The 55,371-nt window shown below is 67.3% G+C and carries 53 protein-coding genes and 1 pseudogene (1 of these 54 only partly in view); 20 read left to right on the top strand and 34 right to left on the bottom strand.

Annotated features, from left to right (window positions below):
* Both deoA and J0J10_RS18350 read left to right on the top strand, forming a co-directional pair.
* Window positions 1–472, top strand: the 3' end of a protein-coding gene (gene deoA / locus J0J10_RS18355) for a thymidine phosphorylase (protein WP_291648044.1). It extends 854 nt beyond the left edge of the window; the window shows 472 of its 1,326 coding nt (coding positions 855–1,326); its start codon lies beyond the left edge, outside the window; the stop codon is at window positions 470–472.
* Window positions 469–1,413 carry a 2-hydroxyacid dehydrogenase gene (locus J0J10_RS18350; RefSeq protein WP_291648042.1) on the top strand — a complete coding sequence of 315 codons (945 nt, stop codon included), beginning with the start codon at window positions 469–471 and terminating at the stop codon, window positions 1,411–1,413. Before deoA ends, J0J10_RS18350 begins: the two co-directional genes overlap by 4 nt.
* Window positions 1,414–1,571: 158 nt before the next feature.
* Here J0J10_RS18350 and J0J10_RS18345 read toward each other — a convergent pair whose 3' ends face one another.
* The 3 genes from J0J10_RS18345 to J0J10_RS18335 all read right to left on the bottom strand — a co-directional run bounded on the left by J0J10_RS18345 (window position 1,572) and on the right by J0J10_RS18335 (window position 4,293).
* Window positions 1,572–2,429: a C40 family peptidase gene (locus tag J0J10_RS18345; RefSeq protein WP_291648039.1), complete on the bottom strand. Its 858-nt coding sequence runs from the start codon at window positions 2,427–2,429 to the stop codon at window positions 1,572–1,574.
* Between the two features lie 43 nt (window positions 2,430–2,472).
* Window positions 2,473–2,826, bottom strand: coding sequence for a MarR family transcriptional regulator (locus J0J10_RS18340; RefSeq protein ID WP_291640285.1), 354 nt, complete (start codon window positions 2,824–2,826; stop codon window positions 2,473–2,475).
* Between the two features lie 81 nt (window positions 2,827–2,907).
* Window positions 2,908–4,293: a leucyl aminopeptidase family protein gene (locus tag J0J10_RS18335; RefSeq protein ID WP_465247221.1), complete on the bottom strand. Its 1,386-nt coding sequence runs from the start codon at window positions 4,291–4,293 to the stop codon at window positions 2,908–2,910.
* 135 nt (window positions 4,294–4,428) lie between these two features.
* On the opposite strand from J0J10_RS18335, the gene J0J10_RS18330 reads away from it, so the two are divergent.
* The 12 genes from J0J10_RS18330 (at window position 4,429) to J0J10_RS18275 (ending at window position 18,590) form a co-directional block, all read left to right on the top strand.
* Window positions 4,429–5,238, top strand: coding sequence for a tetratricopeptide repeat protein (locus tag J0J10_RS18330; protein ID WP_291648036.1), 810 nt, complete (start codon window positions 4,429–4,431; stop codon window positions 5,236–5,238).
* A gap of 210 nt (window positions 5,239–5,448) precedes the next feature.
* Window positions 5,449–7,749 (top strand): hydrogen gas-evolving membrane-bound hydrogenase subunit E, encoded by a 2,301-nt coding sequence (gene mbhE, locus J0J10_RS18325; protein ID WP_291648034.1) that lies wholly within the window; start codon window positions 5,449–5,451, stop codon window positions 7,747–7,749.
* On the top strand, window positions 7,746–8,144 hold the full coding sequence (locus J0J10_RS18320; RefSeq protein WP_291648032.1) for an MnhB domain-containing protein: 399 nt from the start codon (window positions 7,746–7,748) through the stop codon (window positions 8,142–8,144). Before mbhE ends, J0J10_RS18320 begins: the two co-directional genes overlap by 4 nt.
* Window positions 8,145–8,146: 2 nt before the next feature.
* Window positions 8,147–8,569: an NADH-quinone oxidoreductase subunit K gene (locus J0J10_RS18315; protein WP_291648030.1), complete on the top strand. Its 423-nt coding sequence runs from the start codon at window positions 8,147–8,149 to the stop codon at window positions 8,567–8,569.
* A complete protein-coding gene (locus tag J0J10_RS18310) occupies window positions 8,566–10,104 on the top strand; it encodes a Na+/H+ antiporter subunit D (protein WP_291648028.1) in 1,539 nt (512 codons plus the stop codon). The genes J0J10_RS18315 and J0J10_RS18310 overlap by 4 nt, the downstream gene beginning before the upstream one ends.
* A complete protein-coding gene (locus J0J10_RS18305; RefSeq protein WP_291648026.1) occupies window positions 10,101–10,433 on the top strand; it encodes a Na+/H+ antiporter subunit E in 333 nt (110 codons plus the stop codon). The genes J0J10_RS18310 and J0J10_RS18305 overlap by 4 nt, the downstream gene beginning before the upstream one ends.
* Window positions 10,430–10,723, top strand: coding sequence for an MrpF/PhaF family protein (locus J0J10_RS18300; RefSeq protein ID WP_291648024.1), 294 nt, complete (start codon window positions 10,430–10,432; stop codon window positions 10,721–10,723). The genes J0J10_RS18305 and J0J10_RS18300 overlap by 4 nt, the downstream gene beginning before the upstream one ends.
* Before the next feature lie 2 nt (window positions 10,724–10,725).
* Window positions 10,726–11,892 carry a monovalent cation/H(+) antiporter subunit G gene (gene mnhG / locus J0J10_RS18295; RefSeq protein ID WP_291648022.1) on the top strand — a complete coding sequence of 389 codons (1,167 nt, stop codon included), beginning with the start codon at window positions 10,726–10,728 and terminating at the stop codon, window positions 11,890–11,892.
* Window positions 11,893–11,957: 65 nt separating this feature from the next.
* A complete protein-coding gene (locus J0J10_RS18290) occupies window positions 11,958–13,349 on the top strand; it encodes a sensor histidine kinase (protein ID WP_291648020.1) in 1,392 nt (463 codons plus the stop codon).
* A complete protein-coding gene (locus tag J0J10_RS18285) occupies window positions 13,346–14,632 on the top strand; it encodes a sigma-54-dependent transcriptional regulator (RefSeq protein ID WP_291648018.1) in 1,287 nt (428 codons plus the stop codon). The genes J0J10_RS18290 and J0J10_RS18285 overlap by 4 nt, the downstream gene beginning before the upstream one ends.
* A 74-nt stretch (window positions 14,633–14,706) precedes the next feature.
* Window positions 14,707–15,990 carry a D-alanyl-D-alanine carboxypeptidase family protein gene (locus J0J10_RS18280; RefSeq protein WP_291648017.1) on the top strand — a complete coding sequence of 428 codons (1,284 nt, stop codon included), beginning with the start codon at window positions 14,707–14,709 and terminating at the stop codon, window positions 15,988–15,990.
* A gap of 167 nt (window positions 15,991–16,157) precedes the next feature.
* Complete coding sequence (locus J0J10_RS18275; RefSeq protein ID WP_291648015.1) at window positions 16,158–18,590, top strand: penicillin-binding protein 1A; 2,433 nt, start codon at window positions 16,158–16,160, stop codon at window positions 18,588–18,590.
* Between the two features lie 48 nt (window positions 18,591–18,638).
* Here the strand turns inward: J0J10_RS18275 and J0J10_RS18270 are convergent, their stop codons facing one another.
* The 5 genes from J0J10_RS18270 to J0J10_RS18250 all read right to left on the bottom strand — a co-directional run bounded on the left by J0J10_RS18270 (window position 18,639) and on the right by J0J10_RS18250 (window position 23,984).
* A complete protein-coding gene (locus tag J0J10_RS18270; RefSeq protein WP_291648013.1) occupies window positions 18,639–19,820 on the bottom strand; it encodes an amidohydrolase in 1,182 nt (393 codons plus the stop codon).
* On the bottom strand, window positions 19,820–21,391 hold the full coding sequence (locus J0J10_RS18265; RefSeq protein ID WP_291648011.1) for an amidohydrolase family protein: 1,572 nt from the start codon (window positions 21,389–21,391) through the stop codon (window positions 19,820–19,822). The genes J0J10_RS18270 and J0J10_RS18265 overlap by 1 nt, the downstream gene beginning before the upstream one ends.
* Before the next feature lie 5 nt (window positions 21,392–21,396).
* Window positions 21,397–21,906 (bottom strand): TOBE domain-containing protein, encoded by a 510-nt coding sequence (locus J0J10_RS18260; protein ID WP_291648009.1) that lies wholly within the window; start codon window positions 21,904–21,906, stop codon window positions 21,397–21,399.
* 82 nt (window positions 21,907–21,988) lie between these two features.
* Window positions 21,989–22,825 (bottom strand): ABC transporter permease, encoded by an 837-nt coding sequence (locus tag J0J10_RS18255; RefSeq protein ID WP_291648007.1) that lies wholly within the window; start codon window positions 22,823–22,825, stop codon window positions 21,989–21,991.
* Window position 22,826: 1 nt separating this feature from the next.
* Window positions 22,827–23,984: an ABC transporter permease gene (locus tag J0J10_RS18250; RefSeq protein ID WP_291648005.1), complete on the bottom strand. Its 1,158-nt coding sequence runs from the start codon at window positions 23,982–23,984 to the stop codon at window positions 22,827–22,829.
* A 164-nt stretch (window positions 23,985–24,148) separates the two neighbouring features.
* Here J0J10_RS18250 and J0J10_RS18245 point away from each other — a divergent pair, with 164 nt between their 5' ends.
* Window positions 24,149–24,631 (top strand): MFS transporter, encoded by a 483-nt coding sequence (locus J0J10_RS18245; protein ID WP_366825753.1) that lies wholly within the window; start codon window positions 24,149–24,151, stop codon window positions 24,629–24,631.
* A gap of 198 nt (window positions 24,632–24,829) precedes the next feature.
* On the opposite strand, the gene J0J10_RS18240 is transcribed toward J0J10_RS18245, so the two are convergent.
* The 9 genes from J0J10_RS18240 to J0J10_RS18200 all read right to left on the bottom strand — a co-directional run bounded on the left by J0J10_RS18240 (window position 24,830) and on the right by J0J10_RS18200 (window position 33,518).
* On the bottom strand, window positions 24,830–25,807 hold the full coding sequence (locus J0J10_RS18240) for a type II secretion system F family protein (RefSeq protein ID WP_291648003.1): 978 nt from the start codon (window positions 25,805–25,807) through the stop codon (window positions 24,830–24,832).
* Between the two features lie 11 nt (window positions 25,808–25,818).
* On the bottom strand, window positions 25,819–26,799 hold the full coding sequence (locus J0J10_RS18235) for a type II secretion system F family protein (protein ID WP_291637580.1): 981 nt from the start codon (window positions 26,797–26,799) through the stop codon (window positions 25,819–25,821).
* A gap of 21 nt (window positions 26,800–26,820) precedes the next feature.
* Window positions 26,821–28,260, bottom strand: a complete 1,440-nt coding sequence (locus tag J0J10_RS18230; protein WP_291648002.1) for a CpaF family protein — start codon at window positions 28,258–28,260, stop codon at window positions 26,821–26,823.
* A 1-nt stretch (window position 28,261) separates the two neighbouring features.
* Entirely contained in the window at window positions 28,262–29,518 is a 1,257-nt protein-coding gene (locus J0J10_RS18225) for an AAA family ATPase (RefSeq protein WP_291648000.1), read from the bottom strand.
* A complete protein-coding gene (locus J0J10_RS18220) occupies window positions 29,518–30,234 on the bottom strand; it encodes a CpaD family pilus assembly protein (protein ID WP_291647999.1) in 717 nt (238 codons plus the stop codon). Before J0J10_RS18220 ends, J0J10_RS18225 begins: the two co-directional genes overlap by 1 nt.
* Before the next feature lie 59 nt (window positions 30,235–30,293).
* Window positions 30,294–31,778 (bottom strand): type II and III secretion system protein family protein, encoded by a 1,485-nt coding sequence (locus tag J0J10_RS18215; RefSeq protein ID WP_291647996.1) that lies wholly within the window; start codon window positions 31,776–31,778, stop codon window positions 30,294–30,296.
* Window positions 31,775–32,554 carry a Flp pilus assembly protein CpaB gene (gene cpaB, locus J0J10_RS18210; RefSeq protein ID WP_291647994.1) on the bottom strand — a complete coding sequence of 260 codons (780 nt, stop codon included), beginning with the start codon at window positions 32,552–32,554 and terminating at the stop codon, window positions 31,775–31,777. Before cpaB ends, J0J10_RS18215 begins: the two co-directional genes overlap by 4 nt.
* 125 nt (window positions 32,555–32,679) lie before the next feature.
* Window positions 32,680–33,192: an A24 family peptidase gene (locus J0J10_RS18205; RefSeq protein WP_291647992.1), complete on the bottom strand. Its 513-nt coding sequence runs from the start codon at window positions 33,190–33,192 to the stop codon at window positions 32,680–32,682.
* 161 nt (window positions 33,193–33,353) lie between these two features.
* Complete coding sequence (locus J0J10_RS18200) at window positions 33,354–33,518, bottom strand: Flp family type IVb pilin (RefSeq protein ID WP_291647990.1); 165 nt, start codon at window positions 33,516–33,518, stop codon at window positions 33,354–33,356.
* A 413-nt stretch (window positions 33,519–33,931) separates the two neighbouring features.
* Here J0J10_RS18200 and J0J10_RS18195 point away from each other — a divergent pair, with 413 nt between their 5' ends.
* The gene (locus tag J0J10_RS18195; RefSeq protein ID WP_291637563.1) at window positions 33,932–34,447 is read left to right on the top strand and encodes a pilus assembly protein N-terminal domain-containing protein; all 516 of its coding nucleotides are present in this window, start codon (window positions 33,932–33,934) and stop codon (window positions 34,445–34,447) included.
* Between the two features lie 311 nt (window positions 34,448–34,758).
* Here the strand turns inward: J0J10_RS18195 and J0J10_RS18190 are convergent, their stop codons facing one another.
* From J0J10_RS18190 to J0J10_RS18155, 8 genes are all read right to left on the bottom strand, one after another.
* Window positions 34,759–36,258 carry a phosphomannomutase/phosphoglucomutase gene (locus tag J0J10_RS18190; protein ID WP_291647989.1) on the bottom strand — a complete coding sequence of 500 codons (1,500 nt, stop codon included), beginning with the start codon at window positions 36,256–36,258 and terminating at the stop codon, window positions 34,759–34,761.
* A 156-nt stretch (window positions 36,259–36,414) separates the two neighbouring features.
* Window positions 36,415–36,942, bottom strand: a complete 528-nt coding sequence (locus J0J10_RS18185; RefSeq protein WP_291647988.1) for a retropepsin-like aspartic protease family protein — start codon at window positions 36,940–36,942, stop codon at window positions 36,415–36,417.
* A gap of 140 nt (window positions 36,943–37,082) precedes the next feature.
* Window positions 37,083–37,991, bottom strand: coding sequence for a ribokinase (locus J0J10_RS18180; RefSeq protein ID WP_291647987.1), 909 nt, complete (start codon window positions 37,989–37,991; stop codon window positions 37,083–37,085).
* A complete protein-coding gene (locus J0J10_RS18175; protein WP_291647986.1) occupies window positions 37,988–38,884 on the bottom strand; it encodes a 2-dehydro-3-deoxygalactonokinase in 897 nt (298 codons plus the stop codon). The genes J0J10_RS18180 and J0J10_RS18175 overlap by 4 nt, the downstream gene beginning before the upstream one ends.
* A gap of 171 nt (window positions 38,885–39,055) precedes the next feature.
* Window positions 39,056–39,637, bottom strand: coding sequence for a protocatechuate 3,4-dioxygenase subunit alpha (pcaG, locus tag J0J10_RS18170; RefSeq protein ID WP_291647984.1), 582 nt, complete (start codon window positions 39,635–39,637; stop codon window positions 39,056–39,058).
* Complete coding sequence (gene pcaH, locus J0J10_RS18165; RefSeq protein WP_291637551.1) at window positions 39,627–40,337, bottom strand: protocatechuate 3,4-dioxygenase subunit beta; 711 nt, start codon at window positions 40,335–40,337, stop codon at window positions 39,627–39,629. Before pcaH ends, pcaG begins: the two co-directional genes overlap by 11 nt.
* Window positions 40,334–41,104 (bottom strand): CoA-transferase subunit beta, encoded by a 771-nt coding sequence (locus J0J10_RS18160; RefSeq protein WP_291647983.1) that lies wholly within the window; start codon window positions 41,102–41,104, stop codon window positions 40,334–40,336. The genes pcaH and J0J10_RS18160 overlap by 4 nt, the downstream gene beginning before the upstream one ends.
* A 5-nt stretch (window positions 41,105–41,109) precedes the next feature.
* Window positions 41,110–41,970 (bottom strand): CoA transferase subunit A, encoded by an 861-nt coding sequence (locus J0J10_RS18155; RefSeq protein WP_291647982.1) that lies wholly within the window; start codon window positions 41,968–41,970, stop codon window positions 41,110–41,112.
* Window positions 41,971–42,090: 120 nt separating this feature from the next.
* Between J0J10_RS18155 and J0J10_RS18150 the strand changes: the two genes are divergently transcribed.
* Window positions 42,091–42,828 carry an IclR family transcriptional regulator domain-containing protein gene (locus tag J0J10_RS18150; RefSeq protein ID WP_291647981.1) on the top strand — a complete coding sequence of 246 codons (738 nt, stop codon included), beginning with the start codon at window positions 42,091–42,093 and terminating at the stop codon, window positions 42,826–42,828.
* Between the two features lie 14 nt (window positions 42,829–42,842).
* Window positions 42,843–43,727 carry an aldose epimerase family protein gene (locus J0J10_RS18145; RefSeq protein ID WP_291647979.1) on the top strand — a complete coding sequence of 295 codons (885 nt, stop codon included), beginning with the start codon at window positions 42,843–42,845 and terminating at the stop codon, window positions 43,725–43,727.
* Window positions 43,728–43,735: 8 nt separating this feature from the next.
* On the opposite strand, the gene J0J10_RS18140 is transcribed toward J0J10_RS18145, so the two are convergent.
* The 6 genes from J0J10_RS18140 to ugpB all read right to left on the bottom strand — a co-directional run bounded on the left by J0J10_RS18140 (window position 43,736) and on the right by ugpB (window position 49,788).
* A complete protein-coding gene (locus tag J0J10_RS18140; protein ID WP_291647978.1) occupies window positions 43,736–44,416 on the bottom strand; it encodes a L,D-transpeptidase in 681 nt (226 codons plus the stop codon).
* Between the two features lie 280 nt (window positions 44,417–44,696).
* A complete protein-coding gene (locus J0J10_RS18135) occupies window positions 44,697–45,776 on the bottom strand; it encodes a sn-glycerol-3-phosphate import ATP-binding protein UgpC (protein ID WP_291647977.1) in 1,080 nt (359 codons plus the stop codon).
* 7 nt (window positions 45,777–45,783) lie between these two features.
* Entirely contained in the window at window positions 45,784–46,632 is an 849-nt protein-coding gene (gene ugpE, locus J0J10_RS18130; RefSeq protein WP_291647976.1) for a sn-glycerol-3-phosphate ABC transporter permease UgpE, read from the bottom strand.
* Window positions 46,632–47,390: a creatininase family protein gene (locus J0J10_RS18125; protein ID WP_291647974.1), complete on the bottom strand. Its 759-nt coding sequence runs from the start codon at window positions 47,388–47,390 to the stop codon at window positions 46,632–46,634. The genes ugpE and J0J10_RS18125 overlap by 1 nt, the downstream gene beginning before the upstream one ends.
* 139 nt (window positions 47,391–47,529) lie before the next feature.
* Window positions 47,530–48,411, bottom strand: a complete 882-nt coding sequence (ugpA, locus tag J0J10_RS18120; RefSeq protein ID WP_291647973.1) for a sn-glycerol-3-phosphate ABC transporter permease UgpA — start codon at window positions 48,409–48,411, stop codon at window positions 47,530–47,532.
* Between the two features lie 60 nt (window positions 48,412–48,471).
* Entirely contained in the window at window positions 48,472–49,788 is a 1,317-nt protein-coding gene (ugpB, locus tag J0J10_RS18115; protein ID WP_465247223.1) for a sn-glycerol-3-phosphate ABC transporter substrate-binding protein UgpB, read from the bottom strand.
* Window positions 49,789–49,998: 210 nt separating this feature from the next.
* Here ugpB and J0J10_RS18110 point away from each other — a divergent pair, with 210 nt between their 5' ends.
* Complete coding sequence (locus tag J0J10_RS18110) at window positions 49,999–51,177, top strand: fumarylacetoacetate hydrolase family protein (RefSeq protein WP_291647971.1); 1,179 nt, start codon at window positions 49,999–50,001, stop codon at window positions 51,175–51,177.
* Window positions 51,178–51,334: 157 nt separating this feature from the next.
* On the opposite strand, the gene J0J10_RS18105 is transcribed toward J0J10_RS18110, so the two are convergent.
* A complete protein-coding gene (locus J0J10_RS18105) occupies window positions 51,335–51,946 on the bottom strand; it encodes an NAD(P)-dependent oxidoreductase (RefSeq protein WP_291647969.1) in 612 nt (203 codons plus the stop codon).
* Between the two features lie 116 nt (window positions 51,947–52,062).
* Between J0J10_RS18105 and J0J10_RS18100 the strand changes: the two genes are divergently transcribed.
* Complete coding sequence (locus tag J0J10_RS18100; RefSeq protein ID WP_291647967.1) at window positions 52,063–52,434, top strand: winged helix-turn-helix transcriptional regulator; 372 nt, start codon at window positions 52,063–52,065, stop codon at window positions 52,432–52,434.
* Here the strand turns inward: J0J10_RS18100 and ligD are convergent, their stop codons facing one another.
* A complete protein-coding gene (ligD, locus tag J0J10_RS18095) occupies window positions 52,435–55,023 on the bottom strand; it encodes a DNA ligase D (RefSeq protein WP_291647965.1) in 2,589 nt (862 codons plus the stop codon).
* An 18-nt stretch (window positions 55,024–55,041) separates the two neighbouring features.
* Window positions 55,042–55,371, bottom strand: a pseudogene (locus J0J10_RS18090) (non-homologous end joining protein Ku); the annotation flags it as partial.

Genomic DNA, 55,371 nt, shown 5'->3' with positions numbered 1-55,371 from the left:
CAAGCTCGCAAGCTCGCTCGATGACGCGACGGCGAAGATCGAGGCCGCCTTCGCCAGCGGCGCGGCGGCCGAGCGCTTCGCGCGCATGGTCGTGGCGCTGGGCGGCCCGGCCGATCTTCTGGAGCGGCCACAGGCGCGTCTCGCCGCGGCGCCGCTGGTCCGGCCGGTGCTGCCGGAACGTGCCGGCATCGTCACGAAGATCGACACGCGCGCCGTCGGGCTCGCGGTGGTCGCGCTCGGCGGCGGCCGGACTCGGCCGCAGGATGCGATCGACCATGCCGTCGGCATCGTCGAACTCGCCGGCATCGGCGATACGGTCGGCCCAGACCATCCGCTCGGCATCGTCCATGCGCGCGACGAGGCCGGTTTCTCGGCGGCGCAGTCGCGCCTGCGCGCCGCCTACCGGCTCGGCGACGGCCCGGTCGCGCGCGGCCCCTTGATCATTCCCGTTACGGAGGCATCCCAGCCATGAGCCTGTTGGTGGCAATGACCGTCTGGCATGTCGAGGATTGGCGCGCGCGTTTCGCGGCCCTGCTGCCGGAGCTGCCGGTGGTGACGCTCGGCGAGCCGTTCGACCGGCGCGCCGTGCACTATGTCGCGAGCTGGAAGCACCCGGAGGGCAGCCTCGCCGGCCTGCCAAATCTCGCGGCGATCTTCTCGCTCGGCGCCGGCGTCGACCATCTCTTCGCCGATTCCCGGCTGCCGCAGGTGCCGATCGCACGGGTCGTCGACCCCGATCTGACGACGCGGATGAGCGAATATGTCGTGCTGCACTGCCTGTCGCAATTGCGCCAGCTGCCGCGCTACATGGCCCAGCAGCGCGCGGGCATCTGGGAGGATGACCGCAACCAGCCGGCGGCGCGCGACGTCCGCGTCGGCGTGATGGGGCTGGGCGAGCTCGGGCTCGATGCGGTCGCCAAGCTGCGCCTCATCGGCTTCGACGTCGCCGGCTGGAGCCGCTCGCCCAAGGCGATCGAGGGCGTGCCGACCTATTCCGGCGAAGCCGGCATGGCCGAATTCCTGGCGCGCACCGACATCCTGGTCTGCCTCGTGCCGCTGACGCCCGACACGCGCGGCATGCTGAACCGCGCTCTGTTCGCCGGACTGGCGCGCAATGGGCGCCTCGGCGGACCGGTGCTGATCAATGCCGGGCGCGGCGGACTCCAGGTCGAGGCCGACATTCTCGCCGCGCTCGCCGCCGGCGAGCTCAAGGCGGCGGTGCTCGACGTGTTCGAGACCGAGCCGCTGCCGCAGGATTCGCCGCTCTGGACCCATCCTGCGGTGACGGTGACCCCGCATAATGCGGCGATGTCGGCGCCGGAGACGGTCGCGGCCCAGATCGCGGCACAGATCAGGCGGCTCGAGGCGGGCGAAGCGCTCGAGCACATCGTCGACCCCGCGCGGGGGTACTGAAGGGTCGTCTTCCGGGGGTTCGCAAAGCGAAGCGCCCGGAACCCATGGCCACGCCCCAGCCAGGGACGGGCTGTCTCGGCGCCGATCGGGGATAGCTCGTGTTCATGGGTTCCGGGCTCAGGTCTTCGGCCTGCCCCGGAATGACAAACGGATTAGCCTCAGCCCAGCCGCTTGATCGCGGTGATCGGTCCGCCATTGCGAGCGAGGATGCGATCGCGCGCCGGACGCAGCGGCTCGCGGATCACATTCATCGAAAAGGCGGTGGCGTGCAGCAGGGTCTCGGGGTCGGTCATGATCCCGACATGGCCCTTCCAGAAGACGAGATCACCGCGCTGCAGATCGGCGAGGCCCTCGTCGAAGGCGACGGGCTCACCGAGCCCCTTCTCCTGCATGTCGGAATCGCGCGGCACGGCGCGGCCGGCGGCCGCCAGCGCGAGCTGGACCAGCGCCGAGCAATCGAGGCCGAGGCTGGTCTTGCCGCCCCAGAGATAGGGCACTTCGAGGAAGCGTTCGGCGACGCCGACGAAATCCGGCTCGTGCAGGTCGCGGGTGCAGAGATGCGGCTTGAAGACATGGCCGCCGCGTTCAGTGACGAAGAAGTCGCCGCTTTCGCCGGTGACGGCGAGCATGGCGCCGAGCGAGAGATCCGCCAGAGGCGGCATTTTGATCGACGGGCCGGGATAGACGAAGGTCCGCAGTGCCCGGACGCGATGCGTCGGCACCGCCGCATCGCCGGCGAGCGCCTCGTCCGGGAGGTAGCCGACATAGGAATCGCCGGCGAGCTGGACCCAGGCCCAGCCCTCATGGCTCTCATAGACCCGCACCGCCTCGCCCGCCAGGGCCTCGGTATCGAGCGCGGCATCCGGGCGCGGCTCACGCCGCAGCGGCGCGGAAGGCGCCACCACGCGCATCGGCACGGGATCGGCAAAGGCCAGCGCCTCGACCCGGCCATCGAGATGGCGAGCGGCGAGATCGGGCCTTGCAGGGGTGAGACGGCGGTCGAGAATCTCTGTCATGGCACCAGTCTAGCGCCGAGCGGTCGATGCGCGAAGATGCCTCTTACGCCGGGCCGAGCTCGCGCGCCCGCGCCGTCACCAGATCGGCGAGATGCTCGACGGCGAGCGCACCGGCGACCGTCCGCTGGATCACGACATTGCGCTTGTCCGTCTCGTCGCGGCGGCGCGACACCAGGCCGAGCTTGCCCATCGAATCGAGCGCACGGGTGATCACCGGCTTGGTGACGCCGAGCCGGCTGGCGAGGCCACGTACCGTATGCGGCGGCAGTTCCAGATAGATCGTCAAAAGGATCGCGGTCTGGCGCACCGACAGATCGGAATGCGCGTCCTGGACCAGGTCGAGATGGACCTGGCGCCAGAGCTTGAGCGCCTGAGACGGTTTGATCTCCAGCGCCATGAGCGCCCGTTCCCCCGATCGTTACGGGGCCGTATCATTATCGCAGCGCCAGGGCCGCGCAACAGCTGACGCGAGACAGGCTTAACGCGCCGGGTAGAGCTGCCGAGCGAGCGCATAGGTCAGCCGGGCGCCCTGGCATTCGCCGCCCTCAGGCCGGCCGGGCTTGGCCGAGGGATTCCAGCCATAGATGTCGAAATGGGCGTAGGAGGTCGCCTTCTCGACGAAGCGGTTGAGGAAGAGCGCCGCGGTGACCGAGCCGGCGAAGGGGCCGCCGGAGATATGGTTGAGCTCGGCCACCTTGGAATCCAGCAGGGCGTCATAGGCCGGCCAGAGCGGCAAGCGCCAGACCGGGTCGTTCATCGCCATTCCGAGGCGGGCGATCTCGGCCGCGAGACCCTCGTCATGGGTGTAGAAGGGTGGCAGGTCCGGACCGAGCGCGACACGGGCGGCGCCGGTCAGCGTGGCGTAGTCGATCAGCAGCTCGGGCGCCTCCTCATCGGCCAGCGCCAGCGCGTCAGCGAGGATCAGGCGTCCCTCGGCATCGGTGTTGCCGATCTCGATCCTCAGCCCCTTGCGGCTCGCCAGCACGTCGCCGGGCCGGAAGGCCGAGCCGGAGACCGCATTCTCGACCGCCGGGACGAGCAGGCGCAGCCTGACCCGCAGCTTCGCCTGCATGATCATCCGCGCCGCGGCGATCGCGGCGGCGGCGCCCCCCATGTCCTTCTTCATCAGGAGCATGCTGGCGTCGGGCTTGAGATTGAGCCCGCCCGTGTCGAAGGCGACACCCTTGCCGACCAGGGTCAGAAGGGGATCGCCTTCCTGCCCCCAGCGCAGATCGATCAGGCGCGGCGCCCGCGGCGAAGCGCGCCCGACCGCATGGATCATCGGGAAATTACCGGCGAGCAGATCGTCGCCGACGATGCTGGTCACCTCGGCACCGAAGGCCTCGCCGAGCGCCCGCACCGCCGCTTCGATCTCGGCCGGACCGAGATCGTTCGCCGGCGTGTTGACGAGGTCGCGGGCGAGCGCGGTCGACTCCGCCAGATTGGTCAATTCCTCGCCATCGACGCCGACCGGCAGAACGAGGCGGCCCGGCACGGGCTTCGGCTTGCGATAGCGCTCGAAACGGTAGGCCGAGAGCAGCCAGCCGAGCGCAGCGAGACCGGGCTCGCCGACATCCCCGGTGAGCGCATAGTCGCCGGCCGGCAGGCTGGCGGCGAGGCGTCCGGGCGCGAAGGGATCGCGCCGGCGCATCGTTGCCGGCTCGACGCCGAGCAGGACCGCGGCGAGCGAACCATCGGCCGCCGGCAGGAGCACATGCTGGCCGGGGCGTGCCTCGAAACCCTGCGCCCGGGCGAAAGCACGCGCCAGCGGCGCCAAGGCTTGCCCGAGCTCCGGCCAGTCGCCGGCGGCGACGCAATGGACGGGAATGGCCGGTGAGCCGGCGGGCAGGAGCAGAGCGTGCACGGGCGCAGAACCTCTTGCTAGGGACCCGGGCCGCCCTTGCAGGCGGCGCGAATCCAGCGGGTTAACAGTCCGTTAGGGTTAACGTTTTATCACCGCTGGCAACAGCTTTCCGTAACCGGCGAGGCGATCCGGCCGATGTCCAAGCCCATGTTCCGTCCCCGTCTTCGCCGTTTCGCCGCGGTTTACCTGGCCTGCCTCGCCCTCTCCGCCTGCCAGATGCGCGGCGGACCGGGCGACGTCACCGGCTCGATCGGCAGCGCCGCCAGCCAGCCGCGCGGGCCGGAGCAGTGGCGCGCCGAGGAGGCGCAATGGGCCGCGCGTTACGAGGCCAATGCCAAGGACCGCAACGCCGCCTTCTATTACGCCAGGGCGCTGCGCGCGCTCGACAAGAACGCCCAGGCGCTCGCCATCCTGCAGGGTGCGGTGCTGGTCCACACCAAGGATCTCGAGCTGCTCGGCGCCTATGGCCGCTCGCTCGCCGATAATGGCCGGCTGAAGGAGGCTGACGACGTGCTCAGCCGCGCCCACACGCCGGAGAAGCCGGATTGGCGCGTGCTCTCGGCCCAGGGCACGGTCGCCGACCAGCTCGGCGAGCACGAGCGCGCCCAGCAGATCTACCAGACCGCGCTCAGGCTGGCGCCGAACGAGCCGACGATCATGTCCAATCTCGGCCTGTCGCTCGCCCTCACGAAGCGCCTGCCGGAGGCCGAGCGCGTGCTGCGCGAGGCCGTAGCCGCGCCCGGCAGCGACGCCCGCGTGCGCCAGAACCTCGTCCTGGTGCTGGGCCTGCAGGGGCGCTTTGCCGAGGCCGAACAGCTCGCCCGCCAGGATATGAGCCCGGCCGAAGCGACGGCGACCGTCGCCTATCTGCGTCGCTCGGTCAGCCAGCCCAATAGCTGGGAGATGCTGCGCGGCGGCAAGGCGAAGCCCCAGCGCGCGGGCTAGCCGACGAGGCGCCACCGGGGCCCAGCCGGGCCGGGCTGGATGTCGCATGATCGGAACATTCCGGCCGCCAATGTTCAGGAAACTGAACGCGCAGGCGCTTCGCATTCCCATGTCTGAGACGCCAACCCGCTGTTGTGGTTGACTTTTCTTCCCGGCGCGGACCTTGGCACGGTTCTTTCTATTCCCCGGCCCGAACTGGACCGGGTCGCAATGGATCTCGCATTTCTCATCGTCATCGCCTTTGGGCTGGCCCCGCTCGCCGCCTGGCTCGGCGGCCGCTCATCGGCCCTGGTCGCGCTCGTGCCCCTGGCGCTGGCGCTATGCTTCCTCGCAATCGTACCGCCGGTGGCGTCCGGCGCCGCGGTCAGCACGGCCTATAGCTGGATTCCGTCGCTGGGCGTCGCCGCGGCGTTCCGGGCGGACGGGCTCTCGCTCCTCTTCGCGCTGTTGATCACCGGCATCGGTACGGCGGTGTTTCTGTACGCCTCGCTCTATCTGAAGAAATATCCGCGCCTGCCGCGCTTCTATGCCGTGCTGACGCTGTTCATGGCGGCGATGCTCGGCGCCGTGCTCGCCGATGACCTGTTGCTGCTCGTCGTCTTCTGGGAGCTGACCAGCCTGACCTCCTTCCTGCTGATCGGCTTCTCGCCGGAGCAGGCGATGTCGCGCCGCGCCGCCCAGCAGGGCCTGCTGGTCACGGTCGGCGGCGGCCTCGCCATGCTGGCGGGCGTGATCCTGCTCGGCCAGATCACCGGCAGCTATTCGCTCTCGGGACTGATCGCCCGCAAGGACGAGGTCGCGGCCCACGCCCTGGCGCCGACGATCATCTGCCTGCTCGCGGCCGGGGCCTTCGCGAAATCCGCCCAGTCCCCGCTGCATCCCTGGCTCGCCAATGCCATGGTCGCGCCGACGCCGGTCTCGGCCTTTCTGCATTCCGCCACCATGGTGAAGCTCGGCGTGTACCTGCTGGCACGGTTGAGCCCGGTCTTCGAAGGGCACGCCACCTGGGTGCTGCTGCTGACCGGCTTCGGCGGCCTGACCATGCTGGTCGGTGCCGTGCTCGCCTTGCGCGAAAGCGACCTCAAGCGCGTCCTGGCCTATTCGACGATCATCTCGCTCGGCACGCTCGTGCTGATGATCGGCATTCCGGGCGAGCTCTCGGCCATGGCGATCGTGACCTTCCTCGTGGTCCATGCGCTCTACAAGGCCTGCCTCTTCCTCGTCGCCGGCATCATCGATCAGCAGACCGGCACGCGCGATTCCTCGGCGCTGGGCGGCTTGCGCCAGGCGATGCCGCTGACGGCGCTCGCTGCGCTCGCGGGCAGCCTGTCCATGGCCGGATTGCCGCCCTTCATCGGCTTCGCCGCGAAGGAGCTGGTCTATGAGACCGGCCTGGCGGCGTCGGCGTCCGGGCTGGTCGTCGGCATCGCGCTCCTCGCCAATATCGCCATGGTCGTGGTCGCCTGCATCCTATCGCTGCGCTGCTTCGCGGGTCCGCGCGTCGAGACCCCCAAGACGCCGCACGACCCCGGCCTCGCCATGCTCGCCGGGCCTCTCGTTCTCGCCGCACTCGGCCTCGTCTTCGGGCTGGCGCCGTGGCTGGTCAGCGACGCGCTGATCCTGCCGGCCGCCGCAGCCATCGCCGGGCGCCCGATCGACTACACCCTGTCGCTCTGGCACGGCTTCACGCCGATGCTGCTGCTCAGCGTCGTCACCCTGGCACTCGGGATCGCCGTCTTCCGGAACGGGACCGGGATCCGGCTCAGGCTCGCCATGGTCGAGGCGATCCCCCGCTGGGGACCCGATCGCGCCTATGACCGCCTGATACAGGGCCTGCAGCAGCTGGCCGCGTGGCAGACGCGCATGATCCAATCCGGCAGCCTGCGGACCTATACCGGCTACACCGTCGCCGTCGCAGCGCTGGCCGGACTTTCGGCGCTGATCTCGCAGGGCGGCATGGCATGGCCGGACTTCGCGGCGAGCCGGCAGCCGGAGCTCGTCATCGCCGCCCTGCTCGCAGCCTCCACCTTTGCCGTGCTGCGCGCCCGCAATTTCGTCGCCGGCATCGCGGCGGCCGGTCTGGTCGGCTTTGCGGTCGCGCTGCTGTTCCTGTTCCAGGGCGCACCCGACCTCGCCTTCACGCAATTCTCGGTCGAGGCGCTCTCGATCGTGATCCTGCTCGCCATCATCGGACGGCTGCCGTTCCGCGACAGCGATTACCGCCGGCGCGGCGAGCGGCTGCGCGACGGGGCGATCGCGCTCGCGGCCGGCATCATGGCGACCCTGGTGATGCTCAGCGTGCTGGCCCAGCCCTTCGACGCCCGCATTTCGGATTTCTTCCGCGCCGAGAGCCTGCCGCAGGCCCATGGGCGCAATCTCGTCAATGTCATCATCGTCGACTTCCGCGCGCTCGACACGCTCGGCGAGATCACCGTGCTCGGCCTGGCCGCGATCGCCGCGGCCGCGGTGATCGCCGGCCTCAGGCGCGCGACCGCTGGAGATGCCCGATGAACTCCCTCATCCTGTTGACCAGCAGCCGGATCGTCCTGCCGGTTGCGATGCTGTTCTCGGTCTATGTCCTGCTGCGCGGGCACAACGAGCCGGGCGGAGGCTTCGTCGGCGGGCTGATCGCCGCGGCCGGCATCGCGGTGCACAGCCTGCCGCGGGGGCGCAGCGCGCTGCTGCGCCTGCTCAAGGTCTCGCCCAAGACGTTGATCGGCGCCGGGCTGGCGCTGGCCTTGCTGTCGGGCCTGCCGGGACTGCTGCTGGCCGAGCCCTATCTGAAGCACCAATGGGCCTTTCCGGGCGGCCTGCCGCTGAGCACCACTCTGATCTTCGACATCGGCGTCTATCTGTCCGTCGTCGGCGCGGTGCTGACCTTCCTCGCCTATTATCTGGAGGAGTGACGATGGAACCCGTCTTCGCTCTGGCGTTCGGCGTCCTCGTCGCGGCGTCGACCTATCTGATCATGTCGCGCAATGTCCTGCGGATCGTGCTCGGGCTGCTGGTGCTCGGCAACGCGGCCAATCTTTCGATCTTCCTGGCGGGGCGGATGGGAACGCGAACGCCGCCGCTGGTTCCCGAAGGGGCCACGACGCTCGTCGGGGGCGCCAATCCCTTGCCCCAGGCGCTGATCCTGACCGCGATCGTGATCTCCTTCGCCCTGATCGCCTTCACCGTGATCCTGTTCGAGAGCGCGCATCGCCGCTTTGGCACCCTCGACACCGAGGCGCTGCGGGACGCGGAGCCGAAGCCTGGCCCCAAGCCGGCCCCGGCTGCCGCCGCCGCGCCGGTCGCCGGCGACGTTCCTGCCGCGGAGACGGTTCGATGAACGCCCATCTGCTTTTGTCGCTGCCGATCATCTGGCCGCTGCTGGGCGTCGCGCTCTGCTGCATGCTGTGGAGCAGGCCACGCGCCCAGAGGATCACGAGCCTCGTCGTCAGCGCCGGCCTCCTGCTTTCATCCCTCGCACTCCTCGCCGCGACCTGGGACGGCACCGTGCTCGCTACGCAGTTCGGCGGCTGGGCTGCGCCCTTCGGCATCAGCTTCGTCGGCGACATGCTCTCGGCGGCGATGGTGGTCATCACCGGGCTGATGGCGGTCGCCGTCGGAATCTACGGGCTCGCGGGCGATGCCGAAGCGCGCGAAGCGGCCTTCTACCATCCGCTCTATCAGGGCCTGCTGCTCGGCGTGACCGGCGCCTTCCTGACCGGCGACATCTTCAACCTCTATGTCTGGTTCGAGGTCATGCTGATCTCGTCCTTCGGCCTGCTGGCCCTCGGCGGCACCCGCGAGCAGCTCGACGCCGGCGTGAAATATGTGACGCTGAACCTCGTCGCGACGACGCTCTTCCTGATCTGCGTGGCCTTCCTCTACGGGCTGACCGGCAGCCTCAACATGGCCGATCTCGCGCGGATCCTGCCGACGATCGACAATCAGGGGCTGGTGACGACGATCGCCGTGCTCTTCCTGGTCGCCTTCGGCTCGAAGGCCGCGGTGTTCCCGCTCTTCTTCTGGCTGCCGGCCTCCTACCACACCGCCTCGGCACCGATCGTCGCCATCTTTGCCGCGCTGCTGACCAAGGTCGGGGTCTACGCGATCCTGCGCAGCTTCACCCTGATCTTCGATCTCTCGCTCGGCTTCACCGCACCGGTCATCGGCATCGTCGCGGCGCTGACCATGGTCACCGGCGTGCTCGGCGCCGCCGCGCATTTCGACGTCCGCAAGATCCTGTCGTTCCACATCATCAGCCAGATCGGCTACATGCTGCTCGGGATCGCCGTCGCGACACCGCTCGCGATCGGCGGGGCGATCCTCTATGTGATCCACCACATCATCGTGAAGGCGAACCTGTTCCTGCTGGCCGGCGTGATCAACAGGGCCGGCGGCTCGTTCGAGCTCAAGGAGGTCGGCGGCCTCTACAAGACGCTGCCCTGGCTCGGAGTGCTCTTTCTGGTGCCGGCACTGTCGCTTGCCGGCCTGCCGCCGCTCTCGGGCTTCTGGTCGAAATTCGTCGTCGTGAAGGCGAGCCTCGACGCCGGCCATGCCCTGCTCGCGGCAACCGCGCTCGCCGTCGGCGTGCTGACGCTCTACTCGATGCTGAAGATCTGGAACGAGGCGTTCTGGAAGGCGGCCCCCGCCGCCAGCACGGCCGCGACCGAGCGCTGGCTTGCCGACACCGGCACGCGGCGCGCCATGCTCACCCCGATCATCATCCTGGCGGCGATCACGATGACGATCGGCGTGGTGGCGGAGCCGTTCATCGCGTTCTCGTTGCGCGCCGGCGAGCAGCTGCTCGACAAGAGCGCCTATGTCGAGGCCGTGCTCGGCCCCGGCCCGCAGCGCAGCGCGGAGTGGCAGCCATGAAGCTTCTCGTGAACGCACCTCTCGCCTGGAGCCGGCTCGGCGGCCTGTTCCTCAAGGAGCTCGCCTTGTCGGTGAGAGAGGTGACGCTGACCGTGCTCGACCCGAAGCGCGCGAACCGCTCGGCCATCGTCGCCGTTCCGCTCGGCCTGAAGGGCGATGCCGGCATCACCCTGCTCGCCAACATGATCACGCTGACCCCGGGAACCACCAGCCTGCATGTCAGCCAGGATCGCTCGACCCTCTATGTCCACGTCATGAACGTCTCCGACGACAGCGTCCGCCAGATCAAGGACGGCTTCGAGCGGAGCGTGAAGGAGGTGCTGCCATGACTGCCGAAACCGTCCACCAGGCCTCCGTCGTCCTCGCGGCGGCGCTGGTGCTGGCCGCGCTGATCTGCGCCGGCATGCGCATCGTGCGCGGCCCGGGCGGGCCCGATCGTGTGGTGGCGCTCGACATGTTGAGCCTGCTCGGCGTCTCCGCCACAGGGATCGCCGTCGTGGCGGCCGGATCGACGGCGTTCATCGACATCGCGCTCGGCGTTGCGCTGGTCGGCTTCCTGACCACCGTCGCCTTTGCGAGCTTCATCGAGCGCGGCTCGATCAACGAGGAGGAGCGCTGACCATGCTCTGGCTGTCCTCGCTCTTCCTCGTCGCCGGCGCCGCGATCTGCCTGATCGCCGCGGCCGGCGTGCTGCGCCTGCCGGATTTCTTCATGCGTATGCATGCGGCGACCGAAGCCGGCGTTGCCGGCTGCGGTCTCGTCCTGATCGGCGTCGGCTTCGCCTACCCCTCGCCCGACGTCTGGGTAAAGGTCGCGATCGGGGTCGGCTTCCTGCTCGTGACGACGCCGATCGCCGGCCATCTGCTGGCGCGCGCCGGCTATGTCGCGGGGGTGCCGCTATGGAGCGGCACGAGCAGCGACGAGCTGGCGGGAACCCTGAAGCGCGGCTCCTTCGATGGTCCCTTCGCGCAGCGCATGCCGCGCCCGGCCGGTGCTGATGCCGCCTCGGTGCGTTTTCGCGTGGTCGTCGCGCTGTCCGCCGGTCCGGGCGGCGAGGCTGTCGCGGCCCAGGCGATCGCACTGGCGAAAGCGAGCGACGCGGAACTTCTGGCGCTCGCCATCATCGACGCCAAGCAGATCGCCAAGATCGGCCCGGTGCCCAATGGCGGCAACCATTATGCCGCGCGTATGCGCGCATCACGCCTCGAGGAGGCGAGGCGCCAGCTTGCGGCGAGCGTCGAGCGCTTCGAGGCGGCGGCCAGCCATGCCGGTCTCTCTTATGCATTGCAGCTCGAAGAAGGCGATCCAGCAGCGCTGCTCGGAGCGCATCTGCCGCAACGAGGGCTCCTGCTGATCGACGGCCAGGGCTGGTTCGATCACGGCACCGGCGACGGTGTCGGGGACCCGCTCGGCCATCTGGTCGCGCGGGGCGTCTTTCCGCTTGCGGCCGTCGCATCCTCGCCGGAGGCGATCGAACGGATCGTGTTCCTGCATGACGGCTCGCCGCATAGCGAGCGCAGGCTCACCTGGTTCCTGGCCAATGATCCGTGGCCGGAGGCGGAACTCGTCCTGCACTGCGAGGAGGGCGCCCATGAGGCGGAGATCGCGCGCGCATCGGCCTTGACCGCGCGACGCGGCCGGGGCTCGGTGCCGGCGGCCGACAAGACGCAGGAACTTCTGGCTGCGCATGTCATCGTGCACGGCAACCAGGGCCATCCGGGCTGGATCAATCAGGCACGGCGCGCCGGCGGCATCGCGCGCTCCGCGCCGATTGTCATCTTCGGCTGAGACGACCAGATTTCCACTCTCTGACAATGGTTCGGGAGCTGGCCCTGAGATTCTCCATCGCCGCGTTGCCGGTCGCGATCCGGCTGCCGCTCGCCGCCGCCGGCATGATCTTCTTTGCGGCCGTGGCCTCGACCCAGGTCGCGCTCTCGGTCATGGCGCGGCAAACCGCGCAGCAGACCGAACTGCTTGGGCAGATCTATCTCGACGGTCTGTCGGCCGTGCTGCTGCCACATGTCCGGGCGGGCGATTCGGAAGCCGCCCGCGCGGCGCTGCATAACGCGCTCTCGTTCCATGAGGGCATCGTCGAGCGTCAGGTCGCCTTCGTCGATGCCCGGTCGGCCATGGTCGTGGCCGCGCGCGGTGAGAAAGTCGCATCCCAGGCCATTCCGAGCGAGGTCGCAACCCGTGCCGCAGGCACGATCAGCGGGCGCGACGGAAGTGCCTGGTTCTGGCGGCCATTGCAGACGGGCAGCGAAGCCTATGGCACGGTGGTGGCGCGGCTCGACGTATCCGGTTTCCAGCGCGACCGGGAGCGATTGCGCTGGCTGCTGCTGGCGGCCGATCTCGCCTTTTCCGGTCTCTGCGCGGTAGCGGGCTTCTTCATGGTGCGCCGCATCCAGCAGCCGATTGCCCTGATCGCGCAACGACTATACGAGGCGGCTCTCGGGCTCCCGAAGCCGATCGAGGCCGCGGCCATGCCGGTCGACAAGCCCTCCAGGCTGATGTTCCACGCCTTCAACGCCATGGTCCATGCCAGTCGGGAGCGCGAGGATATGCTCGCGCATATGGCCGAGCAGCAGCGCAAGGCCGATCTCGGCCAGCTTGCCGCGGTGATCGCGCATGAGGTCCGCAATCCGCTCGGCGGCATGCGGACGGCGGTATCGACGCTGCGGCATTTCGGCGATCAGGCCTCGGTGCGCGAGGAGACCCTCGGCTTTCTGGCGCGCGGCGTCGATGCGCTCGGGCAGGTCGTTGACGCGACCCTGGCGAGCTATCGCCCGCAGGCCGACTGGCGCCAGCTCACGCGGCAGGATCTCGACGATCTGCGCCTGCTCGTGGAAGCCGACAGCCGAGCGCGGGGCGTCAGGCTGATGGTCGAGATCGACCTGCCGGAGAATGTGCCGGTGCCGGCCCTCGAGGTCCGACAGGTGCTGTTGAATCTTCTGCTGAACGCCATTCGTGCGACGCCGCGGGATGGACAAGTCGGGCTTTCGGCACGATTGGAGCAGGCCTCTCTGGTGCTCAAGGTCTCGGATACCGGCGAGGGCATGACGCGCTCCGTGATACGCGCCTACGAGGCCGGATTGGACGAGCCCGGGGGGCCCGGCCTTGGAATCGGCATCGTGATCCGGCTCGTCGAGCGCCTGAACGGCCGCATCGGCATCGAGGCATCGCCGCGCGCCGGGACGACCGTCACGCTGACCCTTCCGCTTCAACCCGAGGAGCAGAAGCCATGACGGAACGCCCCGTCATCCTCGTCGTCGAGGACGATCAGGTCCTGGGTGGCGCCATCGAGCAGCGCCTGAAGCTGGAAGGCTTCGAGCCGGTCTGGGCCCGGGACGTGCGCTCGGCGCTGGTGGCGATGCGGCGTCGCAGCCCGGCCTTCATACTCTGCGATATTCGCCTGCCGGACGGCTCCGGCGAGGACTGCTATCGGCAGGCCCAGAGCTTCCTCGGGACGACGCCGATCATGTTCGTCACCGCCTTCGGCGAGGTCGAACAGGCCGTCCGCCTCGTGAAGGCCGGAGCCGACGACTATCTGACGAAGCCCTACGATGTCGACGAGCTGGTCGTACGCATCCGGGACAGGCTGCGGGGGCGCGGCGCAGTGGCCGGGCCCGTCGAGGTCGAGCCGCCCTCGGACGCAATGGCCGTGCTCGCGCGGCAATTGCAGCGTGCCGCCGGATCGCGCCTTCCCGTGCTGATCGTCGGTGAGACCGGCGTCGGCAAGGAGGTCGCCGCCCGGCGCCTGCATGAGGAATCGCCCTGGTCCGAGGAGCCGTTCGTCGCCGTCAACTGCGGGGCAATCCCGAAGGAGCTGCTCGAAAGCCAGTTCTTCGGCCATCAGCGCGGCGCCTTCACCGGCGCGGCGCAGACCCATATCGGGCATTTCGAGGAGGCGCGTGGCGGCACGCTCTTCCTCGACGAGATCGGCGAGCTGGATGCCCGCCTGCAGACTGCACTGCTGCGCGTGCTCCAGGATGGGCGTTTCCGAGCGGTCGGGGCCGCACAGGACAGCGCGTTCCGGGGGCGCATCGTCGCAGCCACCAATGCCGATCTCGACGCGATGCGCCGCGACGGGCGTTTCCGTGACGATCTGTACTTTCGCCTCTCCGTCTTGAGTTTCGCCATCCCGCCGCTGCGCGAGCGGGTCGACGAGATCCTGCCGCTCGCCTTGCGCCTTCTGGAACAGGCCGGCGGAAGCACGCCGGGAGGGTTCACCGACGAGGCACGTCTGGCGATGCTGGGCCATGACTGGCCTGGCAATATCCGCGAGCTGCGCAATCGCATCGAGCGAGCCCGGCTGATGGCCGAGCAGGATCTGCTGGGGCCCGCCGATCTGTTTCCGGAAATGCGCCTGTCCGAGCTGCCGAGGCCCAACCTCACCCGCGCCCGGCTCGATGCCGACGCCGATCAGATCGCGAAGGCATTGGTGCAGACGAACGGCAATCTCGGCGAGGCCGCGAAGCTGCTCGGCATCTCCCGCACGACGCTGTGGAAGCGCCGCTCGGCGAGCTGAGCGGCGGATCGGAAGCCCCTGCGAAGCGTCGTTGAAGACGGCGCTCCTCCTCGAACAGCGCGCGAGATCCGCTGTTGCTCGAAAGTAACAGCCCAGCACCGTTCGCGATCAGGCATGGGCTGTTTCATCAAGCGGCCGCATTTCGCAAGCCAATGTCGGAACCGAACAAGCACTTCGCGGTCCTGCTTGCCGCTCTCGCCAGACGAGACGGCAAGGCTGCTTCGCCATGCGGATCTGATCTGCGCGAAGCTGACCTCGAAGCCAGTCGACAACACTATCGTCCAAGCCTCGGTATAGAATTGCCCTGTCCCTCGATCTTTGCCCGCAGTGCCGTCATCGGCCTTCTGATTGCGCTCGCCTCTTCCGCCCAAGCGACACCGTCCCTCCTCGTCGATGCCGACAGTCTCCAGGTCCTCCGGTCCGAGGAGGCCGGCCGCGCCTGGTATCCAGCCTCGACGACCAAGCTGATGACGGCCTTCGTCACATTCGAGCACTTGCGCGCGGGGCGCGTCGCGCTCGGCCAGGACGTGGTCTTTTCACACAAGGCCCTCGCCCGGGAATCCGTGCAGTCAGGCCTGGCGCCGGGCAGCACGATGTCGCTCGAGGACGCGCTCTACGCGATGCTGGCGGTGTCGGCCAACGAGGCTGCGGCTGCCATCGCCGAAACCATCGCGGGCAGCGAGGCCGAGTTCGTTACGATGATGAACGATGCCGCCCGGCGCCTGGGAATGACGGGCACGCGCTTCGTCAATCCGGACGGCCTCTTCGACCGCAGGCAGGTCACCACCGCCAGGGACCTGGCCCTGCTCGGGGTCGCCATCGATCGCAATTTCCCGGACTATCTGCGCTTCTTCGATCGTTCCGAAGTCAGCATCGACGGCCGCGTCCTGAAGTCGAGCGACGAGGTCCTTACCCGCTTTCCGGGCGCGATCGGGCTCAAGACCGGCTTCGTCTGCGCATCGGGGCGAAATCTCGTCTCGCTCGCCGTCCGCGGCGAAAAGCGTCTGGTCGCGGTCGTGCTCGGCGCGACGACCGAGAGGGAACGCAGCGAGCGTATCGCCCAGCTCCTGCAACACGGCTTCACGAAAACGGAGGGCGGCAGGCGGACCGCGCTGCGGGCGCTGCCGAACCAGACAGCCTCCAGGCCCGAAGATCTGCGCGCCAGGCTCTGCGGCCCGCAGGCCGCGGCCTATGAACGGCGGCAAAGAAAGCTCTATCCGATGGGACAGCGCGGACACGCCAGCCTCCTGGGCGCGCCGATCGCGCCCAGAACCTGGACGATCCGCACGCGGCGCTCAGCCTTGGCGACCTCTTCGCCCTCCCCTGCGCCGCGCCCCTCCGGCCTGGGCCAGCAATGAGAAGGCCGGGCCGCAGATGGCCGGCTTCGACGGCATTGCGAGCGTAAACCGGTTCGAGCCCAGCCGCCCACGAAGGCTTCGTCATCCAATCGACACATAATATAAGATAGCAATTTTTTTCTTTTCTTCAAATTTATGCCGCATTTTATTTACATCAACCCCGCATCATGCGTATTATTCTTCGATTCATCGCCGGTATAGCATCTTCTATATCAATTATAGCAGTCTCATGCTTTGCGTCGACCGGGCTTATAATCTGGCATTACTCTAGAGATTTACCCGGCTTCGAAAAACTGCAGGATTACGAGCCTCCGGTTACCTCGCGGGTTCACGCCGCCGACGGACGTCTCATCGGTGAGTTCGCCCGTGAATGGCGGCTCTATCTGCCGATCTCCGCTGTCCCCCGAAGCGTGATCGAGGCCTATATCTCGGCCGAGGACAAGAATTTCTACCGGCATTCCGGCATCGACTTCACCGGTCTCGCCCGGGCCGCGCTCTCGAATCTGCGCAATTTCGGCTCCGGGCGAAGGCCGCAGGGCGCCTCGACGATCACGCAGCAGGTCGCGAAGAACTTTCTCGTCGGAACGCAGGCCAGCCTGGAGCGCAAGATCCGCGAGGCGCTCGTCGCCCAGCGGATCGAAGGCGCCTACTCGAAGGAGAAGATCCTCGAGCTCTATCTGAACTCGATCTATCTCGGCGCGCCGACCCCGGGCCGCGGCAGCTATGGCATCGCGGCTGCGGCATTGAACTACTTCAACAAGTCCGTGCACGAGCTCGAGCTTCGCGAGGCCGCCTATCTCGCCGCCCTGCCGAAGGCGCCGACGGACCTGCACCCTTTCCGCAATCCCGAGCGCGCGATCGAGCGGCGCAACTACGTCATCGATCGGATGGTGGAGAACGGATACGTCCAGCATGCGGCTGGCGAGGAGGCCAAACGGCAGCCCCTGGGCGTCACCCCCTATACGGTTTCGCCGAACAACATCGCCGCCGGTTACTTCGTCGAGGAAATCCGGCGCGAGGTGCAGGATCGCTATGGCGAGAAGAAGCTCATCGAAGGCGGCCTGTCGATCCGGGCCACCGTCGACCCCGAGCTGCAGCTGATGGCGCGAAAGGCGCTGGTCGACGGGCTGGTGCGCTATGACGAGACGAAGGGCTGGCGTGGGCCGGTTCAGAAGCTCGATCTCGGCGATGGCGATTGGGGGCAGGCGTTGGGCGCGCTCAAGGTCCTGGGCGACGTGGCGCCCTGGCGGCTGGGTGTGGTGTTGAAGGTCGCCGGCGATGCGGCCCGCATCGGACTTCATCCCCTGCTCGACGCCGCCGGAAACCTGCGCGCCGAGCGCCGTATCGTCACCCTCGCAAGGGATGGGATCCGCTGGACCAGGCGCGCGCGCGTCTCGCAGCTCCTGTCGGTGGGTGATGTCGTCTATGTCGAGCCCGGTGCGAAAGATCCGGCCCGCGTCCGGCTACGGCAAATTCCGCAGATCAATGGTGCAATCGTGGCGATGGAGCCCTTCTCCGGCCGGGTTCTCGCAATGGTCGGCGGGTTCTCTCACGACCAGTCCGAGTTCAACCGGGCGACCCAGGCGCTTCGTCAGCCGGGATCGGTGTTCAAGCCCTTCGTCTACGCGGCAGCGCTCGACAATGGCTACACGCCCACGAGCCTGATCCCGGACGAGCCCGTCGCAATCGAACAGGGCGCTGGTCTCGGCACCTGGCGGCCGAGAAATGCCGGACGGGCCGGCGGCACCGGTCCGCAGACCCTGCGAAACGGAATCCAGCGTTCCAAGAATTTCATGACGGTGCGGCTCGCCAGGGATATCGGCATGCCGCTAGTCGGCGAATATGCCCGGCGCTTCGGCGTCTATGACGACATGCCTTTCGTGCTTTCGGGCGCCCTGGGCGCGGTCGAGACGACGGTGATGCGCATGACCGCCGCCTACGCCATGCTGGTGAACGGCGGCAAGCGTATTCGCCCGACACTGGTCGACCGGATCCAGGACAGGCACGGCAGGACGATTTTCCGGCATGATCGCCGGAGCTGCCCGGGCTGCGCGGCGACGCGCTGGGCAGGCCAGGCCGAGCCGAAGCTGACGGACCGCTCCGACCGGGTCATCGATCCCCTGACGGCCTATCAGATGGTCTCGATCCTCGAAGGCACGGTGCGGGCCGGTACGGCAAGGGTCGTGCAATCGGTCGGCAAGCCGCTGGGCGGCAAGACCGGCACGACGAACGGCGCCAAGGATCTCTGGTTCATCGGCTTCTCGCCGGACCTGGCCGTCGGGGTCTATATCGGCCATGACAACCCGACCCCGCTCGGCGCCTCCGCCTGGGGCAGCCGGTATGCCGCGCCGATCTTCCGCGATTTCATGAGCGCTGCCCTGCACGGCAAGCCCGGCGTCCCGTTCCGGGTCCCGACCGGGATCAAGTTGATCCGCGTCGATCCGGGCTCCGGCCTGCGCACCAGCGATGGCGGCATTCTCGAAGCCTTCAAGCCGGGCACAGCGCCTGCCGAAACCGCCCTTCCGCGCTTCTCGGACAGCCTGCCGGCCGGGCAGCAGGACCGCGCGGCGCTGACCTCCGGCTCCGGGGGGCTCTATTGAAGCCGCGGGCGGACCGGGGCAAGCCGCGCGCTGCTGCGGTTGCCGGCCTCAGGAATGCATGATCGCTCCCTTTGCGATCACGATGTTCGGTAGCTGGCGCTCGACGATGATCTGCGGCGGATGCGCCGCGTCGAAGGCGATCAGGTCGGCGCGTGCGCCAACCTCGACCCCGCCCTCTCCCAGCCCGGCGACCTGCGCCGGGATCGTCGTGACATGGTCGAGCAGCGCGGCGATGTCCTCGTCGCGCCGCAGCCCGAAGCGGTAGCTCGCGAGCATGGCCCGATCGACCATGCCGATGACGGAGGAGGGGTTCCAGCAGTCGCGGATATTGTCGGAGCCGAAGAAGACGTCGACGCCCAGTTCGCGCAGCTTCGGGATCGGCGGGCAGCGATCCCCACCCGGAACGCTGGACAGGATCGAGACCTTTGCCTCGCGCAGGCCCTTCGCGGTCGCGTCCAGCCGGGCGGGGTCGGCATCGGCGAGGGCAAAGGCGTGGCTGATCGTCGTGCGCCCCTCCAGGCCGGCGGCGCGCGTGCGGGCCACGATATCGTCGATCTCGGCAAGGCCGATCTCGCCACCATCGTGCATATGGATGTCGAGCCCGCGCCCATAGCGTTCCGCCAGGCCGAAGATGACGTCCAGCTGACCCTTCTGGTCGCCATCGATGCCGACGGGATCGAGCCCGCCGATGAAATCGGCGCCCATGCGCAGGGCTTCCTCCAGGTATCCGGCGGCGACCGGGCAGGTCACGACACCGCTCTGGGGAAAGGCGACGATCTGGATCTGAACCCGATCCGCCCAGCGCTCGCGCAGCTCAAGCACCTCCTTCAGCGTATCGAGCTTTGAGACCTCGTCGATGTCGACATGGGTCCGAAGGCTGGTCGTGCCGAGGCGCAGCGCGGTCTCGAGCAGCTTCTCGGCGCCACGCTCCACAAGCGAGGCCGGATTGGCGCGGCGATGCGCCTTCTCGTCTTCGATACGCGCTCGGATCGAAGGGGCGGAGCAATGCGGTCGCCAGGGCATGGCCAGCAGGGTCTTGTCGAGATGGACATGGCCGTCGGTCAGGCCCGGCAGCACCAACTGGCCACCGAGGTCCAACTCCCGGCCACGCCGCACGGGATCGCCGGCGGGACGCAGGGCAGCGATCCTGCCGCCGGAGATATCGATGGAAACCAGACGGCCGTCTGCAAGCCGGGCTCGATTGAGGGTCAGGTCGGAGGTCGCGCTCATCAATATCTCGCATTGAAGCTGCGGAAGCCCGTTTCGGGCGCGGGCATCGGCCAGTCCCGATAGAAGGCCTGCAGATAAGGGTGCAGAGCAGTCGCCAGAGCGCGGCGAGCCTGTTCCGCTTCGGTCGGCGGGCGCTGCAGCGCGGTCTCGAGTTCGGCGAGCACCGCCTCCTTGTCGATCGCGGCGAGCTTGCCGTCGCGCAGCACCGCCCTTCCATCGATCAGGACATCGCGGATCATGCCGCATTTGGCTCTCTGGACCAGAGCCGAGACGATGTCGGTATCGCCATCGAGATAGGGTCGCGACAGCAAGGCGCCATCGACGATGACGATGTCAGCGGCCCGGCCGACTTCCAGCCGGCCGATCAACGCGCCGAACCCGGTGGTCGCGGCGCCGTTCTCGGTCGCCATCCGGAAGATCTGGCGCTCCGACAGCGGCTCGAAATCATGGCCCGGCGAACGCTGGAGATTCCAGGCGACGCGCATCTCCTGCACCATGTCGCGGTCATCGTTGATGCCGGCCTGGTCGATGCCCAGCGCCACCGTGATGCCGGCCTGCTGGAACTCCTTCACCGGCGCGACACCGCTGCGCAGGCGCAGGCCCGAGCTGGCATTATGGCAGACGCAGGTTCCGGTGCTCGCCAGCAGATCGATATCGGCTTCGGTGCACCAGATGCCGTGGCCGATCGTCATCTTCGGGCCGAGCAGGCCGAGATCGGACAGGTGCCGGACCGCGCTGCCGCCGGTGTCCATCGCCGCGAAATGCCGCTGATAGGGTGTCTCCAGCAGATGCATGCGCAGGCCGACATCATAGTGCTCCGCCAGCTTGCGCTGGGCGACGAGGCTTTCGAGCGTGCACCATTGCAGGTTCGCCGGCGCGAGCTGCACGCAACTCAGCCCGTCCTCGGCCATGCCGAAGCGGTCATGCAGGGCCTCGAAATGCGCCGCGAGCTCCCCGACCGCGCTTGGCGTCGTGGAGATCATGCCCTCGAGAGGTGCGCGAAGCTCGGGAGGCAACGACCCGAGAAAGGCCTCCTGCGCGCCGTAGACGAACCTGTTCCGGTCGCGCCACATGAAGGAGTAGGAGGCGCGCATGCCGATGTCGCGATAGGCGCGCATGATGGCGTCGGGCGCAGCAAGCCAGCCCTCGCGCGGCCCCGTCGGCCCGCCATGGATGTGCTGGACGGCGGTGACGCCGGACTCGACCATCTCGATGGCCGAGTAGAGCGTATCGAGATACGGGTCGACCGTTCGCCAGCCGATGAAGCGCGGCAGCCAGAGCTCGAGCGGCAGGAAGGGCGTGCCATGCTGGAGCGGGGTGAGCCCGGTATGGTGGTGGGCGTTCACCAGCCCCGGCATCACGATGTCGCCGGCCGATCCGAAGACCTGCGCCGCGGGATGGGCGGTCGACAGCTGCTCGAAGGAGCCGAACCCGGCAATGTGGCCGCCTGTGACCAGCAGCGCGCCGCCCGCATGCAGTTCCGCCCGGTCGTCGCCGTCGATACCGCACAGGATATGCCGCCCGCGCACGATCACCGGGCCGGCGTGGTCCGCCCGTTCCTGCGACGACATGCCCGTCATTCCCTACGAAAGGCCCGGCAATCGGCGGTTCGCCATCCGACCTGCACCAAAGCGTCGCGGGCGAGGCTGACCGGCACCTTCATCGGGTCGCCCTTCGCGATCAGCTCCTGGCCGCCGAGGCTGAAGACGACGCGCGTGGCTTCGCCGAGATAGACCAGCCGTTCGACCTTGAGCGTGAAGGCATTGTCTGCCGCCTCGGGAGCCAGGCTGATCCGCTCCGGACGCAGGCAGAGCACCGCGCGATCGCCGACCGCGAGCGGATCGATCGCGGTCGCCGTCACGAGGACGTCCGGGGCCAGGCGAACCGTGACGATGCGCTGCGCGCTCCCGACGATTTCCCCTTCCAGCGTGTTGTTCTCGCCGATGAAGCCGGCGACGAAGGCGTTTGCGGAGCTTTCGTAGAGCTCTTCGGGGGGCGCGAGCTGCTGGATCCGGCCCTGGTCGAAAACGGCGATCCGGTCGGACATGGTCAGGGCCTCTTCCTGATCATGCGTGACATAGACCATGGTGACGCCGAGGCGCTCGTGGATCTGCTTGAGCTCGCGACGACCAGGCCTCCGGAGATGACGAGGTCTGCGATCTCTACGGTCATTGCTCTGCTCCTGCCGGACGCCGCATCCGCTCCGAGCGGGCCCGGAGCCATTCCATCACCAGCATCAGGACGACCGAGACCAGCAGCAGCACGACGGCCGCAGCGGTGATCGTGGGGGAGATGTTCTCGCTGACGCCGCTGAAGATCTGCCGCGGCAGCGTGCGCTGTTGCGGGCTGGTGATGAACAGGGCGATGACGAGCTCGTCGAACGATGTGACGAAGGCGAAGACGCTGCCCGAGGCCACGCCGGGCGCGATGATCGGCAAGGTCACCGTCCGGAACGTGCGCAGAGGCGAGGCCCCCAGGCTCGCGGCGGCCCGCGGCAGATTGGGGTCGAAGCTCTGCAGCGTCGCCGAGACGGTGATCACCACGAAGGGCAGCGCCAGCGCGACATGGGCCAGGATCAGGCCGATATAGGTGCCGACGAGGTTGACCGCCGCGAAGAAATAGAAGGCCGAGACCGCAATGATGACGACCGGCACGGCGATCGGCGTGACCAGCAGCGCCATGACGAGGGGCTTGAGCCGGAACCGCGCGCCATGAAGCCCGAGCGCTGCCATCGTGCCGAGCAAGGTCGCGACGATCGTCGTCACGATACCGACGAACAGGCTGTTGAGCAGCGCACCGGTCCAGAGCGGGCTGGTGAAGAACTCGCGGTACCATTGCAGGGACCAGCCCGGGAGCGGAAAGACCAGGAGCTGGCCCGCCGTGAAGGACAGCGGGAACACGACGAAGATCGGCGCGACCAGGAAGACCAGGACCGCGACGGCGAAGGCGCGAATCCCGCCGAGAGCCAGCCGCTCGATGAAGGGGGTGGAAGAACCGGATCTCATCTCAGCGCACCCGCAGACGGTTGAAGCCGACGAGCTTGCCCAGGGCCAGGTAGATCGCTGCGACCACGATCAGCAGGAAGGCGCCGAGCGCCGAGGCGAGGCCCCAGTTCACCGCCGAATTGGTGAAGTAGGCGATGAAATAGCCGATCATCTGGTCGCCCGGGCCGCCGACGAGCGCCGGCGTGACGTAGAAGCCGACGGACAGGACGAAGACCAGCGTCCCGCCGGCCGCCACGCCGGGCAGCGTCAAGGGCAGGTAGACCGTCCGGAAGACGCGCAGCGGCGAGGCGCCGAGCGAGGCGGCCGCGCGCAGATGGTTGCCGGAGATCCCCTTCATCACGCTGTAGATCGGCAGGATCGCATAGGGGAGCAGGACGTGGACCATGGCGATGATCACGCCCGCCCGGTTGAACACCAGCGGCAAAGGCGAGCTGATGATGCCGAGCGCCATCAGCGTCTTGTTCACCAGCCCCTCGTTCTGGAGGAGGATGACCCAGGCGGTGCTGCGCACCAGCAGCGAGGTCCAGAACGGCACCAGGACGAGCATCAGCATCCAGCTGGCGGCCCGCTTTCCGGCCCTCGCCATCACCGCCGCGACCGGAAAGCCGATGAGCAGGCACAGGGCGGTGACGGTCAGGCTGACCGACAAGGTCCGGCCGTAGAGGTCGATGAAGATGCGCTGGTCCGGGGCGACGCGCTGCAGCTCGCCCTCGGGTGATTTTCGCAGGTCGAGCGCCGTGAGGAGATAGAAGTCGGTCAGGCGCCCGGATTGCTGATGCAGCACGCCCCAGAGGGCCGGGTCGCCCCATTGCTTGTCGATCGCGATCAGCGCTTCCTTCGCGGACGCTCCTTCCGCGATCGGCAGACGCCGGGCCGTCTTGGTGAGAAGGCCGCGCGCACCGGGCAGGGCATAGTTGAGCCGCCGCCCGATCAGTCCGAGCGAAGGTTGGCCGCGGAGCGCGCCGAGATCCGCGGCGATGGCGGCGAAGGCCGCCTCGTCGGGCTCGCCTTTCCCCGACCAACCCTGCATGACCTGCGCCGTACGCGGCAAATGGGTCTGGATCTCGGGATTGTCGACGCTCCTGAACATGAAGAGCGCGAGGGGCAGCACGAAGAACAGCGCGGTGAACATCACGCTCGGAGCGAGCAGCGCCAGCATCTTGAGCCGATGCTTTCGCTCCGACGCGCTCACCTGGGCCGCGAGGCGCGCGGGGCGGGCAGCGTGGCGCGTTCGGCTTCGGTCAGGAAGGCGTAGGCGGATTCGGCATCGTCAATGGCAGCTATGCCTCGATCGTCGCCTGGCTCGCGCCCTATTATCAGCGGATGGGCTGGAGCAGCACCGACAGCGGCAGCCTTCTCGCTGCGCTGGCGACCAGCCAGGCGATCGCCGCGCTCGCGATCCCCGTCCTGGCCTCCAGCAGATTGGATCGGCGCCCCTCGATCGGCCTGTCGCTCGGACTGCAGCTGCTGGGTTTCTGCGGGCTCGCATTCCGCCCCGAGCTCAACCCGGCCTTCTGGGCGATCGTGCTCGGCATCGGCATGGGCGGCGCGTTCTCGCTGTTCATGGTCGTGGCGCTGGACCATCTGGAGAACCCGGTCGACGCAGGCGCCCTTTCGGCCTTCATGCAGGGCGGTGGTTTCCTGATCGCCGGCAGCTTTCCGTGGATCATCGCCGTCCTGGGCGAACGAGCCGGCGGTCTCTCGTTCGGCTGGCTCGTTCACGCCGGGGCCATCGGCCTGGTCGCCATCCTCGCCTGCCGCTTCAGGCCGGCGGGCTATGCGCGTGCGCTGCGGCGGTCACCATAGCCGATCGCGATCCGGGCCTGCGGCGCCATTGCCGATGGCCATCCGATCATTGCGGGGAGCGGCTGGGTTTCATGGTCCGCGCCCTCGCGAAGAGCCGGGCCGAAAGCCAGGGCGGCTCAAAACATCCGCGCGTCCCGGCTCGGCGCCAGCCTCACCTTGAACGGGGTCGACGTGAAACGGCGTCGACCACCGCCCGGCTCACATCATGGTGACCAGCTTGATGAAGGCCGGGGTCATGATCACGATGAACAGCACCGGCAAGAAGAACAGGATCATCGGCACGGTCAGCTTCGGCGGCAGCGCCGCAGCCTTCTTCTCGGCCTCGTTCATGCGCTGGTCGCGGCCCTCCTGGGCCAGCGTCCGCAGGGCCGTACCGAGCGGCGTGCCGTAGCGCTCGGCCTGGATCAGGGCCGTGCAGACCGATTTCACCGTTTCGAGCCCGGTGCGCGCCGCCAGATTCTCATAGGCCTGGCGACGTTCGGCGAGATAGGAGAGCTCCGCCGTGCACAGCGCGAACTCCTCGGCCAGCGGCACCGACTGGCCTCCGATCTCGGTCGAGACCTTGCGAAAGGCGAGCTCGATCGACATGCCGGATTCGACGCAGATCAGCAGCAGGTCGAGCGCGTCCGGAAAGGCCCGCCGCATCGAGAACTGACGCTTGCTGGTCGCATTGGAGAGATAGATCTCCGGGGCCTTGATGCCGAGATAGGCCGCACCGATCGCAACCGCGATCCGGTTGACCTGCGACAGCCCGAAATCATTGACGAAGGAGATATAGAAGAGTGCGAACAGGAAGAGCCCTACCGGCGTGACCGCCCGGAAGAACAGGAAGCCGATCTCCGCCTGCTGGCCGCGAAAGCCGGCCATGGCGAGCTGCCTCTTGGCATGCTCCGTGCCGAGCCAATCGCCGAGCTTGAACTGCTCCACCGTGCGGCGCATGAACTCCTTCGGCTCCTGCCGCAGCGAGACCTTGTCGCCTTGGCGCGCCAGTCGATCGCGTTCGCGGGCCCGGATCTTGTCACGCTCGGTCGCGACACTCTTCATCCGCTTGCCCAGAGCATTGCCCTCGACCAGGGGGGTGCCGACCATGACGACCGTCGCGGCCACGGCGAGCCCGCCCAGCAGGGCCAGCATGAAGTTGAGGTCGGTGACCTTTTCGATGAGGAGCGCAAGCATGTTCTGTCGCCTCAGATGTCGAAATTGATCATTTTCTTCATCACCAGGATCCCGATCGTCATCCAGACCGCCGCACCGAGCAGCGCAACCTGGCCGGTCGAGGTCAGCCAGAGCTGCTCGATGTAACGGGGGCTCGTCACATAGACGAGCAGCGCGACGACGACCGGCAGGCTGCCGATGATCGCCGCCGAAGCCTTGGCCTCCATCGAGACCGCCGCGATCTTGTCGCGCATCTTGCGGCGCTCGCGAATGACGCGGGAGAGATTGGCCAGGGTCTCGGCAAGGTTGCCACCGGTCTTCTGCTGGATCGCCAGCACGATGCCGAAGAAATTGGCCTCGGGGCAGGGCATGCGCTCGAACAGCTTGGCGGCGGCATCGCTCAGGGCGAGGCCCAGCGCCTGCGCCTCGACGATCAGGCGAAACTCGGTCTTGACCGGCTCCTGCGCTTCATTGGCGATGATGCGCAGGCAGTCGTTCAGAGGCAGGCCCGATTTGATGCCGCGCACGATGACGTCGATCGCATTGGGAAACTCGTTCGAGAAGCGTTTCAGGCGCTTCTTGCGACGCTGGCTCAGGAAGAAGGAAGGCACGCCGAAAAGGCCGACGAACAGGCCGACGACACCGAGCACCCCCTTGCCGGACGCGACCAGCGCGAGCAGGCCGCAGACAAGGCCCGTCACGGCGGCGAAGATGAAGTATTGCCGGCGCGACCAGCTCAGCCCTGCCTGCTGAATTCTGACTTCGAGCGTCGCCTTGTTGCGGGCTTTCTCGCGGTTTTCGATATCCTTCAGGCTCTGCGCCACCTGGCCGCGTTTGGCGCGATTCTGCGCTTCGCGCTCTGCTGCGCTGCGCGTGATCACCGGAGTCGCAAACTCCTTGAGCCGCCGCTCGACCCGGGCCTGGCCGCTGAGCGAGGGGTAGAACAACGCATAGGCAACGCCGCCCGCCGAGATGGCGGCGAGGATGACGGCAGCGATCAGCCCAAGATCCATGGCGTTGCCCCGCTCCCCCGGTTACGCCATGCCGGCGTCGTTCTGGCCCTCGAGTTCATCGAGGGCCGCGGCCAGGCGTTGCTCCTCGCCGAAATAGCGTGCCCTCTCCCAGAAGCGCGGCCGGCCGATCCCGGTCGAGCGGTGGCGGCCGATCAGCTTGCCGTTCGGGTCCTCGCCCAGCACGTCGAAGACCATGAGGTCCTGGGTGATGATGACGTCGCCCTCCATGCCCATCACCTCGGTGATATGGGTGATCCGGCGTGAACCGTCGCGCATGCGCTGCGCCTGGATGATCACGTCGATCGAGGAGCAGATCATCTCGCGCAGGGTCTTCGAGGGCAGGCTGAAGCCGCCCATGGTGATCATCGATTCGATACGGCTCAGGCATTCGCGCGGCGTGTTGGCGTGCAGCGTGCCCATCGAGCCGTCATGACCAGTGTTCATCGCCTGCAACAGGTCGAAGGCCTCGGGCCCGCGCACCTCGCCGACGATGATGCGCTCGGGCCGCATGCGCAGGCAGTTCTTGACGAGATCGCGCATGGTGACCGCACCGGTGCCCTCGAGATTGGGCGGGCGGGTCTCGAGACGCACGACATGCGGCTGCTGGAGCTGGAGCTCGGCCGCGTCCTCGCAGGTGATCACGCGCTCGTCATGTTCGATATAGTTGGTCAGGCAGTTCAGCAGCGTCGTCTTGCCCGAGCCGGTGCCGCCCGAGATCACCAGATTGCAACGGACCCTGCCGATGATCTTGAGAATCTCGGCGCCGGGCGGCGCGATCGCGCCGAAGCGGACCAGCTGGTCCAGGGTCAGCTTGTCCTTCTTGAACTTGCGGATGGTCAGCGCCGGCCCGTCAATGGCGAGCGGCGGCGCGATGACATTGACGCGCGAGCCATCGGCGAGACGGGCATCGCAGATCGGCGAGCTCTCGTCGACGCGCCGGCCGACCTGGCTGACGATGCGCTGGCAGATGTTCATCAACTGCGCATTGTCGCGAAAGCGGATATTGGTGAGCTGGATCTTGCCTTCGGTCTCGATGAAGGTCCGGCTCGCGCCATTGACCATGATGTCGGCGATGTCGTCGCGTGCCAGCAGCGGCTCCAGCGGCCCATAGCCGAGGACGTCGTTGCAGATGTCGTCGAGCAACTCCTCCTGCTCGGCGATCGAAAGCACGACGTTCTTCAGCGAGATGATCTCGTTGATGATGTCGCGGATTTCCTCGCGCGCCGATTCGCCGTCGAGCTTGGCAAGCTGGGAGAGATCGATCGCCTCGATGAGAGCACCGAAGATCATGCTCTTCATCTGGTAGTATTCGTCGGACTTGACCGACTCGACCGGGGCCGGCGGCGGCGGCCGGCGGGCCTCGACCGTCCCAGGCCGAGCCTCGGCCATCCGGACAGCCGTCGCGGTGGGAGCCGCCTTGGCCGAGGTAACCGGCTGGATCGCGGTTCTCTTGCCGAACATCTCAGGCCTTCCGGCGCATCAGCTTGGCAACCAGCGGCTCGAGCAGGCTGCGCTTGCTGCGTTTGGCCTCGCCGCGCCCGGTCAGCGCCATCGCGATCTGGATGAAGGCCTCGGCGGCCTTGCCGCCGGACTGGACCTCCGCGACCATCTGGCCGTTATTGGCGGCGGTGCCGAAGAGCTGCGCGTCGAAGGGAATCGCGCTCAGCACCTCGACGCCGAGCGCCTTGGCGAATTCGGCGGCATCGATCTCCGGCCGCTTGGCGATACCGACCTGGTTGAGGATCAGCCGCGGCACGGAATCGTTCGGCCGTGCGGCGCGCAGCAGATCCATCATGTTCTTGGCGTTGCGCAGCGAAGCCAGCTCCGGAGCCGCGACGATCACGACCTCATCGGCCCCGATCAGGGTGCGTTTTGCCCAACCCGTCCAGAGATGCGGCACGTCGAGCACGATGCAGGGAACGCTGGCGCGCAGCAGGTCGAGCAACAGGTCGAGCGCATCCTCGCCGAGATCGACGGTACGATCGAGCACGGCGGGCGCGGCGAGCAGAGCGAGATTCTCGCTGCAGCGCGAGAGCAACCGGTCGAGCATGTTCGCGTCGAGGCGCTCGGGCGCGAAGACCGCCTCGGCAACCCCCTGCGGCGGATCCTGATTGAAATCGAGCCCGGCCGTACCGAAGGCGATGTCGAGGTCGGCGATCACGGTCGAGGCGCTGAGATTGCGGCCGATCGCCCAGGCGAGGTTATGCGCCACGGTCGACGAGCCGACGCCGCCCTTGGCCCCGACCACGGCGATGGTGCGCCCGAGCGTCTGGGCGCCGGGCGTGGCGTAGAGCTCGGACAAGGTCCGCAGCACGTCGAGCACGCCGAGCGGGGCGATCAGATAGTCGCTGACGCCACGGCGGATCAGGTCGCGATAGAGCTGGACATCGTTGACATGGCCGATGACGACGACCTTGGTGCCCGGATCGCAGCTTTCGGCAAGCGCATCGAGGCTGGCGATCAGCCGCCCCGGCTCGGTGACCGTCTCCAGGACGATGACGTTCGGCGTAGGCGCGGCGCGGAACGCTTCCACGGCCGCAGCCGGCCCGCCCATCTGAATGCGGGTCTGCGCCTTGTCCATACGCCGGTCGGCCGTCACCGCCTGCATCGCGGCAGCGACTTCCTGCGTCTCGCAGAAGGCCTGCAAGGTGATGCGCGGCAGCGGTGCGATGATCTCCTCGCCGGGCATTTCCGTCTCATGAAGCGGTCCAGCTGCCATCACTTGCCTCCGACGGCTGTGCTGATCGCAGTCTGCTCCTGGCGATAAAGGGTCGAGGGATCCTTGCCTTCGCGCAGCTTCTTGATCGCTTCCATGCGCTTCTGGGTGTCGAGCCGACCTTCGCCGCGGGCGCGGACGAGGTCGAGCGGGTCGGCGACCTGCGCGGCGAGATTGGCCTGCGTCGAGCAGCCGAAATTCCACAGCGGCTCGTTCGAGGCGTCGGTCTTGTAGCTCGAGACGCCGGCATCCTCCGGCCATTGCCCACAGGCATGCGGCAGCCCGGCCTGCAGCGAGGCATAGGTCAGGCGGATCGGCGAGGCGAGGCCGGGATCGACAACCGGATAAGTCCTGACCTGGAGCGCCCCCTGGGACACGCCAGCCTGCGCCAGCGAGCGGCGAATGCCGTCGAGCGTGTCACGCGCGGCGAGCTCGCGCCCGGAGCCGGTCGGCACTTCGGCGACTAGGCCGCCGCGGCCACTGCGACGATAGTCCTGGCCGAAGCGGGTAACATCATCGGCCTGACGCGGATCGAGCCCGCCGCCGGCGCGGCCGACGAAGACATCGAGCGAGCGCGGAGCGTCGCGCAGCACGATCGGATGGCGCTCGCGCGTATCGAAAGGAGCGCCGCCCGCCGTCAGGTCGCCCTTGGCGCAGGCCCCGAGGGCGAGCACGGTCGCGAGCACGGAAAGCAGACCTGCCGGGCTGCGGCGGCACATCCTGGTTCTGTCCTCTGTCGTCACGCTCACCATCCCTTGCAGATGCATGGCCGCCGCCCTCAGTCGGCGATGAAGCCGACACGGCCGCGATAGGCCTGAGGCACAGGTCCGCCACTGGTCGTTCCGTAGATCTTGTTGAGCCGTCCCATCAGCACGGTCTGGGCATCGTGCGCCTCGACGAAGCCGTCATCCGGCCGGTTGAGCTGTCCGGGGTCGACCGGCTTCACGATGTAGGGCGTCACCGCGATCATCAGCTCGGTCTCCTCGCGCTGATAGTCGCGCGAACGGAACAGCGTGCCGATGATCGGAATGTTCATCAGGCCGGGCAGGCCGTTGATCGCCTGGCGTGAAACCCGCTGAATCAGGCCCGCCGTCGCCAACGTGCCGCCGGAAGGCAGCTCGACCGTGGTGTCGGATTTGCGGACCCGGAAGCCCGGGGCGTTGACCGCGGTGGTCTCGGTCGGGTTGAGGCGAAGCTGGTTCTCGAAGTCGAGCTCGGTGACCTCGGTGGCGATCCGCATCGAGATCTTGCCTTCCGACATCACGATCGGGGTGAAGTTCAGGGAGACCCCGACCGGCTTGTAGGTGATGTTCAGAACGCAGCGATTGGTCGTGTCGCAGGAATAGCCGTTCGGGATCGGCACCTCGCCGCCCGCGGTGAACTTGGCACTCTCGCCCGAGATCGCCGTGACGGTCGGCTCGGCGAGCACGCGCGACAATCCGGCGCGCTCCAGCGCCCGCAGCGTGAAATTGGTGGAGTTGCCGACGCCGGCTCCGATCGCGGTCGCCGCGAGTTGCTGCGGCTGCAAGGAGAAAGGCGTGTCGATCGACGGCGTGATGCTGAACTTGCCGAGCTTCCATTCACCCGTCGAGTTGATGCCGAGCTGCTTGATCGCCTTGCGCGACACCTCGGAAACGACGACCTTGACCATGACCTGGTCGCGGCCGCGAATGGTCAGCGAATTGATGACCGCGCCCCTGGTGGCATTGGTGCCCTCGCCGGAGATACCGACGAAGGCGTTGGCGATGTCCATGGCCTGCGTCGCTTCGGAGGCGCTGGCGACATTGCCGACCAGGAGGATCGAGTTGCCGGCCGGCTTCACCTGGATCTGCGCCTGCGGCATCGCCGAGCGCAGGGTCTGCCGCAGCACGTTGAGATCGCGCCCCACCTCGATCTCGAGCGCCGTGATCTGCCTGCCCTCGGCATCCATGACGAACATCGAGGTCGAGCCATCGGCCATCCCGATCACGAAGAGCTTGCGGGCCGAACGCACGACGGCGTTGGCGACCTTGGGATTGGCGACGAAGACTTCCTTGGCGTCGCGCGGCAGCTCCACGATCAACGAGCGTCCGATCGAAAGGTCGAGCCGGCGCGAGATCGCATGCTCGCTGGCCCCGACATTGAGCACCGGGGCGGCGCCCTTGCTCTGCGCCAGCGCCGCCGGGGCCGCGATCAGCGCGCCGAGCGGCAGCAAGGCCAGGGCGAAACGCCGCCGCGGCAAGGCGGGGCGACGGAGACGAAAATCGGTGCTGGCGGGGATCATGGCTTCACGCCCTTGCTGGTGACGCCGTAGCGCACGAGGGTCATCCCGCCTTCGGTGGTCGGGGGGCTCAGTTCGCCCGCATCCTGGAGGCTGCGCAGCGCCAGTGAGAGCGAACTCGTCTTCTGGGCGAGCGCGACGATGTCGACCTGATGCGGGTCGAGCTCCAGGGTCGCGGTCTCGCCCACCACGACCTTCTCGCCGTTCTTTTCCTGGACGTTCTGGCCGATCGCCAGAACACGGACATTGACCAGAACGGCCTCGCTGATGGGCGCCGAGCCGTCTCTGTTGTTGCTGTCGTCGCGGCTGGTGCGGATCACATCGACGCGATCATTGGGCAGGATGAAGCCGCCGGCGGTGTTGGCGCCGCTGCGCTCGGTGGTGATGGCGATGGCGCGCTTGCCGGCGGGGAGGATGGCGGAGAGAAAACCCGAGCCATCGGTGCGGATCAGCTTTTCGCGGCGGATCGGCTCGGCGCCGAAGAGCTGTGCCCGCGCGACCTGGCCGACGAACTCCGCCTCGCCCTCGGGTGCATCCTGACGCCGGATCACGCCGGTCGGCAGACTGGCCAGCGGCCAGGCGATCCAGCGCAGATCGCTGGCGGCCAGCCGATTGCCGAGCGGAACATCCGCGGCTGCGACCAGAACCTCGACCGTCGGCGCCGGTTCGTATTTGGTCACCGACGGGCTGGTGATCTTGGGGGGGCGATTGATCAGCAACGCAGCGCCCAGCCCGGCGACCAGCGCGACTGCGAGGATGACGATTCTGGCGGGACTCATGGCTGGCGATCCTCGGCCAGCACGAGCCAGCCCTCAGACCGATCGTGCCGCCGGAATCGTCAACTTATGGTTAACCCAACGTATCTTTTTGCCGACACCTTCGGCTGGAAGCCGTCGATCCCCGGTCAAACACCGATCGCAGCCCGCCAGATCGCGGTTTGCGGGAGAACCGCGAGTGCGCCGAACGCCAGCGCCACGCCATAGGGCACGCCTTGCTGAACGCCGTGCAGTCGCTTCGCCCAGGCCCAGTTCTCGGCCCGGCCCGGCAGCGGCGCCTGCCGCAGCTGGTGCAGAAGGAGTGTCAGCACCCCCCCGGCGATCGCCGTCACCAGCAGATAGGACAGCAATGGTTCGAAGCCGAACCAGAGCGCCGTGGCGGCGACGAGCTTGGCGTCGCCGCCACCGACCCAGCCGGCCGCGAACAGGCCGATGCCGAACAAGAGTACGAGAAGCCCGGCGGCGACGTGCGAGCCGATCTGGGACCAGCTCAGACCGAGGCTGGCGGCGCAGAGCGCGAAGGCCGCGACCAGCAGCAGGCAGAGCCGGTTTGAGATCGTCATCGTGACGATGTCGCTAGCCGCGGCATAGGCCATCGCGGCGGGGAAGATGACGAGGACGGCGATCAGCGGCAGCGACATGGCATCCACCCGGTTTCAGCGTTCGGCTGGGATACTGCGGCAACGGGCTGACCAAAGGCTTACCGCCGGCGTCGCAGAGGTTCTTAAAATGAGAACGCCCCGGAATTTCTCCGGGGCGTCTCGACAGATCGTAACTGGCCGGACCTGTCAGCCCGACAGTGTCAGACGAGCTTGGCCGCGATTTCCTGGAACTTGGCGAGCAGGTTGGTACCGACCACTTCCATGCCGGCGATGGCGACGACGGCGATCAGGGCGGCGATCAGGCCGTACTCGATGGCGGTCGCGCCGGACTCGTCCTTGGCGAAGCGAGCGAAAAACTTGGTCATGGTAGTCTCCTTTTGCACCACGGTTTGACTGCTGCCTTGCTCTGGATCGGCTTCGGTCAGCGACAATTGCGAAGCTACACAGCTCGCATTGCTGATCGGTTAAAGTGACTCAAGAATTCGGCAAATTTTCCGGACGCTTCTTGGATGGTTAACACAGCCCTATCCCAACTCGACGGTTAAATATGCGTATAAATATTGCTATAATTTTACTTATTACAGTATTTGCGTACCATCACTCAAGCTGACAACTTTATTTCTGCCTCCATTCGGGGGGCGTCTCTCCCAATTCTGGCACATTGTCCAAAGCCTTGCCTCAGGAATGGGGCCTATCCGCCCGCGCCAGATCGCCCTTTTAGGGATTGATTCATCATTTTCGGCTTTGCTCGACCCGTTGGAAACCTTGGGGCGCCACCATGTTGATTGCGATGACCGCCTCGCGGCTTGTCCTCATCGCCGCCATCGCGGCCGGCGGCGCCGTCTTCTCCACCGCGATCGCACAGACTCGTCCCGCCCCGGCCCCGGCCGCAGCCCCCGCCGAGAGCCAGCAGGGCGCGGTAGTCGTCACCGTCGATCACGCCAAAGTGGTCCGCCTGCCCGAAAAGGCGCAGACCGTGATCGTCGGCAATCCCGCGATCGCGGATGTCACGGTCCAGCGCAATGGCGTGATGGTGGTCACCGGCAAGAGCTTCGGCGTGACCAATCTGATCGCGCTCGATGCCAATGGCACCTTGCTGGCGGAATCCTTCGTGCGGGTCCGTGCGGCCTCGGATTCGATCCTGACCGTGCAGCGCGGCCTCGAGCGCGAAAGCTATTCCTGCACGCCGGAATGCCAGCCTGCGGCGCAACTCGGCGACGTCAAGCGCTTCTTCGACGAGGTCGGCGGTCAGAACAAGGCCCGCAACGCCGCGGCGACGGACGATAAGCGCTAGAGCGCCGCGCGTCCGTTCGGACGCGGTCACGGTGATCTATCTCAGTGTTGTCGCATCGGAGCTTTCCGAGAAGTGGAGTCCACTTTTCGGTCCGATCCTATAGGAATCCTCGGCTTCCGGGAGAGGCGCGTTCCCGAAGCACGCACCGGGCGGCGAGAGCCGCGCCAAGACATGTCCGCATCCGTTGAAGCGCTGGAATGCTCGGGTTCGTTATTCTAGCTCGGACGGGCTCAAAGGCCCGCCCGGTCGTAGCGCCGTGCCCGCAGACCGGCTTTTCAGCGGATCTGCGGGAGAGCAAGCGGCGAGGCCGCTCAGATCGTCTGGTTATAGGCGCCGACTTCCGGATTCTCGCGCAGCACGCCGTCGATCGCCTTGAACATTTCGCGCATCCGCGCTTCCGAGACCGGGCTCTCACAGACGACGACCAGCTCGGGCTTGTTCGAGGAGGCGCGGATCAGGCCCCAGGTCCCGTCCTCGTTGACGACGCGAACGCCGTTGACGGTGACGACGTCGACGATCTTCTGCCCGGCGATCTTCTCGCCCGCCGCCTGCATCGCCTGGATTCGCTGGGTGATCTTGTCGCTGACACCGTACTTGATCTCGTCGGCGCATTTCGCCGCCATGGTCGGCGTGCCCCAGGTCTTGGGCACGGCGGCGTAGAGCTCGGCCATCGACTTGCCCGGATTGCGGTCGAGCATGTCGATCACGGCGATGGCGGTGACGACGCCGTCGTCATAGCCGCGGCCGACCGGCGCGTTGAAGAAGAAGTGGCCCGACTTCTCGAAGCCGGCGAGTGCGTTGAGATCGCGGACCCGGCGCTTGATATAGGAGTGGCCGGTCTTCCAGTAATCGGTCTTGACGCCGAGCTTCTGCAGCTCCGGATCGGTCGAGAACAGGCCGGTCGACTTGACGTCGACGACGAATTGCGCGCCCGGATTGAGCTTGCCGAGATCGCGCGCCAGCATCACGCCGATCTTGTCGGCGAAGATTTCCTCGCCATGATTGTCGACGACGCCGCAGCGGTCGCCGTCGCCATCGAAGCCGAGCGCGACATCGGCGCCGTGCTGCTTCACGGCGTCGGCCATGGCGTGGAGCATCTTCATGTCTTCGGGGTTCGGATTATAGCGCGGGAAGGTGTGGTCGAGCTCGGCATCCATCGGGATGACCTCGCAACCGAGCGCCTCCAGGATCTGCGGCGCGAAGGCGCCCGCGGTGCCGTTGCCGCAGGCGGCGATGACCTTGAGCTTGCGCTTGATCTTCGGACGGTTGGTCAGGTCGGCGATGTAGCGTGCCGGAAAATCCGGCACGAACTGGTAGGAGCCGCCGCCCGGCAGGTCGAAGTCGCCGGCGAGGACGATGTCGCGCAGCTGGCCCATCTCGTCCGGGCCGAAGGTGACAGGACGCTGGGCGCCCATCTTGATGCCGGTCCAGCCATTGTCGTTATGCGAGGCGGTGACCATGGCGACGCAGGGCACGTCGAGCTCGAACTGGGCGAAATAGGCCATGGGCGACATGGCGAGGCCGATATCATGGACCTTGCAGCCAGCCGCCATCAGGCCGGTGACCAGCGCCATCTTGATCGAGGAGGAATAGCTGCGGAAATCATGCGCGGTAACGATCTCGGGCTTGACGCCCATGCGCCTGATCAGCGTGCCGAGCCCCATGCCGACGGCCTGGACGCCCATCAGGTTGAGCTCTTTCCCGAAGAACCAGCGTGCATCGTATTCGCGGAAGCCGGTCGGCTTCACCATCGGCAGCGATTCATAGTCGAAGGTGTTCGGGAAAAGCTCGGGCAGCGGCTTCGGAAACATCGGGCCATCCATCTTCGAGGAAAGCGGGCCAGGCAGAGCCCGCAGGAGACATGCTGAGCGGAAAGGCCACAGGCTACATGAATGCAGCCTGAGCATGACAGGGCAGGGACGCAAGCCGGGCATAGCCTAACGGAATGGCGATGGAAACCGGTACTCTCAACCGCGCAGGACCATCCGGCCGCCCTGGACTTCGTAGCCCGAAAGCCTGCGGAGGAAGGAGGTGCCGAGCAGGCTCATGCGGAGCGCACCCGCCGGCAGCACCACCGCCTCGACATCGCGGACCATGATCTCGCCGAGCCGGACCTCGCGCAGCCTGACCTGCGCGCCCCGGACGACGCCATTGGCGGTGCTGAGAGCGTAGGTATAGGCCGAGCGCTCCGGCTTGACGCCCAGCGCCCGCGCATCGGCATCGGTCAGCGCGATGAAGCTCGCGCCGGTATCGACCATCATCTTGACGCGGTAGTTGTCGATCGAGGGATGGACGATGTAGTGGCCGCGATAATCGGCATTGATCGCCAGCGAGCGGCGCTCACCGGCGCTGGCAGCCGGGCGCTCCGGAGCGGCGGCGGCGGCGAGCAGCGGCTCGGCCCGTGACATCTGGTCGAGATCACCGGCGTAGTTCAGCGCCAGCAATCCGGCGGCGCCGGCCATGCCCAGGGACCAGAAGATCGGCCGCGGCGCCATCCAACATCCTTTCGCGCGTTTCCCGGGCGAGATAGCCGCGCAGAGTGCTGACGAAGCATGAATCCGGCGGGCCACGGCACCCTTCAGGGCCCTTGACGGTGCGACAGGCTTAACCGTCGCGGAAGCCGATCGCGACGAATCTACAGGAAGCCCTGCCCGACCAGCGCCTCGATCGCTTCGCGGCGCGGCACGCTGGGCTGGGCGCCGGCGACCGTACAGGCGAGCGAGCCGGCGGCGAGGCCACGCTGCAATGCGCCCGAAAAGCCGAAACCGGCCTGCAGTGCCGCGGCGAAGGCGCCGACGAAACTATCCCCGGCGGCGACGGTGTCGACCACCGCGACCTCCGGTGCCGCGAGCCGGCGGCGAACCCCGCCATACCAGCCGACGGCGCCGTCGGCTCCGAGCGTGACGATACAGGCGATGCCGCGCTCGGCATCGAGCCGCTGCGCGATCGCGTCCGGCTCGCTCTCCTCCCAGCCGAGGCCCTGCGACAGCAGCGCCGCCTCGTGCTCGTTGGCGATCAGGATATCGGTCAGGCCGAGCAGCTCCTGAGCCGGCACGCCGGCCGGGGCGAGATTGAGGATCACGCGCCCGCCGGCTGCGCGCATGGCCTGTGCCGCGCGAACACATTCCGGCTCGGGCACCTCGCGCTGGAGCAGCAGGAGGTCGCCCTCGCCCAATGCCATCGCCGCCACCGCGTCGGCGCTCGCCTGCGCGTTGGCCCCGGCAGCGACGACGATCTGGTTCTGGCCCTGCGCATCGACAGCGATGAAGGCGGCGCCGGTCGGCGCGGCGACGCGGGCGAGATGAGTCAGGTCGACGCCGTCGGCGGCGAGCAAGTCCACAGCGAGATCGGCGAAGGCGTCGCGGCCGACGGCACCGACGAGCACGACCGTGGAACCGGCCCGGCGCGCAGCCAGTGCCTGGTTGGCGCCCTTGCCGCCGGGATGGAGGGCATAGCCCGGGCCGAGCACGGTCTCGCCGGGGCCAGGCAGACGCTCGACCGGCGTCACCAAATCGAGATTGAGCGATCCGAAGACGACGATCACGCCGGCAGATCCGCAGCGAGGCGCGCCACGCCGGCGACGAAGGCGGCTTCCGGCGTGACGAGCTGATGATCGAGCCCCGCGGCTGCGAGCGCCCGGCCATAGCTCCGGGCAAGGACGCCGTCGGCGACGAGGTGCAGGTTGTCGAGGCCACCGAACAGGGCGCGGGCTCCGGCGATCTCCTGCGCGACCAGAAGCGCGGAGAGATAGGGGCCGACGGCGCCGCCACTCATCCGCCCGGCCAGCACCTCGGAGCGGGCGGCGAAGGCCGCATTGAGCAGACCTCCCGGCCGCGCGGCGGCGGCGAGGCCGCGGCGCGCGCCTTCGACGGCGTCTTCCTCAGCTGGTTCCACCGCGAGCCGCGACAGGATCGAATGCTCGCGCAGGAGGCCATAGACCTCGCCGGTCATGAAGCTGGCGAAGCGGGTGATGCGGCCGCCCTCGACCTGCGCCCATTTCGAATGCGTGCCCGGCAGGCAGGCGATGCCGTCGCCGAGGCCGAGCCCGACGACCAGCGTCTCCTCGCCGCGCATCACGTCGAAGGCGCCCTCGTCACAGGAGAGGCCGGGCAGCACGGTCGCGGCGGTGCCGTCGTCAAGCGTCACGCGCAGGCCTGCGGCGGCGATCTCAGCCGGGCTCGCCGGGCAGGCGACATAGGGCGCCTCGATCCAGCCATTGCGGCTGCCGACCATGCCGGCGAGCAGAATGGCGGCCTCCGGGTTGGCCCGGCGCAGATCACCGGCGATCGCCTCGAAGGCGGCGGGGAAGCCGCCTGCCGGCACCGACTGGATACCGCGATCGGCGCTGCGCTTGTCCAGCACATCGCCGTCCTCGCCGATCAGGAAGGCGCGGGCGCGGGTCGTGCCCCAGTCGAGCGCGATCAGGGGTGAGGGCATGACAGGCTCCGGCATGAGCCCCCCGCATCATGGGATGGGCAGGGGTTAAGGCGAATGACCGTGTGAGCGATGCCCCAAGCAGGGCGCCGGATCAATCGTGATCCGTATGCGTCGATGGGCATGCAGGCCATTTCGCTACCAACCCTCGCCGGAGCAATGGTGGAGCGCCGGTCAGAGGTCGAAGAAGACCGTCTCGCCCTCACCCTGGAGCCGGATGTCGAAGCGGAAGACACCGCCGGGGCCACGCTTGGCGATCAAGGTCGCGCGCCGCGCTTCCGGCACCAGGGCCAGCACCGGATCCCCGGCATTGCCGGGCTCATCGTCGAAATAGATCCGTGTCGCCAACCGGACCAGCAGGCCGCGCGCGAAGACCGAAACCGCGAGATGCGGGGCCTGCATCGCGCCGTTCGGCCCCGGCAGGGCACCGGGACGCACGGTCTCGACGAAATAGGCGCCCTCGGCGCTGGTCTCGGCCCGGCCGAAGCCGGTGAAACCGGCATTGCCGGCGGCGTTGAAGCGCCCTTCGGCATCGGCCTGCCAGGTCTCGATCATGGCGTCTCCGACCGGTACGCCGTCGCCGTCATAGACGGTGCCCTCGATGCGGATGCGCTCGCCGGCGACGCCTTCGGCCGCGACCTGCTCGGTGGCGAGCTCCTTGCCGCCATAGGCACGCGGCGTCAGGGCATAGGCGAAGAACGGCCCGATCGTCTGCGAGGGCGTGAGTGCGAGCGGGGCCTTGCGGTCAGTGCTCATGCGGCTCCTCCGTCGGCGTCATCTCGCGGCCGCGCAGCACGATGTCGAACTGGTAGCCGAGCGCCCATTCCGGCTCGGTGGTGTCGAGGTCGAAGCGCGAGATCAAACGCTCGCGCGCTTTCGCATCGGTGATCGACTGGAAGATCGGGTCGAAGGGGAAGAGCGGATCGCCGGGGAAATACATCTGGGTGATCACGCGCGACAGAAAGCTCGGCCCGAACAGCGAGAAATGGATATGGGCCGGGCGCCAGGCATTGTGGTGGTTGCGCCAAGGATAGGCGCCGGGCTTGATGGTGACGAAGCGATAGCGCCCTTCGGCATCGGTCAGGGCCCGGCCGGCGCCAGTGAAATTCGGGTCGAGCGGCGCCGGATGCTGGTCCTTGACGTGGACATAGCGCCCGCCGGCATTGGCCTGCCAGATCTCGATCAGCGTATGCGGCACCGGCCGGCCATCCTCGTCGAGCACGCGGCCGCTGACGATGATGCGCTCGCCGAGCGGCTCGCCGGCATGCTGGCGGGTGAGATCGGAATCGCCTTCGGCGACCGCCCTATGGCCGAAGACCGGCCCGCTGATCTCCGACAACGTGTGCGGCAGCAGGATCAGCGGCTGCGAGGGCGCCCGCTTCAGTGTGCTCTTGTACTCCGGCGAGTTGTTGAGCGGATGGGCTTTCAGGCCGCTGCGCGGGAAGATCAGGCTCATGCCGCCACTCCATGGGCTTGCCTGGTGCGCGCATGCAGGCCGCGCAGCACCTCGAGTTCCTCGGCGCTCGGCGCCGGGGTCTCGGTGAGATCGGCGGCGAAGCGCAGGGGCCAGCCACAACCGGCCTGGACCTGCTCGCGGGTCACGCCGGGATGCAGCGAGATCACGCTGAGCTCGGCCGTCTCCGGATCCGGCGCCATGACGCAAAGATCGGTGATCACCCGGGTCGGCCCCTTGGTCCTGAGGCCGAGCTTCTCGCGATCGCCCTTGCCGGTGCCGTGGCCGAAAGAGGTGATGAAGGGCAGCGTCTCGACGAAGGCGCGCGAACCCATCGCCATGGTGATGAAGATCTGCCCGCAATTGCTGGCGATTTCCGGCGCGCCGCCGCCGCCCGGCAGGCGGACCTTGGGCGCGTCATAGTCGCCGACCACGGTGGTGTTGAGATTGGCGAAGCGGTCGATCTGGGCTCCGCCGAGGAAGCCGATGGTGATCCGCCCCCCCTGCAGCCAGTAGCGGAACATCTCCGGCACCGGCACGGTGGTTAGCGCGGTGTCGCAGAGCTCGCCATCGCCGATCGAGAGCGGCAGCACGCTCGGCCGCGTCGAGAGCGTGCCGGATTCATAGATCAGCGTGATGCCGGGCGCATGGGTCAGCCGGGCGAGGTTGCAGGCGGCCGAGGGGGCGCCGATGCCGACGAAGCAGATATCGTCATTGGTCAGCAGCCGGGATGCTGCGATGGTCATCATCTCGGTTGGAGTATGGCTCATGACGCTTACTCCGCCGCCTGACGCCGGGGCCGGGCATATTGCGCGAACGCATCAGGGCCCTTTTCCAGGACGTTCGCCTTGATCCATGACAAGAAGCTGTCGCGCTCGCGCGCGATCTTGTCCCAGCCGATGTAGAACTCGTTGGCGCGCTTGTAATAGCCATGCGCATAGGACGGGTAGGCGCCGCCCGGGACATGGGCGATGGCGGTGACCGTCCAGGACGGCAGGATCACCGCATTGGCGTTGCGCGGCCCGAAATCCTCGACGATCTCCTCGACCGTGACCAGCGAGCGCTTCGCCGCCAGCACCGCCTCCTTCTGCACGCCGACAATGCCCTCGAGCAGGACATTGCCCTCGCGATCGGCGCGCAGCGCGTGGATCACCGCCGCATCCGGACGCAGCGCCGGCACGGTCGCCAGCACCTCGCCGGTATAGGGGCAGGTCACCGAGCGGATATTTGGATTGACCTTGGGCAGGTCGACACCCTTGTAGCCGCGGAACACGGCGAAAGGCAGGTTGGCGGCGCCCGCCTCATAGGCGTTGGCCATGGCCGCGTGGCTATGCTCCTCGATCTCCAGCCGATGCGGCCAGCCATTCTCGATCGCGTCGCGCAGGCGGTGCAGCGAGCCGACGCCGGGATTGCCGCCCCAGGAGAAGATCAGCTTCTCGGCGCAGCCGGTGCCGATCATCTGATCGTAGATCAGGTCCGGCGTCATCCGGATCAGGGTCAGCCGCTTGCGGCCCTGGCGGATCGCCTCATGGCCGGCGGCATGCGGGATCAGATGGGTGAAACCCTCCATCGAGACCTGGTCGCCATCGCGCAGGACCTCCTCGATCCCCTCCTGCAGGGAGACGAATTTCGCCACCTTGACATCTCCTCACCAGTTGTGCGTTTATCGCACATCGTTCTCATTTTCGAACTTTACGGACAGGTCTTGGCAGGGTCAAGCAGCGAAGCAGGTCGGCTGCCGGCCTCGCCCGATCACATGGCGGCGCTCGAAAAGGGCCTGGCGGTGATCGAGTGCTTCGATGCCGGGCATGACCGGCTGACCATCGCCGAAGTCGCCCGCGCCACCGATCTCTCGCGCGCCGCCGCCCGCCGCTGCCTGCTCACCCTGACACGCATCGGCTATGCCGAGTTCGACGGAAAATTCTTCCGGCTGACGCCGCGCGTGTTGCGGCTCGGCTATGCCTGGCTGTCCTCGACGGCGCTGCCGAAGCTCGTTCAGCCCTTCCTCGAACGCCTCTCGGAAGAGACCCACGAATCCTGCTCGGCCAGCCTGCTCGACGGGCACGAGATCGTCTACATCGCCCGTTCGGCCCAGCGCCGGATCATGTCGGTCGGGCTTTCGACCGGCTCACGCCTGCCGGCCTTCTGCACTTCGATGGGCCGCGTGCTGCTCGCCGCGCTCGATCCGGAGGAGGCACGCGCCCGCATCCTCGCCGGCAAGCCCAACGCGCTGACGCCGCATACGGTGACCGAAATCGGCAAGCTGATGGAGATCCTCGCGCAAGTGCGGACTGAGGGCCATGCGATCGTCGACCAGGAGCTCGAGCTCGGCCTGGTCTCACTCGCCATGCCGCTGGTCAACGGCCGCGGTCAGGTCGCCGCCGCCTTCAACCTCTCGGTCCAGTCGCAGCGCGTCGCCGGCGACGAGATCGAGACCAATCTGCTGCCGCGCATGCGCGCAATGCAGAAGCTGCTGCAGCCCCTGATCGCCTGAACGGAGCCATCCCCATGCTCGCCCTCGCAGCCGGCCCCTATGCCGCCCGGATCTCGCCCGCGCATGGCGGCATCGTCGCCGCGCTGGAATGGCGCGGACCCGATGGTCGTTCTCACAGGCTGCTGCATGCGCCGGAGGCTCTCGCGCCATGGACGAACGCACCGAACAAGTTCGGCTGCTGGGCGATGCTGCCCTTCGCCAACCGCGCCTTCGACAGCCTCGTCGACGATGGCGAGAGCCGCTTCACCGTGCCGGCTAACGATCCTTCCGGCACGATTCATGGCTTCGGCTGGCAGGCAGCCTGGGAGGTCGCGGAACAGAGCACCGGCCATACCGCGCTGCTCCACCGCCGTAGTGCCGGCCCCGACCCCTATCGCTACCGCGCAAGGCAGGACATCCGGCTCGGCGAAGGCGGTATGACCATCGCACTTTCGCTCACCAACGAGTCGGACACGGCCCTACCCTTCGGCATGGGGCTGCATCCCTGGTTTCCCTGCGCGCCCGATACGCGGCTCGGTATGACCGCGAGCGGCGCGCTGATCTTCGGCGAGAAGTTCCGCGCGACCGGGACGCAGGCACTCCCGGCGGGCGGCCCCTATGCCGGCAAACCAGTCTTCGCCACCGGGGCCGAGACGGCCTGGAGCTTCCTCGGCTGGGACGGCTCGGCACGGATCGAGACGCCCTCCGCCGGGCTTGCGATCACGATCAGCGCGAGCGAGAGTCTGCGCTGCCCGGTGGTCTGGGCGCCGGCCGGCGCCGATTTCCTCTGCGTCGAGCCGCAGAGCCACGCCGCCGGAGCTCCAAGCGAGGCCGTGGTCCGCGCCGCCTCACCGCTCAGGCGGCTTCAGCCCGGCGAGACGCTCGAAGGCTGGATGCGGGTCTCGGCCGCGGCGCTCTGAGGAGGACCTCAGCGCCAGCCCGAACCGCCATAACCTCCGCCGCCATAGGGCTGGTAGCCATAGGCGCCCGGCGGCAGGCCCGGTCGTAGCAGGATCTGCTCGCGCGCCTCGCCCCAGCCCGGTGCTTTGCGCTGCCTGGCCGCAAATTGCGCCTTCTCCGCCTTGGCCTTGGCCCGGACGACCTGGCTCTTGCTGCTCTTCAGCTTGGCCTTGGCGACCTTGCTGCCGCCCGAGGCGCTGGCGAAGCGCGAGTAGTTGTCGGTGACTGCACCGTTGAGCGCGATGCGGGTCGCGCCGGCTCCGTGCTTCTTGACCAGCGCGAACAGCTTGGCGGCATTGGCCGGGTGGAGCCGGATGCAGCCATGCGAGGCCGGCCGGCCGAGCGCGCCGACGGCCGTCGTGCCATGGATGGCATAGCCGCCGCGGAAGAAGACCGAATGGGGCATCGCACCGCCATATTTGCGCGAGTACCAGCTGCGTTCGAGCCGGGTCGGCCGATAGACGCCGTTCGGCGAGCGGAACCCCTTGCGGCCGGAGGAAATCGCCCAGTTGTGGACCTCGCCGTCGCTGGTTTTGACGGTCATGCGCTGGGCGGCGAGGTCGATCCGGACATTGACGCCGGCCTGCGCCGTGCCGAGGCCGGCGAGTGCGGCAAAGATGAAGGCCAGAATGCCGAGAAGGCGGGACATGACGCTACTCCCGAATGACGCTACCCGAGACGGCTCTCTGCTTGCCGCGCCAGACGGGTCGAACGACCTCATGCGGGCAGCTCCGGCCTTGACCTCAGGGAAAGCCCGGCGCGGGCGCTTGTAAAGAGCAAATCGGGAGAATGGTTTCCGCCGTCGCGCCGCGACCGGTTGGCGTCTCCCATGTTTTGTCCGAGCTCCGCCATCATGCCGGGGCTTCGCGAAAGCGAGTGGCCCGGAATGACGCGATGGCGCCCGCTGAAAGCAGGCGCCCTGGGTGCGCTCAGGCCCGGCCGAGCCGCAAGCCGGTGGCTGCGTCGAAGACATGGACGCGATCGGGATCGACGGTGATCCAGAGCCGGCCCGGCTGCGCCGCGACATCGCCGGTCGCCGCCTGCATGACGAAGCCATGCTCGGCGAGCCGGCCATGAAAGAGCTGCGTCGCGCCGAGCTCCTCGACGAAATCGACATCGAAGGGCAGCGAGCCGGCGGCGCCTTCCGAGGCGATCTCGACATCCTCCGGCCTTAAGCCCACCTCAACCGCGGTGCCGGCCGGCAGATCCTCGCGCAGGTCGCGGGCCTGGAGGATCGCCTCGCCGAGCGCGACGATGCCGGGGCCGTCGACCTTGCCGGGCAGAAGGTTCATCGGCGGCGAGCCGATGAAGGTCGCGACGAAGCGGCTCGCCGGCTTGCGATAGACCTCGGAGGGCACGCCGATCTGCTCGACCTGGCCGCCATTCATCACCACGAGCTTGTCGGAGAGCGTCATCGCCTCGACCTGGTCATGGGTGACGTAGATCGCGGTGACGCCCAGCGCGCGCTGCAGCTTCTTGATCTCGACACGCATCTGGACGCGCAATTTGGCGTCGAGATTGGAGAGCGGCTCGTCGAACAGGAAGACCTGCGGCTTGCGCACGATGGCGCGGCCCATGGCGACGCGCTGGCGCTGGCCGCCGGAGAGCTGGCGCGGCCGGCGCTGCAGGAAAGGCTCGATGGCCAGGATGCGGGCCGCCTCGGCGACGCGCTTCTCGATCTCGTCCTTGGGCGTGCCGCGATTGCGCAGGCCATAGGCCATGTTGTCGTAGACGCTCATATGCGGATAGAGCGCGTAATTCTGGAAGACCATGGCGATGTCGCGGTCGGCCGGCTCGACCTGGTTGACGACACGCTCGCCGATCGCGACCTCGCCGGCCGAGATCGTCTCGAGCCCGGCGACCATGCGCAGAAGGGTCGACTTGCCGCAGCCCGAGGGGCCGACGAGGACGCAGAAGCCGCCATCCGGGATGTCGAAGGAGACGCCCTTAACCGCCTCGACGCCGCCGGCATAGACTTTCTTGACGTTGCTGAGCGTGACCTGAGCCATTGGCGGCTTACTTCTCGGTTTCCACGAGGCCCTTCACGAAGAGCCTCTGCATGGCGATGACGACGAGGACCGGCGGCAGCATGGCCAGCATGGCGGTGGCCATGGCGAGCTGCCATTCGGTCAGGGCGTCGGAGGTGACGATCATCTTGCGGATGCCGATGACGATGGTCTGCATCGAATCCTTGGTGGTGACCAAGAGCGGCCAGAGATACTGGTTCCAGCCATAGATGAACTGGATGACGAACAGCGCGGCGATGGTGGTCAGCGAGAGCGGCCAGACCGTGTCCTTGAAGAATTTGAACGGACCGGCACCGTCGATCTTCGAGGCTTCGAGCAATTCGTCCGGGATGGTCATGAAGAACTGGCGGAACAGCAGCGTGCCGGTCGCCGAGGCGATCAGCGGCACGGCGAGGCCCTGATAGCTGTCGAGCATGCGCAGATCGGAGACGACCTTGAAGGTCGGGAAGATGCGGACCTCGACCGGCAGCATCAGCGTGACGAAGATGATCCAGAACGCCGCCATCCGAAACGGGAAGCGGTAATAGACGATGGCATAGGCCGAGAGCACGGAGATGAAGATCTTGCCGAGCGCGATCGCCATCGCCATCACGAAGGAGTTGAACATCATCCCGATCACCGGCTCGCGGGTCGTGCCCGACGTGCCGACGAAGAGGATCCGGTAATAGTTCTCGAACAGATAAGGCCCGGGATAGAGCGGCAACTGACCGTTGATGATGGTGGCGTTGTCCCAGGTCGAGGCGACGAAGGTCAGCCAGACCGGGAAGGCGACGATCAGAACACCGATCGTCAGGATCGTATAGGCGATCGCATCGCCAAGGCGGCGGTCCTCGACCATCAGGCGTGGTCTCCACGCTCGCGCAGCAGGCGCACCAGCGCGTCCGCCGCCGCATCCAGGAAGGCGCGGCCCTTCTCCGGCGTCGCCCTGCGGGCATCGCCGATCACGCCGGTCTCGGTCATCTCGCGAAAGGGGCGATAGCGCGCCACCGTCGGCCGCATCAGCGCCGCCGGGTCGGCATCGCGCATGCCGAAGGCCTCGGGCAGCCGCTCGTTGCGGACAAGGTCGGGGGCGATCGCCATCATCATCGCGCTTTCGACCTCGCAGGCATGCATCACGCTGGTCTGGTCTTCCATGAACGGCGCCATCTCCTGCTGCGCCAGCAAGAAGTAGGTCGTCGCCCGGATCGAGAGCGAGGTCTCGCGGGCGAAATCCGGCAGGAAGGCCGAGAGCGCAGCGATGTTGCCGCCATGGCCGTTGACGATCACGACGCGGTGGAAGCCGTGCCGCTCCAGGCTCTTCAGCAGCGAGAGCAGCACGGCGCGATAGGTCGGGATGTCGAAGGTGAAGGTGCCGCCGAAGGCCATGTGGTGCTCGGCCATGCCGCACCAGAGCGTCGGCGCCACCACGACCTCGAGATCCCCGGCGCGCTCGGCCGCGAGCTTGCAGACGGCGCCGCAGAGCACGGTGTCGACGCCAACGGCGAGATGCGGCCCGTGCTGCTCCATCGAGGCGACGGGGAGCACGACGACGGCGTCGCTCGCCGCCTTGGCCCGCAATTCCTCGGCGGTGAGTTCCTGCCAGAGCACGGAGGCCATCAGCGCGCGCCTCCGCTCGTCCAGCCGTCATGCTCGCCCTTGTGGCGAGCATCCACGTCTTGAACACGGCCCTCGACCACCAAAGGCGTGGATGGTCGGGACAAGCCCGACCATGACGGGAGGGTAGGCACGGAGGCCATCAGTAGTTCACCTTGCGCTCGATGAAGCGGAACTGGAAGGCGGTCATGGCGATCACCATGATCAGCAGCACGACCGACTGCGCGGCCGAGCCGCCGAGATCGGAGCCGCCCTTGCCGTCGGAGAAGACCTTGTAGACCAGGGTGGTGGTGGCGCCCGAAGGCCCGCCGCCGGTGACGGTGTCGATGATGCCGAAGGTGTCGAAGAAGACGTAGACGAGGTTGACGACCAGCAGGAAGAAGGTCGTCGGCGAGAGCAGCGGGAAGATGATCGTCCAGAAGCGGCGCATCGGCCGGGCGCCGTCGATCACCGCCGCCTCGATCACGCTCTTCGGGATCGACTGAAGGCCGGCGAGGAAGAACAGGAAATTGTAGCTGATCTGCTTCCAGGTCGCCGCCATGATCACCAGCGTCATCGCGTCGGTGCCGTCGAGCTTGGGATTCCAGGCGATGCCGAGGCTGCGCAGGCCACGCGCCAGCATGCCGAGCGAGGGATCAAACATGAAGATCCAGAGCACGCCGGCAATGGCGGGCGCCACCGCATAGGGCCAGATCAGCAGAGTCTTGTAGATTTCGGCGCCACGGATCGCCCGGTCGGCCATCACCGCGAAGAGCAGGGCGATCGACAGCGACAGGCCTGCGACGAAGACCGAGAAGATCGCGGTATTGATCAGCGCCTTGTAGTATTCCGGGCTGGAGAAGAGCAGGCGATAATTCTCGAACCAGACGAATTCGGTCGAGATGCCGAAGGCGTCCTGCAGCAGGAAGCTCTGCCAGACCGCCTGGCTCGCCGGCCAGTAAAAGAAGACGAGCGTGATCGCGAGCTGCGGCAAGAGCAGAAGCAGCGGGATCGTCAGGCCCTTGAAGTGAGCGTATTTCTGCATCGGCCGCCCTGGCAGGAAGAAGAAGGCCGGGACGGGCGTCCCGACCTCCGGTCAGTGGCCTTACTTGGCCGTGCGCTCGAACTGGCGCAGCATCTGGTTGCCACGCTCGGCCGCGGCATCGAGCGCCGCCTGCGGCGACTTCTGGCCGTTCAGCGCGGCCTCCAGCTCCTCCGACCAGATGTCGCGGATCTGGACGAGGCTGCCATAGCGCAGGCCCTTGGAGTTGTCGGTCGGCTCCTTGTTGTTGAGCTCGAGGATCGGGGTCTCGAGATAGGGCTTGTCCTTGTAGAAGCCCGAAGCCTTGACCTTCTCATAGGCGGCCTTGGTGATCGGCAGATAGCCGGACTCGGTGTGCAGCTTCACCTGGCGGTCGACATTCGACAGGAAGGTGAAGAACTTGGCGACGCCCTTGTATTCCTCGGCCTTCTTGCCGCCCATCACCCAGAGCGAGGCGCCACCGATGATCGAGTTCTGCGGGGCGCCGGCGGCCTCCGGATAATACGGCATCGGCGCATTGGCCCAGTCGAACTTGGCGTTCGCCTTGACGTTGCCGAAGAAGCCCGAGGAGGTCAGCATGATCGGGCATTCGCCCGAGGTGAAGCGGCCCTCGCCGGTGTTGGTGCGGCCGGAATAATCGTAGGTCTTGTCCTTCTGCAGCTCGACCAGATTGGTCCAGTGCTTCAGGAAGATCGGGCTCTTGTTGAAGTTGAGGACGGCGTCGAAACCCTCCATGCCGTTGACCTTGGTCGACAGCGGAATGTTGTGCCAGGCGCCGAACTGCTCGATGTTCGCCCAGGTCGCCCAGGCATTGGTGAAGCCGCATTTGTCGAAGCCGGCGGCCTTCAGCTTCTTGCCGGCCTCGAAGACTTCCGGCCAGGTCTTGGGCGGCGCGTCGGGGTTGAGGCCGGCCTTCTTGAAGGCGTCCCTGTTGTACCACATCACCATGCTCGACGAATTGAACGGCATGGAGAGCATCTCGCCCTTTGGGGTCGAGTAATAGCCGGTGATCGCCGGCAGATAGGCCTTGGGATCGAAGGCTTCGCCGGCGTCCTTCATCAGCTCGTGCACAGGCTTAACCGCGCCCTTGGCCGACATCATCGTGCCGGTGCCGACCTCGAAGACCTGGAGGATGTGCGGGGCGTTGCCGGCGCGGAAGGCGGCAATGCCGGCGTTCAGCGTGTCCGGATAGGAGCCCTTATAGGCGACGACGACCTTGTAGTCCTTCTGCGAGGCGTTGAACTCCTCGGCGAGCTTGACGACCACGTCGTTATTGGCGCCGGTCAGCGCGTGCCACCACTGGATCTCGGTCTGGGCTAGGGCCGGCGAAGCCGCGGCCAGAGCAAAAGCAGCCACCGAGGCAAGCGTCGTCAGTTTCACGGTCATGGCATTCTCCCTTCCCGCCCTGCCACAGCGTGCAGGCGGCTCTTGTCGTTGGTGCGCAAGCTAGCATGAAGCCGGGGCGACGTTTCAATGACAAAACGATGACATCGCCGCCCTGCGATGGAAGCAGCCCCCAGGTCTTGCACAATCCTGCGGAAGCGGCTGTTCTGCCCGGCCAGTACGCCCTTCTCGATGGATCCGATCCCGATGCCGACGCTCTCGCTCACGCCCGCCAACACCTTGCCGGCCGATGCCGCCCGCGCCGCGCTGGCCGGCCGCGTCTGGCGGCCCGAACTCGGGGGGCCGTCGGTCGTCGTCCTGCGCGGCGACGACCTCGTCGACATCAGCTCGGCCTTCGCGACGATGCGCGATCTCTGCGAGAGCACGGATCCGGCAGCGGCGCTCGCCGCGGCGAAGGGCGAGCGGGTCGGCAGTCTCGCCGAGATCCTCGCCAACACCCCGGCCGAGGGCCGGGACGCGAGCAAGCCCTGGCTGCTGGCCCCGGTCGACCTGCAGGCGGTCAAGGCCGCCGGCGTCACCTTCGCAATCTCGATGCTGGAGCGGGTCATCGAGGAAAAGGCCCGTGGCAATCCGGCCGCCGCCGCCGCGATCCGCGGCGAGATCGGCAAGCTGATCGGCGACGACCTCTCCAAGCTGAAGCCGGGCTCGCCCGAGGCGATGCGGCTGAAGGAGGTGCTGATCGCCCAGAACGCCTGGAGCCAGTATCTCGAGGTCGGCATCGGCCCGGATGCCGAGATCTTCACCAAGGGCCAGCCGCTCTCGGCGGTCGGCACCGGCGCCGATGCCGGGTTGCATCCGGGCTCGACTTGGAACAATCCCGAGCCCGAGATCGTGCTGATCGTCGCCTCGGACGGCCGGATCGTCGGCGCCAGCCTCGGCAACGACGTCAACCTGCGCGATGTCGAGGGCCGCTCGGCCCTGCTCCTCGGCAAGGCCAAGGACAACAACGCCGCGGCGGCGATCGGCCCGTTCATCCGCTTCTTCGATGCCGGCTTCTCGCTCGATCATGTCCGCCGGACCACGGTGACGCTGAGCGTCGCGGGCGATGACGGCTTCAAGCTCGAAGGCGCGTCCTCGATCGCCAAGATCAGCCGCGACCCGGCCGATCTCACCGCGCAGATGCTCAACCCGCACCACCACTATCCGGACGGCGCGGCGCTCTATCTCGGCACGATGTTCGCCCCGATCCAGGATCGCGACGCGCCGGGCGGCGGCTTCACCCATAAATACGGCGACGTCGTCACCATCGCCGCGCCCGAGCTCGGCGCGCTGATCAACCGCATGCGCCGTACCGACGAATGCGAGCCCTGGCGCTTCGGCGCCTCGCATCTGATGCGCAACCTCGCCAAGCGCGGGCTGCTCTGAACGCTGGGCGACCACTGGCCATTGCCGACTTGGCGTCATCCCGGGCCTGCCCCGGAATCCATCGTAAAGCTCAGCAGCCCTACGATGGATCTCGGATCAGCGCCGCTTTGCGGCTTGTCCGGGATGACGCAGCGGTTTCCAGAGAATACGGCTGCGTTCAATAGCCGACGGTGAAGCGCTGGCGCGAATGCGCCGGCTTTTCCAGCTCGTCGACCAGCGCGATCGCATAGTCCTCGGCAGAGATCGCGCTGTTTCCGTTCGCGTCGACGAGGAGCTGATCCTTGCCGAGGCGGAATTTGCCGGTGCGCTCGCCGGGCTGGATCAGCGCCGAAGGCGAGAGGAAGCTCCAGTCGAGCGCCGTCTCGGCCTTCAGCAGGTCGAGGAACACGCCGCCCTTCCTGGCTTCGTCGAGATACACCGCCGGGAAGTCCCGCGTGTCGAACAGCTTCACGCCGGGCGCGACCTCGAGACTGCCCGCACCCCCGACGACGAGATAGCGCTTCACGCCTGACTGCTTCACCGCCGCGAGCAGCCCGGCCGGGTCGCTGGCGGAAAAGTGAACGGCGCTGATCACGGCGTCATGGCCGGCGATCAGGGCCGCGAGCCCATCGCGATCGAAGACGTCACCCTTCCGCGCAGAGACGCTTGGGCCTGCCGGCACCTTCTCGGAATTGCGGACGATGGCGGTGACCTGGTGGCCGCGGCGGGTCAGTTCGGCGAGCAGGCGCGAGCCGATGAAGCCGGTCGCGCCGATCAAAGCGATATTCATGTCGATCTCCTGGTATCCATTGGGAACCTGCATCCCGATGGACACCAGATGGCGCCTGTGCGATTTTCGCTCAAGAAGGCACTTTCGCCGCACAAGGTCACCTGCCGGAAACCGCCATGCTGCAGCGCCCCGATCCGTTCAACGCCCAATGCCCGACCCGGCGCGTGCTCGACCGGATCGGCGACAAATGGGCGGTTCTGATCCTGATCCTGCTCGAGCGGGAGACGCTGCGCTTCAACGAACTGCGCCGGCGGATCGACAGCATCTCGCAGAAAATGCTGTCGCAGACGCTGAAGAGCCTGGAACGCGACGGGCTGATCAGCCGGCGCGCCTTCGCGACGGTGCCGGTCACCGTCGAATATGCGCTGACGCCGCTCGGGCGGACGCTCGCCAGCACCGTGCAGGCGCTGACGCAATGGGCCGAGGCCCATATCGGTGAGGTCGAGGAGGCGCAGCGGCGCTATGACCGCGGCGAGGTCGCCGCTTGATCAGCGGCCCTTGAGAGCCCGCTTCGGCGCAAAGAATTCGGCCCAGGCATCCGCCGGGAGGCCCTTATCCATGATCTCCTGCGCCTTGAAGGCATCCGGCGCCAGGCCTTCTTCCAGCATCTCCCAAGCCACCGGCATGGCGACGGCCGCGCCGGGACGGGCGCGGGTCGAGAAGGGGGCGATCGCAGTCGCACCGCGGCCATTGCGGAGATAGTCGACGAAGATCCGACCCTTGCGCGCCTGCTTCGACAAGGTCGCGGTGTAGAGCTTCGGCTGCGCCTGCTCCATCGCCTTGGCGAAATCGCGGGCGAACGCCTTGATCTCGGCCCAGCCGGACTTCGGCTGCAGCGGCATGACGACATGGAAACCCTTGCCGCCGGAAGTCTTGAGGAAGCTCGCGAAACCGAGCTCATCAAGGCGATTGCGGACCGTCAGCGCCGCCGCGCGCACCCGCTCCATCGGCACGCCCTTGTCCGGGTCGAGGTCGAAGATCACCTGATCCGGGGTTTCGACGGCATCCACCTTCGCGCCCCAGAGATGGATCTCGACCGTGCCGAGCTGGACCAAGGCAGCGAGACCGTCGAAATCGCGGATGAAGAGCAGCTCCTCGCCATCCTTGTCCTTCATCCGGGAGACGGATTTGTGCAGCCCGGCGCCGGCATGCTTCTGGAAGAAGACCTGGCCGCCGATCCCATCGGGCGCGCGCAGCAGACTCAGGGGCCGTTCGACGACGAAGGGCGCCATGCGCTCCCAGACACTGGCGTAGTAGTCGAGCAGGTTCTGCTTGGTGAAGCCGATATCGGGCCAGAGCGGCTTGTCGGGATTGCTCAACGTCACGGTGGTCTCCCGCCGGGATGCCCTCGGCGGCGCCGGCTTTGCCGCTGACCGCCCCCTGCTCGCCGCAGCCTTGGTCGGCTTCTCCTCGATCACTTCATCAGCCGGCTTGTCCTCGCGCAGGCCGAGGAAGGCCGAATGCCGCAGCGTCTTCGAGGCCGTCCAGGAGCCGAAGGCGATCTCGGCGACGAGCTCGGGCCTCACCCAGACGATACCACGCTCGCGTCCAGCGGCGCCCTCGAAAGGGGCGGTTTTCGCGGCGATCGCGTCGAGCCGCTTCTTGAGATCCGCGGCCGATTTGCGAGTGAAGCCGGTGCCGACGCGGCCTGCCGGCTTCAGTTCCCCGCCTTCATGATAGCCGAGGACCAGCGAGCCGAGCTGGTTGCGCGAGGCCTTGGACGGGACATAGCCGGCAATGACGAATTCCTGGCGCTGCGTGCATTTCGACTTGATCCAGTCGCGACCCCGACCACTGCGATAGGGCGCGTCCACCCGCTTCGAGATCACGCCTTCGAGCCCCATGCGGCAGGCATGGCGGAGCATGGTCTGGCCCGGCTCGACGAAGTGCTCGCTGTAGCGCAGGGCTGCGTCGGGTTTCGCAGCCTGCAGCAGCTCCTCCAGCCTTTCCTTACGCGCGAGCAGCGGTTCCGCCCGCAGATCTTCGCCGTCGAGATGGAGCAGGTCGAAGGCATAGAAGACAAGATAGGCCGTCTCGCCATCCGACAGCGCGGCCTGAAGCGCCGAGAAGGAGGAAATGCCGTTCTCGCCCAATGCCACGACTTCGCCGTCGATCAGCGCCGTCTCGCAGGGAAGCGCCGCGAGAGCCGCGGCGATCGGCGCGCCGAAGCGCTCGCTCCAGTCGAGACCGGTCCGGGTAAGCAGCTTGACCTTTCCGCCGGATATCCGCGCCTGCAGCCGGTAGCCGTCGAACTTGACCTCGTGCAGCCAGTTGTCGCCGCTCGGCGGCTTGTCTTGCAGGGTCGCGAGGCAGGGTTCGACGAAGCGCGGCAGTTCCTCGCCTTCGGCCTTGGCCGGACGGCCGGCCGCCTTGGCCTTTGCTGCGCTGGGCTCGCCGGTCTTGGGCTTGGCGCTCTTGGGCCTGGCGGTCTTGAGCTTGGCACTCTTGGGCTTACGCCCTTTCGCAGGCTTCTCGTCGGTCGACCAGACGTCGCCTGCGGGATCCTCGCCGACCTCCGCGACGCTGCGGCCCGACTTCACCGAATCCCGCGCGCTTTCCAGGATATCCTCGTCGTCACAGGCAAAATCGTCGTCGACCTTGATCAGCAGCCAGTTGTCGCGCTTCTCGCCCCGGCGCGGTTTCAGCCTGACCAGATGCCAGCGGCCGCCGAGCTTGTGGCCTTCCAACGTGAAGGCGAGATGGCCTTTCTCCATGCCGCGGACTGGATCGCTCTCCGGCAGCCACTTGCCCTCGTCCCAGATGATGACCGAGCCGGCGCCGTATTCGCCTTCGGGAATCGTGCCCTCGAAGCCGCCATATTCGAGCGGATGGTCCTCGACATGGACCGCGAGACGCTTCTCGGCGGGGTCGAGGCTCGGGCCGCGCGTCACCGCCCAGGACCAGAGCGCGCCATCATGCTCGAGCCTGAGATCGTAATGGAGACGGCGTGCGGCGTGCTTGTGGATCACGAAGACGCCGCCGGCCTGTTCCGCCCTGCTCCGGCGTTTCGCCGCGCCTTTCGGCTCCCGCGTCCGTGAAAAGTCGCGTTTCGAACGGTAGAGGTCGAGATTGGCCATGGCGCCCTCCGCGGCGGGTCAGGCACTCTTCCTGGTCTTGGCAGCGGCAGGTTTCTTCGTCGGCTTGCCGGCCCCGGGCGAAGCCTTGCGCTGCGAAGAGCTCTTGCGCGGCGGCTCGCGCGACGAGTTCTCCTCGCCGAGGCTCTTCTTCAGCGCCTCGAACAGGTTGACGACATTGCTGGGACGCTCCGCCGGCTTTGCGACCGGCGGCTTCTTGCCCTTGCGCTTGGCCTCGATCAGCGCGAGCAGCGCCTCCTCGTAGTGATCCTCGAAGCCGCTCGGATCGAACTTCGCCTGCTTCTTGTCGATGATGTGGGTGGCGAGATCGACCAGTTCCGGATCGAGCTT

Source organism: Allobosea sp. (genome assembly GCF_017308075.1).
GTDB lineage: Bacteria > Pseudomonadota > Alphaproteobacteria > Rhizobiales > Beijerinckiaceae > Allobosea.
This window is presented reverse-complemented; position numbering and strand designations above follow the sequence as displayed.

Excerpts from the sequence above, each read along its gene's own strand:
- J0J10_RS18350 (WP_291648042.1), top strand. The coding sequence starts at position 469 with ATGAGCCTGTTGGTGGCAATGACCGTCTGGCATGTCGAGGATTGGCGC.
- J0J10_RS18345 (WP_291648039.1), bottom strand. The coding sequence starts at position 2,429 with ATGACAGAGATTCTCGACCGCCGTCTCACCCCTGCAAGGCCCGATCTC.
- J0J10_RS18340 (WP_291640285.1), bottom strand. The coding sequence starts at position 2,826 with ATGGCGCTGGAGATCAAACCGTCTCAGGCGCTCAAGCTCTGGCGCCAG.
- J0J10_RS18330 (WP_291648036.1), top strand. The coding sequence starts at position 4,429 with ATGTCCAAGCCCATGTTCCGTCCCCGTCTTCGCCGTTTCGCCGCGGTT.
- mbhE (WP_291648034.1), top strand. The coding sequence starts at position 5,449 with ATGGATCTCGCATTTCTCATCGTCATCGCCTTTGGGCTGGCCCCGCTC.
- J0J10_RS18320 (WP_291648032.1), top strand. The coding sequence starts at position 7,746 with ATGAACTCCCTCATCCTGTTGACCAGCAGCCGGATCGTCCTGCCGGTT.
- J0J10_RS18315 (WP_291648030.1), top strand. The coding sequence starts at position 8,147 with ATGGAACCCGTCTTCGCTCTGGCGTTCGGCGTCCTCGTCGCGGCGTCG.
- J0J10_RS18310 (WP_291648028.1), top strand. The coding sequence starts at position 8,566 with ATGAACGCCCATCTGCTTTTGTCGCTGCCGATCATCTGGCCGCTGCTG.
- J0J10_RS18305 (WP_291648026.1), top strand. The coding sequence starts at position 10,101 with ATGAAGCTTCTCGTGAACGCACCTCTCGCCTGGAGCCGGCTCGGCGGC.
- J0J10_RS18300 (WP_291648024.1), top strand. The coding sequence starts at position 10,430 with ATGACTGCCGAAACCGTCCACCAGGCCTCCGTCGTCCTCGCGGCGGCG.
- mnhG (WP_291648022.1), top strand. The coding sequence starts at position 10,726 with ATGCTCTGGCTGTCCTCGCTCTTCCTCGTCGCCGGCGCCGCGATCTGC.
- J0J10_RS18285 (WP_291648018.1), top strand. The coding sequence starts at position 13,346 with ATGACGGAACGCCCCGTCATCCTCGTCGTCGAGGACGATCAGGTCCTG.
- J0J10_RS18275 (WP_291648015.1), top strand. The coding sequence starts at position 16,158 with ATGCGTATTATTCTTCGATTCATCGCCGGTATAGCATCTTCTATATCA.
- J0J10_RS18270 (WP_291648013.1), bottom strand. The coding sequence starts at position 19,820 with ATGAGCGCGACCTCCGACCTGACCCTCAATCGAGCCCGGCTTGCAGAC.
- J0J10_RS18265 (WP_291648011.1), bottom strand. The coding sequence starts at position 21,391 with ATGTCGTCGCAGGAACGGGCGGACCACGCCGGCCCGGTGATCGTGCGC.
- J0J10_RS18260 (WP_291648009.1), bottom strand. The coding sequence starts at position 21,906 with ATGGTCTATGTCACGCATGATCAGGAAGAGGCCCTGACCATGTCCGAC.
- J0J10_RS18255 (WP_291648007.1), bottom strand. The coding sequence starts at position 22,825 with ATGAGATCCGGTTCTTCCACCCCCTTCATCGAGCGGCTGGCTCTCGGC.
- J0J10_RS18250 (WP_291648005.1), bottom strand. The coding sequence starts at position 23,984 with ATGCTGGCGCTGCTCGCTCCGAGCGTGATGTTCACCGCGCTGTTCTTC.
- J0J10_RS18245 (WP_366825753.1), top strand. The coding sequence starts at position 24,149 with ATGGGCTGGAGCAGCACCGACAGCGGCAGCCTTCTCGCTGCGCTGGCG.
- J0J10_RS18240 (WP_291648003.1), bottom strand. The coding sequence starts at position 25,807 with ATGCTTGCGCTCCTCATCGAAAAGGTCACCGACCTCAACTTCATGCTG.
- J0J10_RS18235 (WP_291637580.1), bottom strand. The coding sequence starts at position 26,799 with ATGGATCTTGGGCTGATCGCTGCCGTCATCCTCGCCGCCATCTCGGCG.
- J0J10_RS18230 (WP_291648002.1), bottom strand. The coding sequence starts at position 28,260 with ATGTTCGGCAAGAGAACCGCGATCCAGCCGGTTACCTCGGCCAAGGCG.
- J0J10_RS18225 (WP_291648000.1), bottom strand. The coding sequence starts at position 29,518 with ATGGCAGCTGGACCGCTTCATGAGACGGAAATGCCCGGCGAGGAGATC.
- J0J10_RS18220 (WP_291647999.1), bottom strand. The coding sequence starts at position 30,234 with ATGTGCCGCCGCAGCCCGGCAGGTCTGCTTTCCGTGCTCGCGACCGTG.
- J0J10_RS18215 (WP_291647996.1), bottom strand. The coding sequence starts at position 31,778 with ATGATCCCCGCCAGCACCGATTTTCGTCTCCGTCGCCCCGCCTTGCCG.
- cpaB (WP_291647994.1), bottom strand. The coding sequence starts at position 32,554 with ATGAGTCCCGCCAGAATCGTCATCCTCGCAGTCGCGCTGGTCGCCGGG.
- J0J10_RS18205 (WP_291647992.1), bottom strand. The coding sequence starts at position 33,192 with ATGTCGCTGCCGCTGATCGCCGTCCTCGTCATCTTCCCCGCCGCGATG.
- J0J10_RS18200 (WP_291647990.1), bottom strand. The coding sequence starts at position 33,518 with ATGACCAAGTTTTTCGCTCGCTTCGCCAAGGACGAGTCCGGCGCGACC.
- J0J10_RS18195 (WP_291637563.1), top strand. The coding sequence starts at position 33,932 with ATGTTGATTGCGATGACCGCCTCGCGGCTTGTCCTCATCGCCGCCATC.
- J0J10_RS18190 (WP_291647989.1), bottom strand. The coding sequence starts at position 36,258 with ATGTTTCCGAAGCCGCTGCCCGAGCTTTTCCCGAACACCTTCGACTAT.
- J0J10_RS18185 (WP_291647988.1), bottom strand. The coding sequence starts at position 36,942 with ATGGCGCCGCGGCCGATCTTCTGGTCCCTGGGCATGGCCGGCGCCGCC.
- J0J10_RS18175 (WP_291647986.1), bottom strand. The coding sequence starts at position 38,884 with ATGCCCTCACCCCTGATCGCGCTCGACTGGGGCACGACCCGCGCCCGC.
- pcaG (WP_291647984.1), bottom strand. The coding sequence starts at position 39,637 with ATGAGCACTGACCGCAAGGCCCCGCTCGCACTCACGCCCTCGCAGACG.
- pcaH (WP_291637551.1), bottom strand. The coding sequence starts at position 40,337 with ATGAGCCTGATCTTCCCGCGCAGCGGCCTGAAAGCCCATCCGCTCAAC.
- J0J10_RS18160 (WP_291647983.1), bottom strand. The coding sequence starts at position 41,104 with ATGAGCCATACTCCAACCGAGATGATGACCATCGCAGCATCCCGGCTG.
- J0J10_RS18150 (WP_291647981.1), top strand. The coding sequence starts at position 42,091 with ATGGCGGCGCTCGAAAAGGGCCTGGCGGTGATCGAGTGCTTCGATGCC.
- J0J10_RS18145 (WP_291647979.1), top strand. The coding sequence starts at position 42,843 with ATGCTCGCCCTCGCAGCCGGCCCCTATGCCGCCCGGATCTCGCCCGCG.
- J0J10_RS18140 (WP_291647978.1), bottom strand. The coding sequence starts at position 44,416 with ATGTCCCGCCTTCTCGGCATTCTGGCCTTCATCTTTGCCGCACTCGCC.
- J0J10_RS18135 (WP_291647977.1), bottom strand. The coding sequence starts at position 45,776 with ATGGCTCAGGTCACGCTCAGCAACGTCAAGAAAGTCTATGCCGGCGGC.
- ugpE (WP_291647976.1), bottom strand. The coding sequence starts at position 46,632 with ATGGTCGAGGACCGCCGCCTTGGCGATGCGATCGCCTATACGATCCTG.
- J0J10_RS18125 (WP_291647974.1), bottom strand. The coding sequence starts at position 47,390 with ATGGCCTCCGTGCTCTGGCAGGAACTCACCGCCGAGGAATTGCGGGCC.
- ugpA (WP_291647973.1), bottom strand. The coding sequence starts at position 48,411 with ATGCAGAAATACGCTCACTTCAAGGGCCTGACGATCCCGCTGCTTCTG.
- J0J10_RS18110 (WP_291647971.1), top strand. The coding sequence starts at position 49,999 with ATGCCGACGCTCTCGCTCACGCCCGCCAACACCTTGCCGGCCGATGCC.
- J0J10_RS18105 (WP_291647969.1), bottom strand. The coding sequence starts at position 51,946 with ATGAATATCGCTTTGATCGGCGCGACCGGCTTCATCGGCTCGCGCCTG.
- J0J10_RS18100 (WP_291647967.1), top strand. The coding sequence starts at position 52,063 with ATGCTGCAGCGCCCCGATCCGTTCAACGCCCAATGCCCGACCCGGCGC.
- ligD (WP_291647965.1), bottom strand. The coding sequence starts at position 55,023 with ATGGCCAATCTCGACCTCTACCGTTCGAAACGCGACTTTTCACGGACG.